This window comes from Rhodoglobus sp. GW821-FHT12B09, from assembly GCF_058809925.1.
The window spans coordinates 114,175-169,824 of the sequence record NZ_JBXATB010000002.1; the positions used below are offsets into that span (position 1 = coordinate 114,175).

Below are 55,650 nucleotides of genomic sequence, written 5' to 3' on the forward strand. Positions count from 1 at the left end.
GGGCTGCTGTGGTGCTCACGGTGCTACTCCGTCCACGCTGAGGCCGGTCGTCTCGGGGAACCCGAGCGCGATGTTCGCCGACTGGATCGCCGCGCCGGCAGTGCCCTTGACCAGGTTGTCGATGGCCGAGACCACCACGACGCGGCCGGCCGCCTCGTCGACCGCGAGGCCGAGGAGGGCCGTGTTCGCGCCGAGGGTGTCCGCGGTCCGCGGGAACTGGCCCTCGGGCAGCAGGTGCACGAACGGCTCATCGGCGTACGCCGCCTCCCAGGCCGCGCGCACCTGGGCCTTCGTGACGCCCGCCCTCAGACGGGCCGTCGAGGTCGCCAGGATGCCGCGGCTCATGGGCACGAGCACGGGGGTGAACGAGACGCTCACGCCGGCCCCTCCCGCGAGCTCCAGGTTCTGCCGGATCTCGGGGGTGTGCCGGTGGATGCCGCCGACCTGGTACGCGTGCGCCGAGCCGAGCAGCTCGCTGGCCAGGAGGTCCGTGCGCAGCGTCTTGCCCGCTCCGGAGGGGCCCACCGCCAGCACGGCGACGAGGTCGCTCGACTCGATGACGCCGGCCGCGATGCCGGGAGCGAGGGCGAGCGTGATCGCCGTGACGTTGCATCCCGGTACCGCGATGCGCTTGGCGCCCGCGAGGGCCGCCCGCTGGTCGGCGAGCTCCGGCAGGCCGTAGGTCCAGGCGCCGTAGTAGTCGCCGCCGTAGAACTGCGCCCAGTCGGCCTCGCTGGTGAGTCGGTGATCGGCTCCGCAGTCGATGACGAGCGTGCCCGCGGGCAGGTCCTTCGTGACCTCGCCGGACTTGCCGTGCGGGAGGGCGAGGAACACGACGTCGTGACCGGCGAGGGCCGCGGCATCCGTTGCCTGGAGTTGCAGGTGGGCGAGCGAGCGCAGGTGCGGCTGCACGGAGATGAGCGGCTGCCCGGCGTTCTGGAACGCGGTCACCGTGGTGACGTCGAACTCGGGGTGGGCGCTGAGCAGGCGCAGCACCTCACCGCCCGCATAGCCGCTGGCACCAGCCACGGCGACCGATAGAGACATGGATCTACCTTATTGAGAGGAGGGACGAGGGGATCGTGCGGCGGCGGCTCACGCGACCTCGGTTCTTGTGGGCACCGGGTCGAGGCGCGAAACGTCGCCTATCGTCGCTCGGACCCGCGTCGACGCACGACAACCGACAGCTCGAGGCTGGTCTCGGAGGTGCGGAGCATGGTCACGTGAACGACAGTAGTGCACTCCCGCGGGGCACCGCGAATCGCTACCCTTGATGACGGATGCTCGACCGAGCTCCTCGCGACACAAGGAGAAACCCATGTCAGATTTCGATGGACTGCTCGAACTCATCCCCGTCGGCGACATCGCCAAGCAGCTCGGTGTTCCCGAGGACGTCGCGGAGTCGGCCGTCAAGCAGGCGATCCCGGCCATCATCGGCGGCATGGCCGCCAACGCCAAGGACTCCGGCGGCGCACAGTCCCTCGAGAAGGCGCTGACCAAGCACGCCACGAGCTCCTCCGGGAAGAAGGTCGCCGTCAAGGACATCGACACCGCCGACGGCGAGAAGATCGTCAACAACGTCTTCGGTGTCAAGAAGAGCGAGGTCGCCGCCGCGGTGGCCGACACGAGCAAGGGCGACGTCACGAAGGAGCTGATCGCCAAGCTCCTGCCGATCATCGCCCCGATCGTCATCGCCTTCGTCGCCAAGCAGTTCCTGGGCCAGAAGGAAGAGGCGCCCGCCGCGAAGGAGTCGGCACCGTCGTCCTCCGGCGGCATCGGCGACCTCCTGGGCGGCCTGCTCGGCAGCTCCGAGGGCCAGGACATCGTCGGCGGCCTCCTGGGCGGCCTGCTCGGCGGCGGCAAGAAGTAGCCGCGCTCGCTTCTCGATGCCCCGCTCGCCTCACGGCGGGCGGGGCATCGTGCTTTCTGCGCCGCGCCGCGTGCTACCTCCGCCCCGACCCGCGCTACCTCCGCCCCGACCCGCGCTACCTCCGCCCCGACCCGTGCTGCCTCCGCCCCGACCCGTCAGAAAGTGCTCGTCGCCCGCTTCTCTGGGGCACTTTTTGCCGCCTCGGTTCAGTCGCTCATCGCGAGCCGGCGAAAAGTGCGCCAAGAAGTGCTCCTTCGAGCAACTTTTGACGAGTGAGGGGGCTACTCCCTCAGGACTGCCCCCACGCGCGCGGCCGCCAGCGCCACTGCGGCGTTCTTCGCCTCCGTCGCCTCCGCCTGGGTGAGCGTGCGGTCGGCCGCGCGGAAGCGCAGCGCGAACGTGAGGGACTTGCTGCCCTCCGGCACGCCGGTGCCCCGGTAGTCGTCGGTGAGGGTGACGTGCTCGAGCAGCTCGCCGGCGCCCTCCACGAGCAGCGCGAGCAGGTCGCCCGCGCGCACCGCCTCGGGGACGACGAGCGTCACGTCCTGCGTCGCCGCCGGCAGCCCGAGGATCGGCGAGGTCGTGACCTCGGAGGCCGAGAGCGCGATGAGCGCGTCGAGGTCGAGCTCGAGCACCGCCACGACGCGCGGCAGGTCCAGCTCGGCCGCGAGGGAGGGCAGCAGCTCGCCGGCGTAGCCGACGACGCGGTCGCCCGAGCGCAGCTCGGCCGTGCGGCCCGGGTGCATCGCCTGGTGCGAGCCCGTGGCGACAGTGATCGGTGACGCGAGTACCGCGGCGAGGTGCCGAGCGGCGCCCAGCGCGTCGGCGAGCCCGCTCGGCACGGCGGCCTGCCCGGGCTGCTTCGCGACCGCGTCGCCCAGGAAGAGGGCGCCGACGTGCCAGGGCTGCGGCGGGATGCTGGCGCGCAGCGCGCCGAGCACCTCGTCGGTCGGGCGCGAGTCCCCCGCGGGCAGTGGACCGCTGCCGTACGCAGTACCTGCCACGGGCAGGAACACCGTGCCCACCTCGAACAGGGCGAGATCCGTGAGGCCGCGGGACAGGTTGCGGCGGGCGATGGCGATGAGGCCAGGCAGCAGCGAGGTGCGCAGCCACGAGGCATCCGGATCGAGCGCGTTCGCCAGGGCTATGGCCGGCACTCCGCCGGCGACGGGCGACCCGAACAGGTCGTTCGAGGCCTGCGAGACGAACGGGTATGCCAGCACCTCGGTCAGTCCGCCCGCGGCGAGCGAGCTCGACGCGAGGCGGCGCAGGCGCTGCTCGCGAGTGAGGCCGCGGCCGGGCGGGGCGACCGGCAGTACCGAGGGGATGCGGTCGTAGCCGACGATGCGGGCGACCTCCTCGGCGAGCGTCGCCTCGTCCGTGAGGTCGGGGCGCCAGGTGGGCGGCGTGACCGTCCAGCCGCCATCGGCAGCCACGACGGTCGTGCCGATCTCGGTGAGGGCGCCGGTGACCTCGTCGGCCGAGAACTCCACGCCGATGATCTTCTCGACGTAGCCCGCAGGCAGGCGGATCGGGGCCGGCGCGACCGAGTTGTCGATCGCGGCACCCAGGCTGTCGCCCGTGCCGCCGCCCAGCTCCTCGAGCAGCTGCACGACGCGCGCGACCCCGGCACCGGCGACCTGCGGGTCGACCCCGCGCTCGTACCGGCGGGCCGCCTCGCTCCACAGCTTGTGGCGGCGGGCGGTGCGGGCGATCGTGATCGGGTCCCAGTTGGCGGCCTCGACTAGGACGTTCGTGGTGGTGTCGCTGATCTCGGTGGATGCCCCGCCCATGACGCCGGCGAGGCCGACGGGCCCGGACTCGTCGTCGATGAGGAGGTCCTCCGGGCTGAGCGTGCGGACCTGCCCGTCGAGGGTCTCGAACTTCTCCCCCGCCGTCGCGCGGCGGATCGTGAACCCGCCCTTCAGCTTGTCGAGGTCGTAGGTGTGGTTCGGCTGCCCGAGCTCGAGCATGACGTAGTTGCTGATATCGACGACGAGCGAGATCGACCGGATGCCCGCGAGCTTGAGCCGCGAGGCCATCCACGAGGGCGTCGGCCGGGCGGGGTCGATGCCGCGCACGACGCGCGCCATGAACACACTCACTCCGGCGCGACCGCGGATCGGGGCCTCGTCGGCCACTCTCACCGGGAAGCCGCTGACCGGTGCCGGGGTGACGAGGGATGCGGGGTCGCGGAACACCGCTCCGGTGGAGTGGGCGTACTCGCGCGCCACCCCGCGGATCGAGAACGCGTAGCCGCGGTCGGGCGTGACGTTGATCTCCACGGCGAAGTCGTCGAGGCCGAGCAGCGGGATCGCGTCCGTGCCGACCTCCGGGTCGAGGCCGAGGTTCTTCAGAAGCAGGATGCCGTCGTGCTCCTCGCCGAGGCCCAGCTCGCGCGTCGACGCCATCATGCCGTCGGAGACGTGGCCGTACGTCTTGCGGGCCGCGATCGGGAACGGGCCGGGCAGCACGGCGCCGGGCAGCGTCACCACCACTTTGTCTCCCACGGAGAAGTTGTGCGCGCCGCAGACGATGCCGCGCGGGGCATCCTCACCGACATCGACCTGCACCCAGTTGATCGTCTTGCCGTTCGCCTGGGGCTCGGGCGTGAACTCGAGGACCCTGCCCACGACGACGGGGCCGGTGACGTCGAACGAGTGGACGTCCTCCTCCTCGAAGCCCACCTTGACGAGGGCGGCGTGCACCTGCTCGAACGTGACATCGGCGGGGATCTCGACGAACTCGCGCAACCAGCTGATCGGGACGCGCATCAGACCACCATTCCGAACTGCTGAGAGAAGCGGATATCGCCCTCGACGATGTCGCGCATCTCGCCCAGGTCGTTGCGGAACATGAGAGTGCGCTCGATCCCCATGCCGAAGGCGAAGCCCTGGTACTCGTCCGGGTCGATACCGGCGGCGCGGAGCACGTTGCGGTTCACCATGCCGCAGCCGCCCCACTCGATCCAGCGCGCGCCGCCCTTGGCGTTCGGCGACCAGACGTCCATCTCGGCGCTCGGCTCGGTGAACGGGAAGTAGTTGGGGCGCAGGCGGATCTGGGCGTCCTCGCCGAACATCGCGCGGGCGAGGTGCTCGAGCGTGCCGCGGAGGTTCGCCATGGTGAGGCCCTTGTCGATCGCAATGCCCTCGATCTGGTGGAAGACCGGCGTGTGGGTGGCGTCGAGCTCGTCCGTGCGGAACACGCGGCCGGGCGCGACGACGTACACCGGCAGGTCGCGGGTGAGCAGCGAGCGGATCTGCACCGGGCTCGTGTGCGTGCGCAGCACGAGGTGCGAGTCGACCGGGTCGATGAAGAACGTGTCCTGCATGGCGCGGGCCGGGTGGTCCTCGTCGAAGTTGAGAGAGTCGAAGTTGAACCACTCGTTCTCGAGCTCCGGGCCCTCCGCGATCTCCCAGCCCATGCCGATGAAGACGTCGCCCATCTGCTCCATGAGCAGGCTGAGGGGATGCCGCGACCCGGTGCGCCAGCGCGACGGCACCGCCGTGACATCCACCGTCTCCGCCGCGAGCCGCGCGTTCTCCTCGGCCACGGCCAGTTCGGCCTCGCGGGCGGAGAGTGCCTCGGCCACCCGCGCGCGGCCCTGCCCGACGAGCTTGCCGGCGGCAGCCCGCTCCTCGGCCGGGATCGACTTGAGGCTCGCGTTGAACTGCGCGAGCGGCGACTGCTCCCCCGCGTGCGCGGCGCGGGCGAGGCGCAGCTCGGCGATGGTCGTTGCAGCGGCGAACGCGGCCACGGCGGCATCCGCCGCCTGCGCTACCGCCGACTCGGTGAGGGCTGTGGGTTCTGACACAAGTGTTGAGTTTAGCTGCGCTGCGCGAAGGCGCTTTCGTACAGGCACACCGAGGCCGCGGTTGCGAGGTTCATCGACTCCGCGTGGCCGTAGATCGGCACCGTGATGACCCAGTCGGCGAGGGCGTAGTGCTCGTCGCTGAGCCCGCGCGCCTCGTTCCCGAACAGCCACGCGGTGGGGGCCTCCAGTGCGCCCTTCTTGCGGGCGGCGAGCAGGTCGGCGCCCTTGATGTCGGCCGCGATCACCTGCAGGCCCGCGCCCTTTGCCTTCTCCACGACGCCCTCGAGGTCGGAGCCGACGGCCACCGGAAGGTGGAAGAGCGATCCGGTCGTGGCGCGCACGACCTTCGGGTTGTAGAGGTCGACGCTGCGGCCGGTCAGGATGACCGCGTCAGCCCCCGCGGCATCCGCCGCCCGGATGATCGTGCCGGCGTTGCCCGGGTCGCGCACCTCCTCGAGGATCGCGATGAGCTTGGGCTCCCCGCCCAGGATGTCCTTGAGGGAGGTCGGGAACTGGCGGCAGACCGCGATGATCCCCTGCGGGGTCACGGTGTCGGCCATCGCGTCGAGCACATGCTCGGTGACGAACTCGACCTCGAGGCCCGCCTCGGCGGCGCCCTTCGCGATGTCGGCGTACTTCTCGAGCGCCGTCGGAGTCGCGAACAGGTCGACCAGCAGCTCGGGCCGGTACAGCAGCGCCTCGGAGACCGCCTGCGGCCCTTCGAGCAGGAACAGGCCGGTCTCGGATCGCGCGTCCCGCTTCGCGAGCTTCGCCACGGCGCGGACGCGCGGTGAACGCGGGTTGTCGATCATGTGCCCCAGCCTATGGGGCGCGGGTAGACGAAAGGCCCCGGCGCGCGCTGGCGCTCGGGGCCTTTCGGTAGAACTGGTTCGACTACGCGACAACCTTGGGTGCCGACGTGTCAGCCGGGAGCGCTGCCTTGGCCGTCGCGACGATCGCGGCGAACGTGGCGGGCTCGGTGACCGCGAGGTCGGCGAGCATGCGGCGGTCGACCTCGATGCCGGCCAGGTTGAGGCCCTGGATGAGGCGGTTGTAGGTGAGGCCGTTCGCGCGCGACGCGGCGTTGATGCGCTGGATCCACAGGCGGCGGAAGTCGCCCTTGCGCGCACGGCGGTCACGGTACGCGTAGACGAGGGAGTGGGTGACCTGCTCCTTCGCCTTGCGGTAGAGGCGCGAACGCTGTCCGCGGTAGCCGGAGGCGCGCTCGAGGATGACGCGACGCTTCTTGTGGGCGTTTACTGCCCTCTTTACTCTTGCCATTGTTCTTGTCCCTGACCCTTACTTACCGAGAAGCTTCTTGATGACCTTGGCGTCGGCCGGAGCGAGAACGCGGTCCACACCGAGCTCGCGCTTCTTCTTGCCGCTCTTGGTCTCGAGGTGGTGGCGAAGGCCAGCCCCCTGCTTCATGACCTTGCCGCTACCGGTCAGCTTGAAGCGCTTCTTGGCACCGGAGTGCGTCTTCTGCTTAGGCATCCTTCACTTCTTCCTTCGTTGATACAGACTTCTTCGGTGGTGCTGTCGTTGCCGCCGGGGCCTTGGCCTCGACTACATCTTCGGCAGGCTCGGCCGCCGGTGCGGTCTCGACCGCGGGCAGTTCGGAGCCCGGTCCGCGACCGGCCTTGTTGGCGGCCTTGCGGGCGTCGGCCTCCGCTTTCGCGGTGGCCTTGTTCTTGTGGGGACCGATGACCATGACCATGTTGCGGCCGTCGATGGTCGGGGTCGACTCGACCGAGCCGAACTCCGACACGTCCTCCGCGAACTTCTGCAGCAGGCGCACGCCCTGCTCGGGGCGGGACTGCTCGCGGCCGCGGAACAGGATCATTGCCTTGACCTTGTCACCGCCCTGCAGGAAGCCCTCGGCGCGCTTGCGCTTCGTCTCATAGTCGTGGGTGTCGATCTTGAGGCGGAAACGAACCTCCTTGAGGATCGTGTTCGCCTGGTTGCGCCGCGCTTCCTTGGCCTTCTGGGCCTCTTCGTACTTGAACTTGCCGTAATCCATGATCTTGGCAACAGGAGGCTTGGAATTGGGAGCAACCTCAACCAAATCCAGGTCGGCCTCCTGGGCCAGACGCAGGGCGTCTTCGATACGGACGACGCCGACCTGCTCGCCGTTGGGGCCAACAAGACGGACCTCCGGAACGCGGATTCGGTCATTGGTACGGGGATCGCTGATGCGTGTACTCCTTGCTAGTTCGTGAGTGGTGGCGAATGCCGCACGAAGCAGAAGTATCCATGGCACAGGATGTGCCAAACACCCTTGAATGCTGCTCGTCGCGAACTCGGGGAACGGACGAACGGGGTGCAACTACCCGGTAACCTTGAGAAGCGGTCAACAGGTGGGAGGAGACTCCACTTTGTGTCCGGAGCTGTGTTCACAGGGAACAGCCCTCCGGAGCCTGTAGAAGAATAGCAGACGCCGCGCCAATCAGCTAAGGAACCATCGATGAGCGACGCCCCAGCCTATTCAGAGGACCGCTACGCGGACGACGAGATCCGCGACATCGCGGAGGTGCCAGCCATCGAGGTCATCAACACCGTCGCCGTGCACCTCATGAGCGCGGCGGCCGTCAAACTCGGGCTCTCCGATACTCCGGATGCGGCATCCGACATCGACCTCGACGAGGCGCGGAAGCTCATCACGGTGCTCGCCGGGTTGGTCACCGCTGCAGCGCCGGAGATCGGCGACCACCACGCCCGCCCGCTGCGGGACGGGCTGCGGTCACTTCAGCTGGCGTTCCGCGAGGAGTCGAGCATCCCGGATGCCCCCGGCAAGGGCCCCGGCGAGAAGCTCACCGGCCCCGTCAACTAGCGCGCCCCACCCGCGCCCCGCCCGCGCGCCACCCGCGCCCCCGAGAGCGCAGTTCGACGGGGTTGTGGCGCCCCGCACCGCGGCGAACTGCACTCTCGCGGCCCGCGGCACGGGCGGGCGTGCCGAGCGGGCGCGCCGAGCGGGCGCGCCGAGCGGGTCAGGCCGTGGCCAGCACCACGCGCATCGAGTCGACCCGTGCGGCGATGACCTCGCTCTCCGCCCAGCGCTGCTCCAGGCGCGCGAGCAGGGTGCCGAGGGCCGCCTGGTCGAGTCCCGGGGCGAGCGACAGCTGCACGATGAGCTCGGGCCCCGCCAGTCGCGAGCCAGGGTCGCCGGGGGCGAGCTGCACGGCGGCGACGGCGGACTCGGGCTCCGCGGCATCCAGGAACGCGCTGAGCACCTCGGTGTCGGCGTAGCTGGGCTTCCAGGGCTGCGACTGCGCGAGAGCCCACAGGGCGGGGCGGCGGATGACGTACTCGGTGTCGCTCCGCGGGTCGAGCACGACGAGGTCGGTGCTCTCGCTCGCCGCGGCAAGGGCGACCCTGCCCGCGGTCGCCGGCACCGGGCGTGCCGACGGGTTCCAGCGCGCCATCGCGTCGACCGAGGTGAACGCCGGGAGGACGGTGCGTCCGTCCGGGCCGGCGACGGTGACGATCGAGAGCTCCTGTGACTTGTCGTGCCCGTGCTCGTTGACTCCGCCCTCGCCGAGCTGGGCGACGAGCGGGATGAGCAGCCGCGAGTCGCGCAGGGCGTCGAGCACGTCGCCCTCGCCCAGGTCGTGCGCGTGGAAGCGGCGGATGGCCTCGACGAGCTTCTCCGGCGCGGAGCCGTCGTCGTCCGAGGCGGGGCCGTGCTCGAAGCTGCGGCCCTCCCACGGGACGCCCGCCGAGTCGGTGCCGCCGGCCACTACTTCGACGCTACGTCGATGGCCTCGGCCAGGGTGAAGGCCTTGGCGTAGAGCGCCTTGCCGACGATCGCGCCCTCCACCCCGTAAGGCACGAGCTCGCGCAGGTCGGCGAGGTCGTCGAGGGTCGCGACGCCGCCGGACGCGATGACCGGGCGGTCAGTGCTGTCGGCGACCTGCTTCAGCAGCTCCAGGTTCGGGCCCTTGAGGGTGCCGTCCTTCGTGACATCCGTGACGACGTAGCGGCAGCAGCCGGCGGCCTCCAGCCTGGCGAGGACGGTCCAGAGATCCCCGCCCTCCTGGGTCCAGCCGCGGGCCGCGAGGGTGGTGCCGCGAACGTCGAGGCCGACCGCGATGGCATCCCCGTACTCGGCGATCACGTGCGCGGCCCACTCCGGGTTCTCGAGGGCCGCCGTGCCGAGGTTGATGCGCTTGGCCCCGGTCGCGAGCGCGGCCTCGAGGCTCGCGTCATCCCGGATCCCGCCCGAGAGCTCGATGTTGACCGAGCGCGGGGTGTTCTTGATGACGCGCTTGATGACCGCGTGGTTGTTGCCCCGGCCGAACGCGGCGTCGAGGTCGACGAGGTGGATCCACTCCGCGCCCTGGTCGACCCAGAGCTGGGCGGCGCCCACGGGGTCGCCGTAGCTCGTCTCGCTGCCGGCCTCGCCCTGCGTGAGGCGGACTGCCTTGCCGTCGGCGACGTCGACCGCGGGCAGGAGAACGAGGCTCGGGGTCGTCGTGAACTCACTCATAGTGTCTGCAGCCAATTCTTCAGTAGTCGGATGCCGGCCTCGCCGGACTTCTCGGGGTGGAACTGGGTAGCCATGAGCGGCCCGTTCTCGACGGCGGCAAGGAACCTGCTGCCGTGCACCGCCCACGTGAGCTTAGGTTGCGGGAACGGGTCGTGCACCTCGAGCGTCCACTCCTGTGCCGCGTAGCTGTGCACGAAGTAGAAGCGCTCGTCCGCGACGCCCTCGAACAGCCTCGTGCCGGCGGGCGCCTCGACGGTGTTCCACCCCATGTGCGGGAGCACCGGGGCATCCAGTTCGGTGACCACTCCCGGCCACTCCCCCAGCCCCGGGGTGTCATTGCCCCGCTCCACACCGTGCTCGAACAGCACCTGCATGCCGACGCAGATCCCGAGGACGGGCCGGCTGCCGGTCAGCCGCTTCTCCACGATGGCGCCGCCGCGCACGGTGGCGAGCTGGCGCGCGACAGCCTCGAAGGCGCCGACCCCGGGTACGACGAGCCCGTCCGCAGCCTCGGCTGCAGAGCGGTCCGCGGTCAGGGTGACGCGTGCGCCCGCGAGCTCGAGGGCCTTCGCAGCGGAGTGCACGTTGCCTGAGCCGTAGTCGAGAATGACGACGGAGGGGTTGATCACCTTAGAGCGCGCCCTTTGTCGACGGGATGCCGCTGACCCGGGCATCCGGAGCGACAGCGAACCTGAAGGCGCGCGCGAAGGCCTTGAACTCAGCCTCGGCGATGTGGTGGGGATCGCGGCCGCCCAGCACCGTGACATGCACCGTGATGGCCGCGTTGAACGCGATCGCCTCGAAGACGTGGCGCAGCATCGAGCCCGTGAAGTGGCCGCCGATGAGGTGGTGCTCGAAGCCCGCGGGCTCGCCGGTGTGCACGAGGTACGGCCGGCCCGAGACATCCACGACCGCCTGCACGAGCGCCTCGTCGAGGGGCACAAGAGCATCGCCGAAGCGCGAGATGCCCGCCTTGTCGCCGAGCGCCTGCTTGATCGCGGTGCCGAGCGTGATGCCGATGTCCTCGACCGTGTGGTGCACGTCGATGTGGGTGTCGCCGGTCGCCTTGACGCTCAGGTCGACGAGCGAGTGCTTGGAGAACGCGGTGAGCAGGTGGTCGAAGAACGGCACGGAGGTGTCGATCGACGAGGTGCCCGTGCCGTCGAGGTCGAGGCTGAGCTCGATGCTCGACTCGCTCGTGGCGCGCGAGAGCGTCGCGGTGCGATCTGTGGCGGGTGCCGGTCCGGTCATGCGTCGATCCTACCGAGAGCTACCGAGCGCTGATGCGCGCGAGCGCGTCGAGGAAGATCGTCGTCTCCGCATCGCTGCCCGCGGTGACGCGAAGGTGGTGCGGGATGCCGACGTCCCGGATGATGATGTCGTTCTCGAGCAGTTCCTCGAACACGGCGTGCGGATCCTCGACCCCGCCGAACAGCACGAAGTTCGCGGCGCTCGGGAGCGGGGTGTAGCCGAGCTCGGGCAGGGCCGCGATCATCCGGTCGCGCTGGCGCTTGATGTCGTCGACCATGGCCAGCATCTCGGGGGCGTGGGCGAGGGCCGCGATCGCCGCCGCCTGGGTGAGCGCCGAGAGGTGGTACGGCAGGCGGACGAGCCGCAGCGCGTCGGTGGCGGCCGGGTCGGCCGCGAGGTAGCCGAGCCGGGCACCCGCGAACGCGAATGCCTTGCTCATGGTGCGGCTGATCAGCAGGCGCGGCCGCCCCTCGAGCAGCGTGAGGGCGGTGTCGCCCTCCTGGAACTCCGCGTAGGCCTCGTCGACGAGCAGGATGCCCGGCGTCGCGTCGTACGCCGCGACGATGGTCTCGAGGCTGAGCGGGGTGCCGGTCGGGTTGTTCGGCGAGCACAGGAACACGATGTCGGGCTGCTCGCGGCGGATCGCCTCGACAACCGTCTCGGGCGACAGCTCGTAGCCCGCGTCGCGCTCGGCGGTGACCCAGCGGGTTCCGGTGCCGTTGGCGATGATCGAGTGCATCGAGTAGGTGGGCGGGAAGCCGAGCAGGCTGCGGCCCGGGCCGCCGAAGGCCTGGAGCACCTGCTGCAGGACTTCGTTGGAGCCGTTGGCCGCCCAGATGTTCTCCGCGCTCAGCCCGTGCCCGAGGTAGGCGGCGAGCGACTCGCGCAGCTGGGTGAACTCGCGGTCGGGATAGCGGTTGACGCCCATCACGGCCGCCGCCAGCGCCATGACGATGTCGGTGGCGACCGCCTCCGGGATCGCGTGGGTGTTCTCGTTGACGTTGAGCTGCACTCGCACGTGCTCCTGCGGGGCGCCGTAGGGCGTGAGGCCCCGCAAGTCATCACGGATCGGGAGGTCGGAGAGTTCAGTCACCACGCAAGCCTAGAAGGCCCGAGCGGGTGCAGCGCGCCCTCAGCGGAGGGTGGTGGGGATCGCGAGCTCCTGGCCCGCGTACACGTCTGCACCGTCGAGCTGGTTGAACTGCACGATCTGCGCGATCACGTCGCGCGGGTCAGACTGCGGCGCAAGCTCCTCAGCGAGCTGCCACAGGGTCTGGCCCGACTCGACGGTCACGTACTCGAACGGCACGTTCGAGCCCTCGAGGGAGGCGGTCGCTCCCCCGCCGTTGAGCGCGAACAGGAACGCCGCGATCACGAGTGGTGTGGCCGCGAGGGTCGTGAGAACCGCGCGGCCACGCTGAGTGAGGCGCAGCTTGGGCGCCGCGGGACGGGCAAAGCCGCTTCCGATAACCACCGTGCTCATCTGCTGCTCCTCAAGTTATCCGTGCCCCGCAGCGGCCGGGCTGACGGGACACGAAGTCTGTTAGTAGGTATGTTCCGAACATACATTCGAACCACCGGTATTTCAAGTAGATCTTCGAACAGACCACCGACATTCACCCGACACACTCGAATTTATGTTTGGTTTTGGCCTTCTCGACGGATACAGTTTCGAATGAGCCACTGACATTGGCAGGAACGGGGAACCACATGGATGCCGAGAACGGCGCAAGCGGCACACGCCGCCGCACGAGCCTGAGCGACAAGCAGCTCGCGATCCTGGACGTCATCCAGCGCTCCGTCTCCGCGCGCGGCTACCCGCCGAGCATGCGCGAGATCGGCGACGCCGTCGGCCTCTCCTCGCTGTCGAGCGTCACCCACCAGCTAGGCCAGCTCGAGCTGAGCGGCTATCTGCGCCGCGACCCGAACCGCCCGCGCGCGATGGAGGTGCTGATCGACCTCCCCGGCAGCACGGAGGACGCGCCGGAGAACGCCCCCTCCGTCGGAGACGCTGTCATGGTGCCCCTGGTCGGCCGCATCGCCGCCGGTATCCCCATCACCGCCGACCAGCAGATCGACGAGGTCTTCCCGCTCCCGCGCCAGCTCACCGGCAAGGGCGAGCTCTTCATGCTCAAGGTCGTCGGCGAGTCCATGATCGACGCTGCGATCTGCGACGGAGACTGGGTGGTCGTCCGCCAGCAGAAGACCGCCGAGAACGGCGATATCGTCGCGGCCATGCTCGACAACGAGGCGACCGTGAAGGTGTTCCGCCAGCGCGACGGCCACACCTGGCTCCTGCCCCGCAACTCCAACTTCGAGCCCATCCTGGGCGACCACGCCGAGGTCCTCGGCAAGGTCGTCACGGTGCTGCGGAGTCTCTAGGAGCTAGAGCGCGAGGGGCCCCGGATGCTGCATCCGGGGCCCCTCGTGGTTTCGATACGGCGCCGGGGCGCCTACTCAACCCGCCTTAGCCGCGCCGCCCGGGTGGCCGTGAGGATGTTCCTGAGCGACTCCACCGTCTCGTCGTACCCGCGGGTCTTGAGGCCGCAGTCGGGGTTGACCCAGACCTGGCGCTCGGGGATGGAGCCGAGAGCGATGTCGATCAGCTCGCCCACTTCCTCCACCGACGGCACGCGGGGCGAGTGGATGTCGTAGACACCGGGGCCGATGTCCCGGCCGAAGCCGCTCGACTTGATGTCGGGCACGACCTCCATCTTCGAGCGGGCCGCCTCGATCGAGGTGACGTCGGCGTCGAGCCGGTTTATCGCATCGATGACGACGCCGAACTCCGAGTAGCAGAGGTGGGTGTGGATCTGGGTCGCATCGACGACGCCGGCCGTCGCCAGCCGGAACGACCCGACCGACCAGTCGAGGTAGTCGTCGTGGTCCTTCTTCTTCAGCGGCAGCAGCTCTCGCAGTGCAGGCTCGTCGACCTGGATGATCCCGATGCCGGCGGCCTCCAGGTCCGCGATCTCGTCGCGCAGCGCAAGGGCGACCTGGTTGGCGGTCTCGCGCAGCGGCTGGTCGTCGCGCACGAACGACCACGCGAGGATCGTGACCGGGCCGGTGAGCATCCCCTTGACGGGCTTCGACGTGAGCGACTGGGTGTACGTCGACCACTCGACCGTGATGGGTGCCGGGCGAGATACATCGCCCCACAGGATCGACGGACGGGTACAGCGGGAGCCGTAGGACTGCACCCAGCCGTTCTGGGTCACGGCGAAGCCGTCCAGGTTCTCGGCGAAGTACTGCACCATGTCGTTGCGCTCGGGCTCGCCGTGCACGAGCACGTCGAGGCCGATCTCCTCCTGCAGGTCGACGACGCGCTTGATCTCCTCGCGCATGGCCTGGTTGTACTGCTCCTCGGAGATGGCCCCGGACACGAGGGCGGCGCGCTGCTTGCGGATGTCGCCGGTCTGCGGGAAGGAGCCGATAGTGGTCGTCGGCAGGAACGGCAGGCCGAGGGCGGCGTCCTGCGCCGCGAGGCGGGCCGCGTACTCGCCGCGGGAGAAGTCGGCGCCGGTGAGGGCGGCGGCACGGGCGCGAACCGCTCCGTCGCGCACGCCCGCCGCACGGTGACGGTCGTCGAGGGCCGCGGTCGCGGCATCCAACTCTGCCTGAATGGCGGCCCGGCCCTCGGTGAGGCCCTTCGCGAGCGTGGCGATCTGCCCGACCTTCTGGTCAGCGAAGGCGAGCCAGCTCTTCAGCTGCTCGCCCAGCAGGGGCTCGTCGTCGACGTCGTGCGGGGTGTGGAAGAGGCTGGTGGATGACGACACCGCGACGTTCGCGCTGAGGCCGCGAAGGGACTCGAGCGCGGAGAACGCCGCCTCGAGGTTGCCGCGCCAGATGTTGTGACCGTCGACGACGCCGCCCACGAGCACCTTGTCGGTGCGGAGGCCGGCGTCGGGAACCGCGCCCTTGACGAGGTCGAGCCCGATTGCCTCGACGGGCGTGCCGAGCAGTACCGGGAGGGCGTCGTCGAGCGAGCCGTAGGGCGCCGCGACGAAGATGCTCGGGCGGGCCGGGACGGCGCCCAGCAGGTCGTACGCGCGCTTGGTGGCGGCGAGCACGGCGTCGCGCGGCACGTCGATGCTCTCGCTCACGAGGGCGGGCTCGTCGAGCTGCACCCAGTCGGCTCCCACGGCAGTGAGGGCGGCGATGAGCTCCGCGTAGACGGGCAGCAGGTCGTCGAGGCGGTCGAGCGGGAGGTACCCCTCTGGCGCACCCTCGGACGGCTTGGACAGCAGCAGGAAGGTGACCGGGCCGACGATCACCGGGCGGGTGCGGAAACCCGAGACGGTGGCCTCGGCGACCTCGCGCAGAAGGCGGTCGGAGGCGAGGTGGAAGTCGGTCTCGGGGCCGATCTCCGGCACGAGGTAGTGGTAGTTGGAGTCGAACCACTTGGTCATCTCGGCGGGGGTGTCAGCACCCTCCCCGCGCGCGATGGTGAAGTAGCCGGCCAGGTCGACGGTGCCGTCGGCCTTGACGAGCCGCTCGAACCTGGTCGGCACGGCGCCGACCGTGACCGCGGCATCCAGGACCTGGTCGTAGTAGGAGAAGGCCTCCGGGATCGACGAGTCTGTGCGGCCGAGGCCGAGCGACGCGAGGCGCTCGCGCGTGGCGGCGCGGAGTGCCGCCGCCGTGGCCTCGAGCTCCTCGGCCGTGATCGTGCCCGCCCAGAACGCCTCGACGGCCTTCTTGAGCTCGCGCCGACGGCCGATGCGCGGGTACCCGAGGATGGTGCCGGTGGGGAAGGTGGCGGACATGGCGGTTCTCCATTCGTGGTGGCGTTCGAAGGGAGATCACGGATGCCCGGCCCCTCGACGTGCTCCGCCCCGGCCGACGGCACAACCGTCTGTCGCGGGCGGGTGCCGGGCTCGGCTTTCGCTTGCTCCAACCCTAGCCAGACCGGCCGCGCGCCCGCCTTTTGTTACGAGGCAACGGCCTTTGTTACCGCGCCCGAATAAGCTGGTGGGATGCCCTCCGCGTCGCTCGCCGACATCCGAACGCTTCCCCTGCCCCGTCGCTCCGAAGAGCTCCTGAGCGCTGTTCGGGAGCGAGTCGTCATCGCCGACGGCGCCATGGGGACCATGCTCCAGGATGCCGGGCCGACGCTCGACGACTTCGAGCAGCACGAGGGCTGCAACGAGGTCCTCAACGTCTCGCGGCCCGACATCGTGGACGCCATCCACCGGGCCTACCTCGACACCGGCATCGACGCCGTGGAGACCAACACGTTCGGCGCCAACTGGTCGAACCTCTCCGACTACGGCATCGAGGACCGCATCGAGGAGCTCGCGCGCGCCGGCGCCGAGATCGCCCGCGCCGCCGTGGAGGCCTACGAGTCGGCCGACGGCAGGACGCGGTGGGTGCTCGGCTCGATGGGGCCCGGCACGAAGCTCCCGAGCCTCGGCCACACCACCTACGACCACCTCAAGGTGTCGTTCGCCGAGCAGGCCAAGGGCCTCATCCTCGGCGGGGTGGACGCCCTCCTCGTCGAGACGTCACAGGACCTGCTGCAGGCCAAGGCGGCGGTCAACGGCGGCAAAGCGGCGATGGCGGAGACGGGCATCCGGCTGCCGATCTTCGTGGAGGTGACCGTGGAGCTCACGGGCACCATGCTCATGGGCAGCGAGATCGCCGCGGCCCTCACCACCCTCGAGCCCCTCGGCATCGACATGATCGGGCTCAACTGCGCAACCGGGCCCGAGGAGATGAGCGAGCACCTCCGGCACCTCTCCAAGCACGCGCACATCCCTGTGATGTGCATGCCCAACGCCGGCCTCCCGGTGCTCGGCGCGAACGGCGCGAGCTACCCGCTGACGCCCGACGAGCTCGCGGTCGCCCACGAGCAGTTCGTCAGGGAGTTCGGCCTCGGCCTCGTCGGCGGGTGCTGCGGCACGACCCCGGCGCACCTGCGCGCCGTCGTGGAGCGGATCGGCGGGGCGCGGGCAGGCGCCCGCACGATCGAAGAGGACGCGGGCGTCGCGAGCCTCTACCAGCACGTGCCCTTCGACCAGGACTCCTCCTACCTCGCGATCGGCGAGCGGACCAACGCCAACGGCTCGCTCGCCTTCCGCGAGGCGATGCTGGAGGAGCGCTGGGACGACTGCGTCGACATCGCGCGCAACCAGGTGCGCGAGGGCGCCCACCTGCTCGACGTGTGCATCGACTACGTCGGCCGCGACGGCGTCGCCGATATGCGCTCCGTAGTGTCCCGGCTCGCGAGCGCCTCCACCCTGCCGCTCGTCATCGACTCGACGGAGCCCGCGGTGCTGCAGGCGGGGATGGAGCTGATCGGCGGCCGGCCCGTCGTGAACTCGGTGAACTTCGAGGACGGGGAGGGGCCCGACTCCCGCTTCAACCGGATCATGCCGCTCGTCAAGGAGCATGGCGCCGCGGTCGTCGCCCTGACGATCGACGAGGAGGGTCAGGCCCGCACCGCCGAGAACAAGGTGCGCATCGCCTCGCGGCTCGTCGACACGCTGGTCGGCACCTGGGGCATGCGCGTCGAGGACATCATCGTCGACGCCCTCACGTTCCCGATCGCCACCGGCCAGGAGGAGACGCGGCGCGACGCGATCGAGACGATCGAGGCGATTCGGCAGATCACCGCGAAGTACCCGGGCATCCACACGACGCTCGGCGTCTCGAACGTCTCCTTCGGGCTCAACCCGGCGGCGCGCTCCGTCCTCAACTCCGTGTTCCTCCACGAGGCGGTCGAGGCCGGCCTCACCTCGGCGATCGTCAACGCCGCGAAGATCGTGCCGCTCGCGTCTGTTCCGGATGACCGCCGCAAGGTCGCCCTGGACCTCGTGTGGGACAGGCGCGAGTACGACGCCGAGGGCAACCTCACCTACGACCCGCTGTCGGCCATGCTCGACCTGTTCGCGGGAGTGGACTCGGCGGCGCTCAAGGACCAGCGCGCGGCCGAACTCGCGGCCCTCCCGGTCGGCGAGCGGCTCGAGCGCCGCATTATCGACGGCGAGGCGAAGGGGCTCGAGGCTGACCTCGACCTCGCGCGCTCCGACGGCATGACGGCGCTCGGGATCATCAACGACCACCTGCTCGCCGGCATGCAGGTCGTCGGCGCCCGTTTCGGCAGCGGCGAGATGCAGCTCCCGTTCGTGCTGCAGTCCGCAGAGGTCATGAAGACCGCCGTCGCCCTGCTGGAACCGCACATGGAGAAGTCTGACGCCGCGGGCAAGGGCACCATGGTGATCGGCACCGTGCGCGGCGATGTCCACGACATCGGCAAGAACCTGGTCGACATCATCCTCACCAACAACGGCTACGACGTGATCAACATCGGCATCAAGCAGCCGTTGAGCGAGTTCATCCGCGCCGCCGAGGAGCACAACGCGGACGTCATCGGCATGAGCGGCCTGCTGGTCAAGTCGACAGTCGTGATGAAGGAGAACCTGCTAGAGCTGAACTCCCGGGGGCTCGCGAAGCGCTGGCCCGTGCTCCTGGGCGGCGCCGCCCTCACCCGCGCCTACGTCGAGGACGACCTGGCATCGATGTTCGACGGGGAGGTGCGCTACGCCCGGGACGCGTTCGAGGGCCTCGTCCTCATGGAGCCCCTCGTGGCGATCGCCCGCGGGGCCGACGCCGCGGAGGTCGGGCTGCCGCCCCTCAAGAAGCGCATCCACGCGCGCGCCACGATCGACATCACCCCGCCCGAGGACATGCCCGCCCGCTCCGACGTCGCGACGGACAACCCCGTCCCGGCCCCGCCGTTCTGGGGCACCAGGATCGTGCGCGGTGTGGCGCTGGCCGAGTACTCGGCATTCCTCGACGAGCGCGCGACGTTCATGGGCCAGTGGGGCCTGAAGCCCAGCAGGGCCGAGGACGGCGCGAGCTACGAGGAGCTGGTCGCGACGGAGGGCCGTCCGCGCCTGCGCTACTGGCTCGACCGGATCCTCGCGGAGGGGATGCTCGACGCGTCCGTCGCGTACGGATACTTCCCTGCCTACTCCGAGGGCAACGACCTGGTCATCCTCCATCACGGCGACGACCCCACCGGCGCGGTCGGCCCGGCCGGCCTGCTCTCGCCCGACGGCGGTTCGGGCGGCCCCGTCGGCACCGAGCGCCTGCGGTTCACCTTCCCGCGGCAGCGCCGCGACGGACACCTGTGCCTCGCGGACTACGTGCGCCCGAAGGACTCGGGCGAGATCGACGTGGTCGCGCTGCAGCTGGTGACGGCGGGCTCCGCGGTCGACGCCTTCACCGCGCAGATGTTCGCCCAGAACAAGTACCGCGACTACCTCGAGCTGAACGGGCTCACGATGCAGCTGACCGAGGCGCTTGCCGAGTACTGGCACTCCCGGGTGCGCTCGGAGCTCGGCTTCGGCGACGAGGACCCGGACAGCATCGCCGGGATGTTCAAGCTCGACTACCGCGGCGCGCGCTTCTCGCTGGGATACCCCGCGTGCCCCGACATGGAAGACCGTCGGAAGGTCGTCGAGCTGCTAAAGCCCGGGCGGATGGGCGTCGAACTGTCTGAGGAGCTTCAGCTGCACCCGGAGCAGTCGACGGACGCCTTCGTGTTCCACCACCCGGCCGCGCGCTACTTCTCGGTGTGAGGCGAGCCCGCCCCACCTTGGCGCGGCGGAGTGCGGCGAGGACGGCGGGACCGACGAGGAGTATCCCGACGGTCGTCGTGATGGCGCGCACCGTATCCCAGGTGAGGGTCGACGTCACGAGGGAGTACAGCCCGAACGAGGCCAGGTTCTGCCCGAGCGGGCCGCCGGAGACATAGGAGATGCCCGTTCCGCCGCCCACGGCGAACGGCCAGAACCAGAAGTTCATGAGCAGGCCGAACGCGTACGACGCGACGATGCCGTAGGCGACGAGCGCGAGCAGCTCCCACCGCCGCGACCGGATCCGCGGCAGGAGCCCGGCGCCCGCCGCGACCCAGCCGCACGCGAATACCTGGAACGGCGTCCACGGCCCGATCCCGCCCCACAGCACGGACGAGAGCGCGATGGTGAGCATCCCGAGCAGGAAGCCGAATCGGGCGCCGTACGCCCGCCCCGCGAGGATCAGCACGACGAACACGGCCTCGACGCCGCCGACCCCGGTGCCGGCGATCCGGACCGCGGCGCCGACCGCGGCGAGCACGCCCAGCAGCGCGACTGTGGTCGCCGAGTGCATCTGCCGGTCGAGCCCGAGCGCCACGGCGATCACGACGGCCGGCACCACCGCGAGAGCCACGACGGGCACCGCCGCCTGCGCGTCCGTCGGCAGTGCTGCCGCAACCAGGGGCCACGCGAACCCGGCGAGCCCGAGCACGCTCGCGACCACGAGCGACCAGCGGGACCACGCCTCGCTGCCGCCCGCCGCGCGCGTCTGTTGGAGGGCGGTCATGTCGTCGCCCCGACTCGCTCGTCGAGCCGCCCGGCCGACATCCTGAGAGTGCGGGTGGCGTAGCGGGCGGCGAACTCGCCGTCGTGGGTCGCCAGCAGGACGGCGGTTCCGGATGCCGCGACGGCCCGCAGCGCGCCACCGACGAGTGCCCGGGCCGCAGCGTCCAGGCCGCGGCTGGGCTCGTCCACGAGCAGCACCCGCGGTCGCGCCGAGAGCTGGATCGCGAGCACGAGGCAGAGCCGCTCCCCCGCGGAGAGCTCCCGCGGGTGCCGGTCCCCCTCGATCGCGCGCCCGAGGAACCGCGCGAGCAGCGCCGCCGTGCCCTGTCCGCCCCCGGCACGATCCGCCCGCCGGCACTCCTCGTCCACCGTCGTGGCGAAGAGGAGGTCGTCGAACGCCTCCGGGACGAGCGCCACCGCGCTCCGGCGGGCGCGGGGCTTGAGGCGCGAGAGGTCGATGCCGTCGACGAGAACGGAGCCGGCGGGCCTGGCCATCGCGTGGAGCAGGCTGCTCTTGCCCGCCCCGTTCGGCCCGCGCAGCGCGACGATCTCGCCGGCCGCGAGAGTGAGGCTCACGGCGTCGACAGCGGTGCGGCCGGCGTGGTCGACGGACACGCTCCTGACCTCGGCGATGGTGGGTCCGGCCGCGACCGGCAGTACGGCAGGGAGTTCGGCGGCGGCCGCAGCGCTCCACGGGAACAGGCCGCCATCGCGGAGCTCGAGGCGGGCATCCGGGCGATCGCCCCAGTCAGCCGGGTCGTGCTCGGCCACGACGACGCAGACGCCGGCCTCGTGGGCCAGCGCGTCGAGGACGCCGACCACCCGGTGCCGGGCTGCGTCGTCGAGCTCGGCCAGCGGCTCGTCGACGAGCAGGAGCACGGGATGCTCGACCAGCGCTGCGGCGATGGCCACGAGGCAGGCCTCCCCCGCGGAGAGGGCGTGGATCTCCCGGCCGAGCAGGTGTGCGATCCCGAGCCGCTCGGCGACCTCGCCGGTGCGATCGGCGACGATCGAGGGGGCCACGCCCCGGTTGGCGAGCGCGAAGCCGATCTCCTCGGCAACGGTGCCCGCCACGAACGAGAGCCGCACCGACTGGAGCACGACGCCCACGAAGCCCGCAGTCTCGCGGGGCGGCACCGCGAGGCGGTCGACGCCGCCCACCTCCACCGTGCCGCGCTGGACACCGCCGGAGACGTGCTGGACGAGTCCGCTCATCGCGTGCAGCAGCGTGGACTTCCCCGAGCCCGTAGCCCCCGACAGCAGGGTGAGGGTACCGGGCGCCAGGTCGAGGTCGACGCCCTCGAGGCACCAGCGGTCCCCGTAGCCCAGCGAGACGCGCCTGAGCACCGCGGGATGCTCGCACCGCCCCTCCGCCCGCCCGGTCGCCGCAAAGCCCCTGACCTCCATGGAGGCGCCGAGGGCGATGGCGCGCTCGACAGTCTGCTCGAGGACGGGGACGAGCAGCGACGCCGCCCCGCGCTCAGCGCGCAGCTCCCGTGCCACCCGCACCCGGCGCACCGAGTCGAGCATCGCGGGGAACGTCGCCCAGGCGACAACCAGGGCCCGCGACACCGTGCGCACCGGCCCTCTGACCGCGCCGCGCGCGAGCAGCGCCCGCACGTCGACGACAGTGGAGAGGATGCCGAACGCCAGGAGGAGCACCGCGAACGGGACCGCGGTCAGCGCCGCGTTGGCGATCCCCCCGGTCGTGACGGGGCCGAACAAGGTGACGTGCTCGAACGGACCGGCCAGCCGGATGCGCGGGACGTCGACGATCAGAGCACCGCCGCCGCCCGCGCCGCCGAACACCACGCGGTAGACCACGCGCAGGACGACGAAGCCCGCGGCGAGCAGGACGGCGCCCCGCAGCGGCGCGAAGCGCGTCCTGAGCATCAGCCCTGCGGCGGGGTGGACTCGGTGCCGGGCGTGTAGACGAGGCCCACGGACTGGCCCGCCTCGAGCTGGAGGGTGCTCACGCCCTCCTGGGCGTACTCCCACTCGGAGTCGGGCGCGGTCTTGACCCACAGGGCCCAGTAGGCGACCGAGTTGAGGGTCTGGCACGACTCGGTGAAGGGCGCCTGGCCCTCGATCGTGACGGTCTCCTCCGCCGACGGCTCGCCGTTGACCCGGCAGACCACCTGGTCGCCGTAGTCCACCGTGCCCTCGGTCGTGACGCCCGCCTCCGACAGCACGTCGGTGGCGGCGCCCGCGGCCGCGCACGACTCTACCGAGGGCTCGTCGAGCACCCCGAAGTCGACGACCACGGTGACCTGCTCGCAGCCCTCCGCCGGCGCCTGCGTGGGCGTGGGGCTGGAGTTCGGGGCCGCCGCGGTCGAGCATCCGGCGAGAGCCAGGGCGGCCAGGATGAGGAGGGGTGCGGCGGTACGGCTGAGACGGGTCATGACTTCCTTACTGTGACGTGTGACGTGCTGTGGTGTCGAGCAGGCCCGCGCCCTCCAGGACGGCGAGCGGGACCTCCGCGTTGTTGAAGGTATAGAGGTGCACGCCGTCGGCGCCGCCCGCGAGGACCCGCTGGGCGAGGTCGATGCTCGCCTCCAGCCCCACGCGCGCCGCGGCGTCCGCGTCCGGCGCGGCTTCGAGCGCGGCGAGCAGCTCACGGGGCATGGGCTCCCCCGACAGCTCGATTGTTCGGCGCAGCCGCTGAACGCTGACCACGGGCATGATGCCGGGCAGGATGCGCATCGTGACGCCCGCGGCACGGGCATCCGCCACGAACTCCAGGTACTCGTCGGCGGCGAAGAACAGCTGGGTGATCGCGAGGTTCGCGCCCGCGGCCTCCTTGGCCAGGAGGGTGTCGATGTCCTGCGCGCGCGAGCGCGAGCGCGGGTGCCCATTCGGGAAGGTCGCGACGGCGATGGTGACCTTCTCCCCGCTGCGGAGGCGCTTTGCCGCGGGGAAGCCCGGCATCTCGCCGAAGCTGAACGGGCTGCGCTCGGCCTGGACCCGGTGGATGAGCTGCACGAGCTCTCCCGCCGTGGCGATGTCTCCCAGGAAGTCGTCGCTCTCGGTCTGGCCGGGGGGCGGATCGCCGCGCAGCGCGAGGAAGCTCGTCACCCCCTCGTCGAGGAACTCGCGGATGACCCGGCTCGCCTCGGCGTACGACGAGCCCACGCAGGTCAGGTGCGCCATCGCGCGGACACGGTGCTCGCGGATAAGACGGCCCAGCACCGCGAGCGATGCGGCACGGTCAGGGCCCGTCGGGCGGTAGGTGACCGAGATGAACTCCGGACCGACGGCGGAGAGGCGGTCGATCGAGTCGAACAGCTTCGCCTCGGCCGCGGGCGTGCGCGGCGGATAGAGCTCGAACGAGAACGTGGGACAGGCGGGGTCTCCAGCCACAGCACTCCCCTTCGGTCGACGAGACGGTCCGAGTGGGCGGGTGCCGGGCTCGGCTGTCGCTCCTGTCGAGCGGCATGCCCGACTCACAGAGTCTAAACACATGCCGCCCGACCGAGTCAGACTGTTACGAACTCCTGCAGGTCGGATACGCGCGCGGGGTGCACCAGCGCCTTCACGAGCGTTCCGTCCTCCCGGTAGTCGGTCGAGAGCACCCGCCCCTGCACGTGCAGGCGCGAGATGACCTCGCCCCTGTCGTACGGCACCAGCAGCGTCAGCTCGACCTCGGGGGCGGGCAGCACCTCGGCGATGCGCGCGAGCAGCTCCTCGATGCCCTCGCCCGTGCGGGCGGAGACGAACACCCCGGTGGGCTCCAGCCCCCGGATCAGCAGGCGCTGGTCGTCATCCGCGAGATCGCTCTTGTTGAAGACGACGATCTCCGGGATGTCGCGGGCGCCGAGCTCCCCGATGACATCGCGAACCGTCGCGAGCTGAGCGCCCGGGTCGGGGTGGGAGGCGTCGACCACGTGCACGATGACGTCGGACTGCCCGACCTCCTCCAGCGTCGAGCGGAATGCCTCGACGAGCTGGTGCGGGAGGTTGCGGACGAATCCGACGGTGTCGGTGAAGGTGAACGGGCGCCCGTCCTCCGTGATCGACTTGCGCACGGTCGCGTCGAGCGTCGCGAACAGGGCATTCTCGACGAGCACGCCCGCGCTGGTGAGGCGGTTGAGCAGGCTCGACTTTCCGGCGTTGGTGTAGCCCGTGATCGCGACGCTGGGCACCTCGAAGCGGTTGCGGTTCGCCCGCTTCGCCTCGCGCGCGGGGCCGAACCCCTTGATCTTCTTGCGCAGCAGCGCCATGCGGGTGTGGATGCGGCGGCGGTCGAGCTCGATCTTCGTCTCACCCGGTCCGCGGCTTCCCATGCCGTTGCCCGCGCCGACCTGGCCACCGGCCTGCCGGGACATCGACTCGCCCCAGCCGCGCAGGCGCGGCAGCAGGTACTCGAGCTGCGCGAGCTCGACCTGCGCCTTGCCCTCGCGGCTCGTGGCGTGCTGGCTGAAGATGTCGAGGATCACCGCGGTGCGGTCGATCACCTTGACCTTCACGATGTCCTCGAGCGCGCGCCGCTGGCTCGGGGCCAGCTCGGTGTCGGCGATCACGGTGTCGGCGCCGGTGGCGGCGACCACCCCAGCGAGCTCCTCGGCCTTGCCCTTGCCGAAGTACGTGCTGGGGTCGGGATGCGGCCGGCGCTGCAGCAGGCCGTCGAGAACCACCGCTCCCGCGGTCTCCGCCAGCGCCGCGAGCTCGCGGATCGAGTTCTCGGCCTCGCCGAGCGTCCCCTGCCCGTAGACGCCGATGAGCACGACGTTCTCGATGCGCAACTGGCGGTACTCGACCTCGGTGACGTCCTCCAGCTCGGTGGAGAGGCCGGCCACGCGCCGCAGCGCCTGCCGGTCCTCGCGGTCGAACTGGTCGCCGTCTCGATCGCCGTCGTACTGGTTGTCGGATTGGAGCGCCTGGGCGGTTCCCGCCCCGAAGAGGGTGTACCCCGATCGGGCTCCCTCGGTCGCCAGAACGCGCTCGACGGCGGCGTCGGTCGCCTCGGTGGTGGGGTTTGTGCTGGATTCAGTCATTTTGGTTAACCCTACTTTCGTAGTCTTCGGTAAGTTCTCTGCATGGCCAGTGAGCATTACTTCTCCTCAACACCGGGGAGTGAGCTCAAGACCCGCACGATTCATGCGAGGCTGGCCGGCCGTGATGTGGAGCTGACGACGGCCAATGGCGTGTTCAGCCCCGAGCGGATCGACACCGGGACGCAGGTCCTGCTGTCGAGCGTGCCCGCCCCGCCGCCCGGCGGGAACCTGCTCGATCTGGGCTGCGGCTGGGGCCCGGTGGCCCTCACACTCGCGCTCGAGTCACCTCATGCGACAGTGTGGGCCGTGGACGTCAACGAGCGCGCACTAGACCTGGTGCGGGCGAACGCTGAAAAAATGTCCATACCGAACATTAAAGCAGTTACGCCCGACAATGTTCCCGATGACGTGACATTCATGACCATCTGGTCGAACCCGCCGATCCGCGTGGGTAAGAACGAGCTGCACGGGCTGCTCGAGAAATGGCTCCCCCGCCTCGAGCCCGGCTGCGACGGATGGCTCGTGGTGCAGCGAAACCTCGGCTCCGACTCGCTGCACCGCTGGCTGCAGGCGACGTTCCCGGAGGAGTTCAGCTTCATCCGCGCGGCAACGAACAAGGGCTACCGCGTTCTGAGGGCGCGCAAGCGCACCGGCGGCACGCAGCCGATCGACCTCGTCCGTTAGACCTCGAGCGTTCCCTCGAACACGAGCTCGGCCGGGCCGCTGAGGGAGACGTGCTCGCCGTCCTCCGTGGGAAACATCCGTACCCCGACGGTGCCCCCCGGCACGTCCACGCGCCACTGGTGCGGAGCGCCGGCCCCAGCCCAGTGCCGAGTCGCGAGAGCGGCCGCGACCGCGCCGGTACCGCAGCTGAGGGTCTCGCCACTGCCGCGCTCGTGCACGCGCATCCGGATGTGACCGACGCCGTCCTTCACGAGAGGGTCGGCCGCGACCACGAACTCGACGTTCGCGCCGTGCTCGGGAGTGGGCTCCAGCACGGGGACGTAGGTCAGGTCGGCGCCGTCGAGCTCCTCGTCGCTCGCGAGGGCGACGACGACGTGCGGGTTGCCGACGCTGATCCCCAGCCCGGGCCGGGCCACCGGGAGCTCCTTGGCGCGCACCAGCGGCTCACCGCCGTCGAGCGCCCAGCGACCGAGGTCGGCCTGGAAACCGGTCGCATTGCGCTGCACGTCGCGCACGCCGTTTCGGGTGCCGATGGGCAGCGTGCCGCCGGGCTCGAGCTCCGCGAGGCCGTTCTCGGTGAGGTAGCGGGCGAAGACCCGGATGCCGTTGCCGCACATCTCCGCGATCGAGCCGTCGGCGTTGTGATAGTCCATGAACCACTCCGCGTCGGAGTCCTCGGCGAGGGCGGCCGCGCCCTCGGGGATGCTCTTGGACCGCACCGCGCGCAGGACGCCGTCAGCGCCCACCCCGAAGTGCCGGTCGCAGATCGCCGCAATCTGCGCGGGCGTCAGATCGGTCTCGCCGTCGGGGTCGGAGAACAGCACGAAGTCGTTGCCCGTGCCGTGGCCCTTGGTGAAGTGGATAGTCGCCATCCCTCAATCCTCCCCCATCACGAGGCCCAGCGCCGCCGCGTGGCGGCCGGGGTCGTCGTACTCCAGCCAGTGCGCGTCGTAGCGGCGGAACCAGCCCACCTGCCGCCGCGCGTACCGGCGCGTCAGTGCCTGGGTCTGCTCGATCGCCCCTCCCTCGTCGAGGTCTCCCGCGAGCTGCGCGAGAGCCTGCGCGTAGCCGATCGCACGGCTCGCGGTCACGCCGAGCTCGCCAAGGCCGCGCACCTCGTCGAGGATGCCCCCGGCCCACATCCCCCGCACGCGCTCGTCCAGCCGCGGAACGAGCTCCTCCCGCGGGGCGCGCAGACCGAGGATCGTGGCCTCGCGCCAGGGCGGTGCGCCCTCGGGCAGGCCGGAGCCGAACTCCGACCCCGTCATCTCGATCACCTCGAGGGCGCGGACCAGTCGGCGGCCGTTGCTCGGCCCGATAGCCGCCGCCGCGCCGGCATCGAGCTCCTTGAGCCTGCGGTGCAGAGCTCCCGGCCCGGTCGCCTCGAGCTCGGCCTCGAGCCGCGCCCTGATCGTGGCATCCGTCCCCGGGAATCGGAAGTCCTGCACGACCGCCGACACGTACAGGCCGGAGCCGCCCACCAGGATGGGCACGCTCCCCCGCCCCTCGATCGCCTCGATGGCGGCCCGCGCGTCGGCCTGGTAGTCGGCGACGCTCGCCTCGTCCGCCGGGTCGAGCACGTCGAGCAGGTGGTGCGGGATGCCCCGGCGCTCGCCCACGGGAACCTTCGCCGTGCCCACATCCATGCCGCGGTAGAGCTGCATCGCGTCGGCGTTGACGATCTCGGGCTCGTGCCCTCGACGGCGGAGCCCTTCGGCCAGCTCGAGCGACAGGTCGGACTTGCCGGTGCCGGTCGCCCCGACGATGACGACGAGGCGAGGCCGTCGGTGTGCGGGCACGCTCAGCGCTGCCCGTCGCTCACGTCGTAGATCGGGATCGTCGATACCCGCAGCGTAGGCAGCCCGAGCGAGACGCCCGCACTGGCCGGCCCCGCCGGCACGGCGCAGGACGCCGCCTCGGCGCGGTCCCACGCATCGCCCGCGCGTGTTCGGCGAATGGCGAGCGGGGCGCCGTCGATCGAGTCAGCGACGAGGTGGAACGATGCGGCCTGGGTGATCTCGACGCTCACGACGTCGCCGGGCCGCGGCACGGCGCTGCCCTCGGGAACCTCGAAGTGCACGAGCCGCGAGTCCTCCGCGCGACCCGAGAGCCGGTGGGTCTCCGACTGCTTGCGACCCTCCGCCGCGGTGACGAGCACCTCGACGCGCGTGCCGACGAGCTTCTCGTTCTCTTCGCGACAGATGCGGTCCTGCAGAGCGACCAGGCGCTCGTAGCGCTCCTGGACGATGGCCTTCGGGACCTGGTCCTCCATCGTCGCCGCGGGCGTGCCCTCGCGGATCGAGTACTGGAAGGTGAACGCCGACGCGAAGCGGGCCTGCTCCACGACCCGGAGGGTCTCCTGGAAGTCCTCCTCGGTCTCCCCGGGGAAACCGACGATGATGTCCGTGCTGATCGCGGCATGCGGAATCCTCGCGCGCACCCGGTCGAGGATCCCGAGGAACTTCCCGGAGCGGTACGAGCGGCGCATCGCCTTGAGGATGCGGTCGGAGCCGGACTGAAGGGGCATGTGCAGCTGCGGCATGACGTTGGGCGTCTCCGCCATCGCGTCGATCACGTCGTCGGTGAAGGCCGCCGGGTGCGGGCTTGTGAAGCGCACGCGCTCCAGCCCCTCAATGCCGCCAGCGGCACGGAGCAACTTGCTGAACGCCTGGCGGTCGCCGAACTCGACGCCGTAGGAGTTGACGTTCTGGCCGAGGAGCGTGACCTCAATAGCGCCGTCGTCGACTATCGCCTGAACTTCCGCGAGGATATCCCCGGCCCTGCGGTCCTTCTCCTTGCCGCGCAGGGCGGGGACGATGCAGAACGTGCAGGTGTTGTTGCAGCCGACGGAGATGGACACCCACGCGCTGTGCGTGGACTCCCGGCGCGTGGGCAGCGTCGAAGGGAACACGTCGAGCGACTCGAGGATCTCGATCTGGGCTTCCTCGTTGTGGCGCGCCCGCTCGAGGAGCGCCGGCAGGGCGCCCATGTTGTGGGTGCCGAAGACGACGTCGACCCACGGTGCCTTCTCCAGGATCGTCGACTTGTCCTTCTGGGCCAGGCAGCCGCCGACCGCGATCTGCATCCCGTCGTGCGTGCGCTTCGTCGCGGCCAGAATCCCGAGGTTGCCGTAGAGCTTGTTGTCCGCGTTCTCGCGCACCGCGCAGGTGTTGATCACGACGACATCGGCGTCGCCGTTCTCCGCGCGCACGTAGCCGGCCGCCTCGAGGGACCCGCTCAGCCGCTCGGAGTCGTGCACGTTCATCTGGCAGCCGAACGTGCGCACCTCGTAGGTGCGGGGTCGCGCGTCACGATCGCCGATGAGGAGGGTGTCGGTCATGGATGCAATCTTAAGCGCGACTAGCGGAACGTCGGCCCCGCAGGGGCGAGCGCGCGCTGCACGGCTGTCGATACCACCGAGCCGGAGTACCCCTTGCGCATCAGGAACGCCCCGAGCCTGCGCTTGGCCGTCTCCGCGTCGTACGACCGCAACTGGGATGCCCGCTTGTGCGCGATCTCGGTGGCCCGCTCGAGCTCGTCGTCGTCCAGCTCCGCGAGGGCGATCTCGATGGCGGTCTGGTCCAGATTGCGACGCCGCAGCTCCGCCGTCACTCCCGACCGACCGAGGCCCTTGCGCTCGCGCAGTGTGCGCACGAGCGTCTCGCCGAGCGCCACGTCGTCGAGCAGGCCGACGGACTCGAGGCGCTCCACCTCGTCGTCGACGGCGCCCTGGTCGAACTCACGGCCGAGGAGGTAGTCGTGCATCTCGCGCGACGACATGCCGCGCCGAGCCAGAGCGTGCATGCTCACGTTGTTGATCGGCGCGAAGGAGATCTTGCGCTCGGGCCGCTCTGCGTCAGTGCGGTCGCGCGTCAGGTGCGTGCGCGCCTCCGCCTCGAGCTCGGCCCGGATCTCCGCCGCCCGGCCCGCCGGCTCACCGAGATCGACGAACACAGGGGCGCGCGGCTCGGGCTGAGGCTCGGGCGCCGGGAGCGCGGCCGACGGCGAATCGGTGTCCTCCACCATCTCCTCAGTGGCACTCGCGCGCGCACCGAAGAGGTAGGTGACGGGGGCGATCCGCTCGCCGTCGGCGTTGCTCATCTCGACGTTCCTACTGGCCGGAGGCCTGAGCCAGCTGCGGCTCGGGGACCACGGCCATCACGGGCTCGCCCTTGGCCGCTTTGGCGGCCTTCTGCGCGTCCGCCGCGGCGGTGATCGCCGCATCGGCGACGGCTTTGGCGTCCTTCGCCTGCTGCGCCTTGGCCTCGGCACCGATACCGAGCTTGTTCATGATCTTCTGCTCGATCTCGGCCGCGATCTTCGGGTTCTCGAGCAGGAAATTGCGCGAGTTCTCCTTGCCCTGGCCGAGCTGGTCACCGTCGTACGTGTACCAGGCGCCCGACTTGCGAACGATCTCGTGCTCGACGCCGAAGTCGATGAGGCTGCCCTCACGCGAGATGCCGACGCCGAACAGGATGTCGAACTCCGCCTGCTTGAAGGGCGGTGCCATCTTGTTCTTGACGACCTTGACGCGGGTGCGGTTTCCGACCGCGTCGGTGCCGTCCTTCAGTGTCTCGATGCGGCGGATGTCGAGGCGCACCGAAGCGTAGAACTTCAGCGCCTTGCCGCCCGCGGTGGTCTCGGGGCTGCCGAAGAACACGCCGATCTTCTCGCGGAGCTGGTTGATGAAGATCATCGTGGTGTTGGTCTGGCTCAGACCACCGGTGAGCTTGCGCAGGGCCTGCGACATGAGGCGGGCCTGGAGGCCGACGTGCGAGTCGCCCATCTCGCCCTCGATCTCCGCACGCGGAACGAGCGCCGCGACCGAGTCAATGACGATCAGGTCGATCGAGCCGGATCGTACGAGCATGTCTGCGATCTCGAGCGCCTGCTCGCCCGTGTCGGGCTGGGAGACGAGAAGAGAGTCGATGTCGACGCCGAGCTTGGCCGCGTACTCCGGGTCGAGCGCGTGCTCAGCGTCGATGAAGGCGGCGATGCCGCCGTTGCGCTGGGCGTTCGCAATGGCGTGAAGCGTGAGAGTGGTCTTACCCGAGGACTCCGGACCGTAGATCTCGACGATGCGGCCTCGCGGCAGCCCTCCGATGCCGAGGGCGACGTCGAGGGCGATGGACCCGGTGGGGATCACCTCGACAGGAGCGCGCTCGTCGCTGCCCAGCCGCATGACCGAGCCCTTTCCGAACTGGCGGTCGATCTGCGCAAGGGCGGTCTCGAGTGACTTCTCGCGATCTGCTGCTGATGGCATGTGCTCTTCTCCTGTCAATGAATGCTTCCGCTGCCCATAGGCTGTCGATCCGCTGGTTCCCGATGGTGCAAGGGCCCCAGCCTCCCGACAAAGGCTGGTCTTACGTGTGCCACGCTACGCTCGCGGACCGACATTGCTGCGGACCGACGGGCGGCTCGTGGATAAAACCCGTCTTCGAAGGACGTTACGGAGGAGACTAGCAACATCCGAAGCTATGTTCGATAGCCCGCGCGGGCGTGTCGCTACTTCTTGGGCTCGCGCTGGCCGACGCCGTACCAGCGGTTCGCCGGCACGTCCGCGGCCTTGCAGAGCGCGAGCCAGACCTCCCGGGTGTTGACCCCGGCCTTGATGGCCTGCTCCGCGGTGAGGCCGCCGATGGCGCCCAGCACGAGGTCGTGCGTGATCACGCGGCCGTAGGCCTCGCCGAACTCGTCGGAGACGGCGAGCCAGAACTCGCTCAGCTTCATAGCACCAGCCTAGGCGGAACGCACGAACGCCCCGGTCGCGATGACCGGGGCGCTCGGTGGAATGACGTGGTTACCTCGAGACGAGGTCGCCATCGAACTCGGCGACGAGCTCGTCGGGGAGGGTGTCGGGAATGCGGCTCGCGCCGAGCCCCTCAATGACGGCCATACGGTCGCCCACCTCGCGCATGATCACGGAGATCGGAGTCTCGAGCGCGTCAGCGACCGAGGCAAGGATCTCGGAGCTGGCCTCTTTCTGGCCTCGCTCCACCTCGCTGAGGTAGCCGAGCGCGACGCTCGCCTTGCTCGCGACCTGACGAAGGGTGCGGCCCTTCTGTAGACGGAAGTCACGGAGAACGTCACCGATTTCTTGACGTACCAGAACCATTGGACCCTCCTTCTTTGACTGATCGTTGCGGCTAGCTTAGGGGAAGCCTAACCACTCGTATCTGTGCGGTGCTTGTGAATTCAGTACTTGTAACGAGATCGAAACGAGCAGTATTCCCGAGGGTCAACCCAGCAGGTTCTTGAGCTCTAACAGTGATTCGTAGACGACGGCCGAGCGGATGTGCTCCCGCGATCCGGAGAGCTGGAGATGCTTCGTGCGCACCTCGGAGCCGATGGCGAACCCGAGGTGCACCGTGCCGACGGGCTGGCCGTCCTGCGGATCGGGGCCGGCTACCCCGGTCGTGGAAATGCCGATGTGGGCCGGTTCGCCGCCGACGGCCAGGGCGGTCCGCACGCCCGCGGACATCTGCGCCGCGACATCCGGATGCACTGCCCCGTGTGCGGCGAGGACCTCGGCGTCCACGCCCAGCACGGTGTGCTTGAGCTCGGTGTTGTACGCCACCACTCCCCCGAGCACGACAGCCGACGCGCCCGGCGTGCGGATCAGCTCGGCCACGAGCAGGCCCCCCGTGAGCGATTCGGCGACCGCGATCGTGTAGTGCCGGGCGACGAGCGCGGCGATGATCTCGGCGCTGAGCGCCGCGGAATCGGTCACGCCTTCTTTCGCGTGCGCCACGCCTGCCAGAGGTATTCGACGCCCGAGTAGACGGTGAGGAGGAGAGCGAGGCCCATGACGGCCCAGTTGACGACGTGCACCCAGTCACCGAAGAGAGTCCAGAGCGGGACGAGGAAGAGGGACACCGCCACCGACTGGACGATCGTCTTGGCCTTGCCCGCGATGGACGCGGGGATGGCGCGGTCGCGCAGGGCGATGAATCGGAAGATCGTGATGCCGAACTCGCGCACCAGGATCACGATGGTCACCCACCACCACAGCTCACCGAGGATCGAGAGCGCGACGAGCGCCCCGCCGATGAGGATCTTGTCGGCGATCGGGTCGAGGATGATCCCCACGTCAGTCACGAGATTGCGGCGGCGCGCGAGCTGGCCGTCGAGGCTGTCCGTCGCGATGGCGATGATGAACAGCGCGGCCGCGATGTAGCGGATGACGCCGAGCTCGCCGTTGTCCCACAGCAGCAGCCAGATGAATACCGGTGCGAGCAGGATGCGCGCGACGGTCACGATGTTCGCGACATTGCCTGTGCTGGCGGGGGTGTCGCCGTTGCTCGCGACGCGGCCCTTCATCGACTCGCGGACGACACGGCTCGCGTCGAGGGCGGAGTCGCGCATGGCGTTCGCGGTCTGGGCGGGCGTCGGGCGCTTGGAGGAGCCGGTGCTGCTCGGTTCAGTCGCCACGCGTTCACTCCCGATCGGTCAGGCCCCAGGCATCCTCGTCCGAGTCCCCGTCGACAACATCGTACCCGGCCAGCGAATCGGCAACTGCGTCCCTGCTGGGAGTTCCGCTGCTCGGCATCGGCTCGTCGCCGCCGCGGAGGCGGGCGAGCACGGCGGGCAGCTGCTCGACGGTCACGAGCACGTCGCGCGCCTTCGAGCCCTCGGACGGGCCGACGATCTCGCGCGACTCGAGCAGGTCCATTAGTCGGCCGGCCTTCGCGAAGCCCACGCGCAGCTTGCGCTGCAGCATCGAGGTCGAGCCGAACTGAGTGCTCACGATCAGCTCCGTCGCCGCGAGCAGCAGCTCGAGGTCGTCGCCGATGTCGGCGTCGATGTTCTTTTTCTCCGCGACCTGGGCCACGTCTTCCCGGTACTCCGGGCGCGCCTGTGCGATGACGTGCTGCACGACGGCGGCAACCTCGCTCTCCGTCACCCACGCGCCCTGCACGCGGATGGCCTTCGAGGCGCCCATCGGCAGGAAGAGCGCATCGCCCTGGCCGATGAGCTTGTCGGCGCCGGGCTGGTCGAGGATGACGCGGCTGTCGGTCATGCTCGACACCGCGAACGCGAGCCGCGACGGAACGTTGGCCTTGATGAGGCCCGTGACCACGTCGACCGAGGGCCGCTGCGTCGCGAGCACGAGGTGGATGCCGGAGGCCCGCGCGAGCTGCGTGATGCGGACGATCGAGTCCTCGACGTCTCGGGGCGCGACCATCATGAGGTCGGCGAGCTCGTCGACCACGACCAGGAGGTACGGGTACGGCGAGAGCTTGCGCTCGCTGCCCGGCGGCAGCACGATCTCGCCGGCGACCACGGCCCGGTTGAAGTCGTCGATGTGGCGGAAGCCGAACGACGCGAGGTCGTCGTACCGCATGTCCATCTCCTTCACGACCCACGCGAGCGCCTCGGCAGCCTTCTTGGGGTTCGTGATGATGGGAGTGATGAGGTGGGGCACGCCCGCGTAGATCGAGAGCTCGACGCGCTTCGGGTCGATGAGCACCATGCGCACCTCCGCGGGCTTGGCCCGCATGAGGATCGACGTGATCATCGAGTTCACGAAGCTCGACTTGCCGGAGCCGGTGGAGCCGGCAACGAGCAGGTGGGGCATCTTGGCGAGGTTGGCGACGACGAACCCGCCCTCGACGTCCTTGCCGAGTCCGATGGTCATGGGATGCACGCTCTTCGTGCTCGCGCCCGACCGCAGAACGTCGCCCAGGGAGACGATCTCGCGGTCCTTGTTCGGGATCTCGACGCCGATCGCGCTCTTGCCCGGGATCGGCGAGAGGATGTTCACCTCGTTCGAGGCGACCGCGTAGGAGATGTTCTTGGCGAGGGCGGTGACGCGCTCCACCTTGACGCCCGGCCCGAGCTCCAGCTCGTACCGCGTGACCGAGGGGCCGCGGCTGAAACCGGTGACCGCGGCATCCACCTGGAACTGCTTGAGCACCTCGGTGATCGCGGCGACCACCTCGTCGTTGGCGGCGGAGCGCGACTTGGGCGGCGTGCCCGGAGTGAGCAGGGACGCCGCGGGCAGCCGGTACGCGGCCGTGGACTGCCGTGGCGCGGGGGCGGCGACGGGCACGTCGAACTCGCCAGCCACGCCCTTCTCGCTCGCGGAGGAGTTGAAGCCGGGGAGCAGCCCAGGGCCGTCCTCCCGCAGGGTCATCGCGGCGGGGTCGACCTCGCCCGTGAACCGCTTGACGGCATCCTCAGCCTTGAGCAGGTCTTCCAGGAGGTCGATGCCGAACTCTTGGTCATTCGAGGCCGGCTCGATGATGTCCGTGGCCTGCGACTCGACCGGCTTCTCGCGACCGATCACGGGGCTGTCGAACGCGGCCGGCTCGTCGGAGTGCGTCGACTTGTTGCGGCGCCACCACGGGATCGACGCCGGGTCCTCGTCGCCGAGGCCGAGGTCGGTGAGCGAGCCGAACTGCACCGAGTCGTTCTTCGCCGCCTTGATGGCAGCGCGCTCGTCCTCGTCCATGAGCTGGGCTCCGAAGAGGTAGGCGTACAGCTCGCGCAGCCGCGAGCCGATGCGGTTCGGAGGGGTCTTGGTGATGATGAAGAGGGAGAGCACCAGCAGGAACACCACGACGGGGGTGGCGAGCGCGCTGGTGCCGAGGGTGATGAGCGGCTGCGCGAGCACCCAGCCGAGGATGCCGCCGCCGTCGGCGAGCTTCTCGACGCCGTCGGTCGGGGCGGGCATCCCGCCGAAGATATGGCACAGCCCGCTGACCGTGACGATCAGCAGGGTGACGCCGATACCGATACGGCCGTTGTCGTGGACGCTCGAGGGGTGGCGGAACAGCCAGATGGCGAACAGCAGCATGATGACCGGCAGGGCGAACGCGACTCGGCCGATGAGAAGGCCGAAGGTCCACGAGTCGAGGGCGGACGCCACCGGGTCGTTGGGGTTGAACCACTCGACGACGGCGCCGATCACGGCGAGGACGAAGATGAGGAACGGAACGCCGTCACGGCGCTCCTCCTTGGCGAGGGTCTCCTTGCCGAGCACCCGGAAACCGGCGCCCGCGGCGTGCGCGAGGCCGAGCCAGGCCTTGGTGAGGGGACCGTCCTCCTCGATGACGACCTGCTTGCCGCGCGGCAGGCGCTTGGTCGGCTGGTTCGCCCGACCGCGCGCTGTCGACGTGCGCGCGCGCGAGGTCGACCTGGTGCTCGTAGCCATGCGGTCCACGGTACCCGCGGGGTCCGTCAGCGCCGGGGAACGACACCCGACCGGATCATCAGTACCTGATGGCGTCGATGACCTTCACCCGCACCGCCACGAGGGCCGGCAGCAGGCCCGCGAGAGCCCCCACGAACGTCGCGGACCCGAGCCCGATGAGCGCGGCCTCGAGCGGGAACGCCGGGACGTCGTTGATGCCCTGAGCGATGAAGTCGATCACCATCGGGTTCTTCACCACGAGCACGGCGATGAACACCCCGACCACGCCCGCGGCCGCGGCCGCCACCACGCTCTCCATCATCACGGCGAAGAACACCCGCCCCGCCGTGGCACCGAAGCTCCGGCGGATGCCGATCTCGCGGATGCGCTGGCGCACGGTGACGAGGGAGATGTTGACCAGCCCGAGGGCGCCGAGGAGGAGCACCAGCACGGCCACTCCCCCGACGAGCAGCTTGATCGAGAGCAGCGGATCCTCGCCCTGGTAGACGAGGTAGTCCTGCCTGCTGACGTCGACCTGCCAGCCCTCGCCGAGCTCCCCGGCGATGTCGCGCTGGATGAGGGCGACGAGGTCCTCGGCGATGTCGGTGGGCACCCACGCCTCGAACTGCGGGTAGAGGGACTGCACCTGAGCGGGGTCCGCGATGGCCATGTACGAGTCGTACAGCATGAACATCGTCGGGTAGCCCTCGCTGTAGGGCGGATCGGGCGTCACGCCGATGATCACCGCGGTCACGGGGTCCGCGCCCTGGATCGTCACCGTCGGGTGCGTCCGCAGGTCGGGCGAGCCGAGTCGGGACCACACACTCTCATTGACGACGAGGGCCGGGGCGAGCCGCTGGTCGTCGCTCGGCGCGAACCAGTTCCCGTACAGCATCTGCACCCGGTGCATGGTTCCGTAGTCGGCGTCGACGAGCGTCGTGTCGATGGGGGTGAGCCCCTCGACGAAGTCGATAGGCACCTGTGTGTAGGTCGACCTCGTGGTCCAGTCCACCGAGTACCGGTCGGTCACGGTGAGGAACGCGGCGGAGAGCGTCTTCGCATCCGGGGTCTCGCCGGTCGTGGGGTTGTACGCGCTCACGAACAGGGTCGCCGGGCGGCCCGACTGGCGCTCGTAGTTCTCGGTAGTCGCCTGCTGGGTGATGGCGCCGAGCCCCACGACGGAGGTGAGAGCCGCCACCGCGACGGCGACGCCGATCAGACTCAGAAGCACCCGGGTGCGGTGGATGCGGATCTCCGCCCACGCCTCGACGAAGGCGCCGACGAGGCCGGTCACAGCGTCACCTCGGGCTGGGCGAGGGCCAGGACCCGGTTCACGTCCACCGGCGAGAGCACGCCGCGGTCGAGCCGGTAGTGGCGCCGGGCGAGCGCCGCGATGTTGGCGTCGTGGGTGATCGTGATCAGGGCGGCTCCCGAACTGTGGGCGACTTCGTCGAGCAGGGCCATGACGGATGTCCCGGTCTCGACGTCGAGGGCGCCCGTGGGCTCGTCCGCGAGGATCAGGCGCGGGCCGCGCACCAGGGCGCGGGCGATAGCCACCCGCTGCTGCTCGCCGCCGGAGAGCTTCTCGGGCATGCTCTGCGCGCGATGCGAGAGCCCGACGCGGTCGAGCATCTCCAGGGCGATCTTCTCTCGGCGCCAGAACTGCTTCCCGGAGGCGTAGAGCAGCGGCGTCATGGCGTTCTCGAGCGCTGTGCGGCCGCCGAGCAGGTTGAACTGCTGGAAGATGAACCCCACGTCGCGCCCGCGGGCCCGGTCGCGCTGGTTCGACGACATGTCGGAGATGAGCTTGCCGTCGAACCGGATCGTGCCGGAAGTCGGGTTGTCGAGCAGACCCAGAAGGTTCAGGAGGGTCGACTTGCCGGAGCCGGAGCGGCCGACGATGCTCACGTGGTCGCCCACGGAGACGGTGAGGTCGACGCCCTTGAGGATGTGAAGCGGCTCGTCGTCCGGCAGCTCGACAGTGCGGGTGACGCCCGCGAGTTCGAGGAGGGTCACTTGCAGACCGTTGAGCCGTCGGGGTTCACGATGCACTCGCCCGAGCCGGGCATCCCGCCGGGCACTGCGACCGCGCCCGGGATGAACTGCAGGATCATGTCGCCCTCCACGAGCCCCTCCTTGACCTCGACGTTGATGCCGTCGTTGAGGCCGAGGGTGACCGGGCGGACCTCGGTCGAGCCGTCCGGGAGGACGAAGTACACGTTGCCGGTCTGCGCGGACCCCTCCACGGCGGTGATCGGCACGACGAGCACGTTCTCGGCCACACCGCCGGCGAGCACCAGGTTGGCCGACAGGCCGGGGAACACCGTCACGTCGGTCGGAACCGAGCAGCGCACGGTGGTGGTCGAGGTCGAGCCCTGGTCGCCCGAGCCTGCCGAGGAGCTGATCGTGAGGCCGCCGCAGGTGAACGGGGCGGGGCCGCCGGTGATGGTCACCTGCGCGTCCTTGGGCTTGTTGAGGAGCCGGTACTGCTGCTCCGGCGCGATCGTGCCGCTCACGTTGAACGTGGCCGGCTGCACCTTGCCCACGTCGTCCCCGACGGAGAAGGTCTGGCCCTCGAGCGCCGTGAACGTCGAGAGCGTGCCCGCGATGGGGGCCAGTACGGTCTCGTAGTCGACGTAGGAGGTGCCATCCGGATTCGTGATCTCGGCTCGGAGCCGCAGGATCTCGGTGCCGGCGTCGACGTGCTGGCCCGCCGAGACGTACACGTCGCGCACCTCGCCGGAAAGGGTGGCCTTGATCGACACCGGTGCGTCGTTGGCGACGGTTCCGGTGAGCGTCACGTCGTTCTGGATGGTGCCGAGCGCGACCGCCACCTGCGGCTCGACGATCTCGCCCGTCGGCTTTGCCGCGTCGTCCACGACGGGGTCGGCGAAGAACGCGATCTTCACGAGGGCGGCCGCGATCGCTGCGAAAACGAGGATGCGGATGATGGGGAATACCCATTTTCGGGCGATGGACACGTGTTGACTCCCCAGGTATCGGTGCAATCGGCTTCGCCACACTATCCGGGGGCGCAGGTCAAGCGAATCATCCCGCAGACGGATTCCACCAGCCCAACGTTTTCCACAGTTCGAACGTCACGCCCTGTCCGGTGCGTGACGACGGCCTCTTCCTGAGCCCCCGCAGCCGCTAGAGGCAGTCGGCGTCGATGGTGTGGTAGCTCGGCGCCGAGAACGGCACGTCGTTGGTTGTCGCGAGCATCTCCTCCACGACCTCGGTGTCGTAGAACACTGACATGCGCATCCACCCGCGGTCGTCCTGGACGATATAGACATCGCCGCGCGCATCCGACAGGGCGACCGGGATGCCCGGATAGGCGTCGAGCACGTCCTGGCGCGTGCTGCCGACCTTGATCCCCTGTGGGGTCGTGATCTCCGACGTCCAGACGACCTGGATTCCGCGCACCCTGCCGTCGCGCACCGCGACCGAGAAGGGGCGGTGCCCGCTCGCGTCGGGAGGCCAGACGGCGTCGGTCGACCACGCGAGGACTGAGGCGTCGCACTCCAGCGGCGACGACGAGATGATCGCGATCGCCGGGTCGATGGTCGACGGGTCGACCCCGAGGGGCAGCTGGTCGAAACCGCCGGGTGTCAGCACCAGCTCCCCCAGTGCCGGGCGGGTGGGCGTCGGTGTGGGAGTGGGCGTGGGGGTGGGGCGGGACGTCGCCGACGCGGTGGGCTTCGCCGTGGGGCTCGGGTCGGCGGTGGGCGCTGCCGGTGCACATCCGGCGAGCACTATCACGACGAGAGCGGAGAGCACCAAGGGCTTCATGCGCTCATCTCACCGCATCGGCGCGTATCGAGCAACCCTCATGCCGAAATCGTGAGAAACCCGTAGCTACGAGGCATCCCGTCGCTCGCTGCGCAGCATCGTCGTCGAAGTGCCCACCCGGCCCACTGGCGCGAAGCCCTGCTTGCGGTACAGCTCCTCGGCGGGGTTGCCGTCCTCCACGCTCAGGCTCAGGTCGGTGTTGGATGCCGCGATCAGGGCGTTCAGCAGAGCGCGCCCGATGCCCTCCCCGCGGCGGCCCTCGACCACGCCGATCCCGATCTCCGGAACGTCGGCCGCGACGAAGCCGTAGCCCGGCTCGTCCGCGGTGAAGTACCGGGACCACACGGCTCCGACCCGCTGCCCGTCGCGCTCCGCGATGAGGCCGAAGTCTGTCGGGCGGGGGAAGCCGCCGATGTACTGCTGGAACGTGGGGTCGGCGCGCCAGTGCTCGGCGCCCCTCGCGTTCGCGGGGTTCCAGTCCATCGTCATGACGAAGACCTCCTCGAGGAAGGGCACGTCTGTCGCGGTCGCCCGCCGAGTTGTCGTCATGGGTGGAGGCTACGCCTCGATCACCACGGGGATGATCATCGGGCGGCGGCGGTGCGACGTGTTCACCCAGCGGCCCACCGTGCGGCGGATCACCTGCGCGAAGGCGTGGGTGTCGCGAGTGCCGTTCTCCGCGGCATCCGTCAGCGCCTTGATGATCTGCGGGAGGACGGCGTCGAACACGCCCTCGTCCTCAGCGAAGCCGCGCGCCTGGATCTCCGGGCCCACGATGACCTTTCCGGTCTGCGGGTCGACCGCGACGAAGATGGAGATGAAGCCCTCTTCGGCGAGGATGCGGCGGTCCTTCAGGTCGGCGTCGGTGATCTCGCCCACGCTCGAGCCGTCGACGTAGACGTAGCCCAGGTCGAGCTGGCCGACCACCTTCGCGACGCCGTCGACGAGGTCGATGACGGTGCCGTCCTCGGCGATGATCGTGTTCTCCTCCGGCACGCCGGTCGCGATCGCGAGGTTCGCGTTGGCGACGAGGTGGCGCTGCTCGCCGTGGACGGGCAGCACGTTCTTCGGCTTGAGGATGTTGTAGCAGTAGAGCAGCTCCCCCGCGGCGGCGTGGCCGGAGACGTGCACCTTCGCGTTGCCCTTGTGCACGACTGTCGCGCCGAGCTTCATGAGGCCGTTGATCACGCGGTACACCGCGTTCTCGTTGCCGGGGATGAGCGAGCTCGCGAGGATCACGGTGTCGCCCTTGCCCACCTCGATCTGGTGCTCGAGGTTCGCCATGCGCGCGAGGACCGCCATCGGCTCGCCCTGGCTTCCGGTCGACATGTACACGAGACGGTCGTCGGGCAGGTCGGCCGCCTTCTTGGCGTCGAGCAGGACCCCGTCGGGGACCTTGAGGTAGCCGAGGTCGGCCGCGATCCCCATGTTCCGGACCATCGAGCGGCCCATCAGCACGACCTTGCGGTTGTTCGCGACGGCGGCGTCCAGCACCTGCTGCACGCGGTGCACGTGGCTGGAGAAGCTCGCGACGATCACCCGTCGAGGCGCCTTGGCGATCACGGCCTCGATGACGGGGCCGATGTCGCGCTCGCTCGGCGTGAAACCGGGGACGTCGGCGTTCGTGGAATCGGGGAGGAACAGGTCGACGCCGGCCTCGCCGAGCCGTGCGAACGCGCGCAGGTCGGTGATGCGGTCGTCGAGCGGCAGCTGGTCCATCTTGAAGTCGCCGGTGTGGAGGACCACGCCCGCCTTCGTCGTGATGGCGACGGCGAGCGCATCCGGAATCGAGTGGTTGACCGCGATGAACTCGAGCGCGAACGGGCCGAGCTGCTCGTGCTGGCCCTCCTTGACCGTGAGCGTGTACGGCTGGATGCGGTGCTCCTTGAGCTTCGCCTCGATGAGGGCGAGAGTCAGGGTCGAGCCGACGAGCGGGATGTCCTGGCGCAGCTTGAGGAGGTACGGCACGGCGCCGATGTGGTCCTCATGGCCGTGCGTGAGCACGATGCCGAGCACGTCGTCGAGGCGGTCGCGGATGGAGCTGAAGTCGGGGAGGATCAGGTCGACCCCCGGCTGGTTCTCCTCGGGGAACAGCACGCCGCAGTCGACGATAAGCAGCTTGCCGTCGATCTCGTACGTGGTCATATTGCGGCCGATCTCGCCGAGTCCGCCGATGGGCGTGACGCGGAGAGTTCCGGGGGCGAGGGCGGGCGGATCGTAAACGGAGACTGGCATCTGAACCTTGCGTGGTGGGGTGGGGCCGCTAGCCCCCGGTGTAGATCTAACGGGTGGTGCCGGCCACCTTGGGCAGGGCACCGCCGGCGGCCGCGTTGCGGTCGGGCCGGAAGTTGTCGAAGCTGACGCCGGGGATGTCCTTCACGAGGGCGATGTCGTCCTCGATGATGGCAGCCTCGTTCTCCTCGGGGCCCACGAGCGGCAGTCGCACGCGCGGGCTCTCGATGCGGCCCAGCCCGTGCAGGATGTACTTCGCCGCGACAGTGCCGGGCACGTGGGTCATCACTGCGCGCACGAGCGGCTCGAGGGCCTTGTGGGCGGCCGTGGCCGTGGCGAGGTCGCCCCTGTTCACGGCGTCCACGATCTGGCGGTACGGCGTCGCGGTGATGTTCGCGGTCACGCCGATGAGGCCGGTCGCGCCGATCGCGAGGTGCGGCAGCACGTTGGCGTCGTCGCCGGAGAAGTACATCAGGTCGGTGTTGTTGAGCACTCGGCTCACCTCGCTGAAGTCGCCCTTGGCGTCTTTCACGGCGCGGATGTTCGGGTGCTTGGATGCCCGGAGGATTGTCTCGTACTTGATCGGGATGCCTGTGCGTCCCGGAATGTCGTAGAGGATCACCGGCAGCTCGGTCGCATCGGCGATGAGGCGGAAGTGGGTGAGCACTCCGGCCTGGGTCGGCTTGTTGTAGTAGGGGGTGACGATCATGACGGCGTCGGCACCCGCCTTCACGCTCGCCTTGTGCAGCTCGATGGCGTGCGCGGTCTCGTTGGAGCCGCCGCCCATGATGATCTTCGCGCGTCCGTCGGCGACCTTCTTGGCGACCTCGACGAGGCGCAGCTTCTCCGGGTCGGTGAGCGTGGAGGTCTCACCCGTGGTGCCGCTGACGACGATCCCATCGGCCCCGGCGGTGATCACCGAGTCGATGTGCTTCTCGACGCCGGCCCAGTCGACTTCGCCACCTGCGGTGAACGGTGTGAGGAGTGCGACGAGCACCTGGCCGAAAGGATTGTCAGTAGACACGGCTTACAGGCTATCGCGTCCTCGTGCACGGCACCTCGCGGCCTGCCGATGTGCCTCCTCCACCGATACCGCGACGGGGTCTCCCGCGAGCTGGCGCCTGCTCCAGTGGATCACGGTCTTCGGCGAGCGCCCCGGCCTCCCCGTGTCGGGGTCGCGCAGTCGGGGCGTGTTCCGGTCGACGACCACGTGCAAGAGGTCGGGCGCCGGACCCGCGCCGTGAAATGCCAGGGCGCTCACGCAGGCCAGACGCCCGCCGACCCGCAGAGCTCGCACCGCATCGGCTGGCAGATCCGTCCCGCAGTAGAGCCCCTCCCTAATTCGGATCAGAGAGCCGTACGCCACGCTCCAGAAGAGCATGGACTGCGTCTTGCCACTGCGGTAGAGCTCCGCTGTGGTGGCTACGCCGCCGAATCGTTCGAGGAGCGCGGCCCAGGGCATGCGCCAAGACTCGCGGTCTCGGACATGCGAGGAGGCGCGAGTGCTTCACCTGTGAGTAGGCACTGCCGGCACGCACCTGTGGAGTGGGGCCACCGCGCGACCCTAGGGGCGTTCGTCAGGACGTTCACCGTTTGTAGGACATTCCGTGCAGGAAGTCTCGAGTGCCGGCTCCCACGCGCTAGAGCGTGCGAGATGTCCTACCGGGGTGCGAGACGTCCCACCGGGGTGCGAGACGTCCCACAACGGTGCGAGACGTCCCACCGGGATGCGAGACGTCCCACAACGGTGCGAGACGCCCCACCGGGATGCGAGACGTCCCACAACGGTGCGAGACGCCCCACCGGGGTGCGAGACGTCCTACGGGGGTGCGAGATGTCCTACAAACGGTGAACGGTGTGAAGGAGGGACCGGAGAGGATGGGGGCGGGGTTCGTTCGCCCCGGAGCCGGCGGGTAGCGCCTACGGGGCGACGCGGCCGTTCTCGTTGAAGGCGGCGTGGGTGAGGGGCATGAGGCCCGCCCAGAGATCCTCCATCTTCTCGGCGGCCATCTCGATCTCGCGCTGCGGGAAGGAGGGGAAGTGCGAGCCCTCGCGCTTGGTGCGCAGGGAGACGAAGTTCATCAGGGAGCGCGCGTTCACCGTCACGTACATCGACGAGTAGATGCTCAGCGGCAGGACGATGCGGGCCACCTCGCGGGCAATGCCGGCGTCGAGCATCCGCTGGTAGGACTCGTATGCCTCCGTCGCGACGCGCTTCGCCTCCGACACGGCCAGCTCCGTCTGCTCGGGCGAGCCGGGCAGGAAGTCGTAGGCGCCGGCCTTGCCGACCTGCACGAGGTTGCGCTCCGGTCCGGGAACGTAGAACACGGGCTTGAGCTCCCGGTACCTGCCGCTCTCCTCGTTGTACGACGCAATGCGGTGCCGCATGAACTCGCGGAACACGAAGATCGGCGCCTGCACGTAGAACGTCATCGAGTTGTGCTCGAACGGCGACCCGTGGCGGTCGCGCATCAAGTAGTTGATGAGGCCCTTCGACCGCGAGGCGTCGAGATCGGCGTCCTGTGCGGACTCCAGAGTCTGCTCGCCCTGCGTCGACACCCGCGCCGCGAACAGGACGTCGGAGTCGTGGGCCGACGAGCGGACCAGCTCCACTGTGACATCGGAGCGGAACGAGGGCGTGGGCGATTCGGTCTCAGGCACGGCCTCACGATAACCGAAGGGCACCTGTAACAGACTGCAACACTCCCCCACAGGCCCGGATGCGGTCGTACCGTGGCACCACCATGAACCCGATTCTCGTCAGTGCGGTGATCCTCGGCCTCGTCGCCGTGGCGACCGCGCTCGGACTCGTGTGGCAGCGCTCGCAGGGCAGGATCCGCCACACCGACGGCAGCACTGTCGTGCGGCTCGCGGACATCCCCGGCGTCAAGCGGTTCGCCCGCGGTGCGACGCTGCTCCAGTTCTCCACCGAGGTGTGCGCCCCGTGCCGTGCTACCAGCGTGGTGCTCGGCGAAGTGGCATCCGGGCGCACCGGTGTCGACCACGTCGACCTCGACCTGACGCACCGCCCCGACCTGGCGAGCAGGTTCAACATCCTGCAGACGCCCACCACCCTCATCCTCGACCGCAGGGGCGTCGTGCGCGCCCGCATCGGCGGGGCGCCCCGGCGGGATGCCCTGACGCTCGAACTCGACCGCATCTTGGAGGCAGCAGCATGACCGCTCAGCAGGGCATCGACCCCCGCTCCCCGCGCTTCGGTGCCGGAATCACCGCCGTGCTGCTCCTCGTCGTGATCGGTCTCGATCTCGGCGGAGCCGACCTCGCCGCCACGATTTTGTTCGGCGCGATCACGCTGCTCTTCGGCTGGGGCGCCTTCGCGGGCGTCAAGCGCCACCCGTACGGCGCCCTCTACCGCGCAGTGGTTCGCCCGCGCCTGAAGCCCCCGACCGAGCTCGAGGACCCGGTGCCCCCGACGTTCGCCCAGGGGGTCGGGTTCGTCATCACCCTTGCGGGCCTGGTGCTGCACCTCGCCGGCGTGCCCTACGCCCTCGTGATCGCCGCGGCGGCCGCGTTCGTGGCCGCGTTCTTGAACTCCGTGTTCGGGTACTGCCTCGGCTGCCAGATCTACCTGCTGCTCGTGCGCGCCGGGATCCTCGGCCGGTCGAAGGGTGCAGCCACCGCCTGAGCGCGCCTAGTCTGGAACTGACGAAAGGGACAACACATGTCAGTCACCAGCGAAGCCACCACCCTCTGGTTCGGGGACCTCATGAGCGGGTCGGGCACGACCTCGCTCGACTCCTCCGATGCCGCCGAGTTCCCCGTCAGCTGGGCCGCGCGCTCCAGCAACGTCGCGGGCAAGACCAACCCCGAGGAGCTCCTGGGCGCCGCACACTCCGCGTGCTACTCGATGGCGTTCGCGAACGCGCTCGCCGGCAACGGAACCCCTCCCGAGAGCCTGCAGGTCACCGCCGCCGTCACGTTCGCGCCGGGTGAGGGAATCACCGGCAGCCACCTGCTGGTGGTCGCGAAGATCCCGGGACTCTCGCCCGAGGACTTCCAGCGCCTCGCCGAGGACGCCAAGCAGAACTGCCCCGTGTCGCAGGCGCTGACGGGCATCCCGATCACCCTCGAAGCCAGCCTGGCCTGATGCGCGTCCTCGTCGCGGGGGCGTCCGGTTTTATCGGGACCGAGCTCGTCCGCCAGCTCGAGACCGCGGGCCACACGGTCCGCAAGGTGGGCCGGGGCGCGCCCCGCGACGAGACGGAGTTCCAGTGGAACCCGTCCGCACTCACGATCGACCCCGCGGCGATCGACGGTGCCGACGCCGTCATCAACCTCGCCGGTGCGACCACCGGCCGGATCCCGTGGACCCGCGGGTACAAGCGCGAGATCCTGTACTCCCGGGTGCAGGGCACCCAGACCCTCGTGGAGGCGATGGGCCGGGCCGAGAACCCGCCGCGCATCCTCCTCAACGGCTCGGCGGTCGGGTACTACGGCGACCGCCCCGGCGAGACGCTGACCGAGGCCGCCGGCAAGGGAGAGGGATTCCTCCCCGACGTGGTCGAGGCGTGGGAGAAAGCCGCGCACCTCGCCCCCGAGGGCACCCGCGTGGTCACGTTCCGCACGGGCCTCGTGGTCGGCCGCGGCGGTGCCTTCACCCCGCTCATTCCGCTCACCCGCCTGGGTCTCGGGTCGCGCTTCGGCACGGGCAAGCAGAACTGGCCGTGGGTCGCGCTGCGCGATGAGGCCGCGGCGATAGTCCACCTGCTCACCTCGAGCCTCGAGGGCGTCGTCAACATCGCGGGTCCCACGCCCGCGACCTCACAGCAGGTGACGGATGCCCTCGCCGACGCCCTCGGTCGCTGGCACCCGTGGGTGGTGCCCGAGTTCGCGGTGCGACTGCTCGGCGACGCCGGTCACGACCTCCTGCTCGTCAGCCAGAACGTGGTGCCGGAGCGGCTCCTCGCCGACGGCTTCGTGTTCCGGTACGAGACCGCGCAGGCCGCTATCGGTGAGATCGCTCGAGAGCTATAGCCCGGCGCGTCGCCCAGCGCGCGCGTCGGCGGTCGCCGCTCGCGTCGTAGGCGAGGCCGAGCCGCAGCCAGGCGCGCCACGACTCCGGCTCGGCCTCCACCTCGGCCTGGTACTTCGGGAACTCGAGGTCGGCGGCCGCCGGGTCCGGCCGTCCGCTGGGCAGCCGGGGCAGGTCGTCGACCGGGAGGCCGCCCTCCGCCCCGAGGCGCCGGACGAGGCCCTCGCCCCGCACCACGAAGACGAGGTCGGCCGCGAGCACACCAGCGCCGAGCACGGGCATGACGATGAGGGCCCACCCGATCGCCTTCGCGAACGGCTGGGCGTCGTTGATGAGCACGAGCGCGTAGTTGGTGACGAACACCAGGTACAGCACGAGCAGCGCCGCCATCACGAGGGCGGCGACGCGGGCGCGCACTACTTCTCGAGCCCGAGGTCGATGAGCTTGTCGAGCCCCACGACGACCCCGCGGGCGGTGCGGGCCGCGCGGAGGGCGAGGAGGATCCCGGCCTCGTAGGCGTTCGGCGCGAGGGTCTCGTGCGTGATCGTGAGCACTTCGCCGTTGCCGCCGAACACCACGTCCTGCCGGGCCACCACCCCCTGCATCCGGAGGCTGTGGATCGGGATGCTCGACACCTGCTGCCCGCGGGCGCGCTGGTCGACGTGCGGGGCCGCGACGGGCCCGAGCACTCCGCGGGCGGCGCCCATGAGCTCGGCGGTGCGGGTGGCCGTGCCGGACGGGGAGTCCACCTTGGACGAGTGGTGCGCCTCGATGATCTCGATCGAGTCGAAGAAGCGCGCCGCCATGGTCGCGAATGACGTTGCGAGCACCGAGCCGATGGAGAAGTTCGGCACGATGATGACGCCGAGCTCCGCGTCGGGGGCGATGGTGCGCTCGAGGCCGGCGATCCGCTCCGCCGACCAGCCCGAGGTACCGACGAGGGTGCTGAGGCCGTGAGAGACGGCGAACTCCACGACCCCTTGCGACACCGCGGGCACAGTCACGTCGACCACGACGTCAGCGCCGAGCATCCCGCTCAGGTCGTCTTTGGAGCCAAGCCGCGCATACAGCTCGAACTCGTCGTCCGCCTCGACGATCTGGCTGACCAGCGTGCCCATCTTGCCCGTTGCACCGACGATGGCCACCTTGGTTGTCATTCCGCAAATCTACCAACTGGGGCCGAGCGGCGGATGTTGCGCGGTTTCCCTACTGCCCGCCCGTGCCGCGGTGCGGGAGCATGACCGCATGACTCTCGCCGCTCGCACCGCCGCACGTACCGCCCTCGTCGCTGCCTCGCTCCTCCTGCTCGCGGGGTGCGCCCCGGCGGCCTCCCCGACCGGCTCGACCGACGGCTCGTCGGAGGGCTCGTCGGGCGGCGGCACCACGGAGGCCGGCGGCTGCCCCGTCATCGACGGCTACGAGCTGTTCTCGAGCGACCTCGTCACCTCGGCTCCCGAGCCCGGCGCTGTGTACGGCGACGGCTCGACCCTGAGCTTCACGCTCGCCATGGGGCCCGGCTACTCCCCCACGCTCGACCTCACCTACGTGAACGACGACGGCACCCCCGTCATCCTGGGCGGTCAGAACCTGCTCGACAACGGCGACGGCACGTACAGCAACAACCTCAACGTGTTCGACTCCGACGCCGACGGCCGCCCCGGCTTCGCGAGCGTGGTCGTCGTCAAGGACGACACCTTCGAGGCCCCCGCCGGCCAGGAGAACGCGTCGCAGCCGATCCTCGGCGTCTACTGCGTGACGTTCGCCGTGGAGTGAGCCCGATTCCCCGCGTCGCGACGCGAGCCTGCAGAAAGTGCTCTCCATCGCACGTTTAGGGACGCTCTTTGACGACTCGCGCGGCTCGCTGTCGAATAACCTCGACGTGTGAGCTTCCGAGAGGCACCGGTGACGGATGCCACGGCGCACGCCCTGCTCGCCGAGTACTTCGCGTACCGCGCGCAGACCTTCCCGAACCCGGCCGGCTACGTCACGAAGTATCCCGAGCCCGAGCAGTTCGTGCGGCCTCTCGGCGTCTTCGTGGTGGTGGAGCTTGATGGGGCGGACGTGGGGTGCGGGGGCATCCGGTCGCTCGGCCCGGCGCCCTCCGGAGGGCTGCGGTACGAGGTGAAGCACCTCTGGCTGCGGCCGTCGGTGCAGGGCCGCGGGCTCGGGCGGGCGCTGCTCGCCGAGCTCGAGCGGCTGGCCGTCGAGCTCGGCGCATCCGAGCTCGTGCTCGATACCAACGCGAGCCTGGAGGCCGCGGGCGGGCTGTACCGCTCGAGCGGGTACGTGGACGTGGAGCCGTACAACGACAACCCGAACGCGACCAACTGGTACCGGAAGGTGCTCGGATTTCGTGAGGGGAACGAAGAATGACTCTGCCTGAACCGCTCTGGGTCCGGCTCCAACTGCCGGCGATCCACGAGGTCTAGACCGTTTGCCTCGCGCTACAGGTTTCGCGTGGCGCTACAGAAATTCTTGTAGCGCCACCGGAAAGCTGTGGCGCAAGACCGCGTTTGGCAGGGCGCGCGCCAGGCAGGGCGCGCTAGAACGGCTGCAGATCGGGCATGCCCGTGCGCAGCTCGACGGGCAGGTGCCCGAGGTCGTTGTGCGTGACGAGCACGGGCGGCTTGGCGCTGCGGACCCGGATGATCGTGAGACCGCAGTTCGCCTGGTTGAGGCCCATCCACCGCCAGGAGGGGGCGCCGAGCACCTCGCGCACGAACCACGCGATGACGAAGTTGTGGGTGATGAGCAGATCGTGCCGGTCCTCGCGGGCGGGGGCGAGGAACTCGGAGACGGCATCGGCCATCTGCGCCTCGCCGGCCTCGATCTCCTCCGGGGTGATCGCGCCGAAGAACGGCTCGAACGAGTGGGGCATGTCGACTGTGGGCCCGGAGGGGATGCAGTCCATGAGCAGGGCGCTCGGCTGGGACTGCAGCGCGGGCATCCGCTCGGTCATGATCTCGGCGGTCTCTGCGGCGCGCTGCAGCGGCGAGTGCCAGGCGCGCGCGAACGGAACGCCGCTCAGCCTCTCGGCGATCGCGGTCGCCTGGCGCTTGCCCTTCGGGGAGAGGGGTCCGTCAGGAAGACCGTACTCGGCGTCCTGCTGCTCGCCGTGGCGCACGAGGTAGACGTAGTGGGCCATCAGGAGACCTCAACGACCGGCGACGCCGCCAGCCCCGCGAATGACTTCTCGTCGACCGTTCCGACTGCCGCGATTGAGACCGGGCGCGACACGAGCTCGGCCGCGAGCTCGCGCACGCCGTCCGCCGTCACCGCACCGAGGCGCCGCAGCGACTCGTCCAGGTCGACGAACTCCCCGAGGGTGAGCTCGCTGCGGCCGAGGCGCGACATGCGGGTGTCCGAGTCTTCGAGGGCGAGGGCGGATGCCCCGCTGAGCTGCCCCACGGCACGGCGCAGCTCCTCGTCCGTGACGCCGCCGGAGCCGAGCCGCGCGAACTCCTCGAGCATGAGCTCGGTGACCTGCGAGGCCTTGGCGGGCGAGCATCCCGCGTAGATTCCGAAGAGGCCCGCGTCGGAGTAGCTGGGCGCGAAGGAGTAGACCGAGTACGCGAGGCCGCGCTTCTCTCGTATCTCCTGGAACAGCCGGCTCGACATACCGCCGCCCAGCACCGAGTTGAGCACGCTCAGCGTCGCGCGGCGCTCGTCGGCGGAGGCGAGCCCGGGCACGCCGGCGATGATGTTGGCCTGCTCGATGGGGCGCTTGACCGTGACGAGGTCGCTCCCGCGCTCGATGTGGACGTGCGAGGCGTCGCGGCGCTCAACGGGGGCGGCCTCGACCGAGAGGTCCCACCCGGCCCGCTCGAGGGCGGCCGTCACACCGCGCACGAGCTCGTCGTGGTCGACGGCGCCGGCGACGGTGATCACGAGGTCCTGCGCGCGGTAGTTGGCGCGGTAGTGCTCCCACACGGCCTCGCGCGTCACGGCGCGGATCGTCTCGGGGCTACCGCCGATGGGACGGCCGAGGGGATGCTCCCCCAGCACGGCCTCGAAGAAGCGCTCGCTCGTGACATCCGACGGGTCGTCGTCGGCCATCGCGAGCTCTTCGAGGATGACGCCGCGCTCGGTCTCGAACTCCTGGGGGTCGATCGTCGACGACGTGAACATGTCGGCTAGCACGTCGACGGCCATGGCGAGGTCGCGGTCCTGCACCTTCGCGTAGTAGCAGGTGTACTCCTTCGCCGTCATGGCGTTGTGCTCGCCGCCGACAGCGTCGAACGCGACCGCGATGTCGAGCGCCGTGCGCGAGGGCGTGCCCTTGAAGAGCAGGTGCTCGAGGAAGTGCGTGGAGCCGTAGGTGAAGGGATGCTCGTCCCGCGAGCCGACCGCAACCCAGTAGCCGATCGTGGAGCTGCGCGCGCCCGGAACCGACTCGCTGAGGATGCGGACGCCGCTCGGCAGCACAGTGCGCCGCACGAGCGCATCACCCGAGGCGGTGAACGAGAGGTCGACGAGATCAAGCGGGAGAGAGACAGCGCCGTTCATCACTTCCCGAGCCTACGTCACCGGCGGGCCCGCGGTCCTGCACCCCCCGAATTGGGGTGCGGGACATGCGGACAAACAGACTGGTCTGTCTGTCCTCCTGTGCTACTGTCTTTCCTGCAGGCACCCGAAGCCTCACGCCCAGCCGCTGCCCGAGCGGCGTGGGTGCATTCCCGAAGGAGTCGCGCTGTGATGGTCGTTGAGATACCTCCGACCACACCGCGCGCTTCAGAACCACCGCGCGCTCCGGCAAAGGGCCGCATCCTCGACACCGCGAATGTGCTGTTCTACGAGGACGGCATCCGCAACGTCGGTGTCGACCGCATCATCAGCGCGTCATCGGTGACCAAGGCCACGTTCTACAAGCACTACCGCGCCAAGGACAACCTGATCGTGGAGTACATCACGGCGCGCCACGAGACCGTGCGCGCCAACGTCGAGAACATGATCGCGACCTCCCCCGATGCCGAGCACGTGCTGCGCGCGTTCGTCGCGGCGATCATCGCGGAGATCGACACCCCCGGCTTCCGCGGGTGCCCGTTCATCAACGCTGCCGCGGAGTTCCCCGACGCCGAGCACCCCGTGCGCAAGGTCGTCACGGCGCACCGCGAGTGGTACGTCGACACGCTCGCCGAGCTGCTGCGGGAGATGGGCCACCCGGTTCCCGGTGACGCGGCCGACGAGCTTCTGCTCGCCCGCGACGGCGCGCTGTCCGGAGGCTACGCGGGCGATTCGATCGCGGCATCCGCGGCTCTTGCCCGCATCGCGGACCGCGTCTTAGCGCAAGCGCGCCCCGGCCGCTAGGCCCCGGTGTATTTTCGCGCCGTTCACTAACGTGGAGGGGCGCCGGGACGCTGGATCTCGGCGGGGGTGCAACCAGCAGTACTCGAAATGAGGTCATCACGATGACAGTCACTCTGCTACTCGTAATCACCGTTCTCGCGGGAGCCCTCTCCCTCTACGACGGAATCGTCCGGCTGCGCGGCAAGCGCGGCAACTCCATCCTCGCGATCGTGGAGATCGTCGCTGCGGCGCTCATGCTCCTCGCGCTGTTCGGCATTCTCACGACCGCGCTCGGCATCGGCATCCTGTCGGTGATCCTGGAGATCGTGCTCGTGCTGCAGCTCATCATCCGCGGGTCCACTCGTCGCGGTGGCGCTGCGATCACGGTCATCGCGCTGATCCTCAACACCATCGTGCTGATCGTCGCGTTCAACATCTTCCAGATCCCCGGGCTCAACTAGCAGCTCGGGAGCCGAAGGCCGCGTTTCCCTGGGGGGCGCGGCCTTCGCTGGTTCCGGAGCCCGGCTTTCGCTGGTTCCGGGGCCCGGCCTTCGCTGGTTCCGGGGCCCGGCCTTCGCTGGTTCCGGGGCCCGGCCGCGTGTTGCGCTACAGGATTTGAGTCGCGCGGCACGTATTTCAGTAGCGCTGCAGGAAACCTGTAGCGCGGCCGCGGGTGGCTGGGCGGGGCGGGGTGGGGCAGGTCCGCGGGTGGCAGGGCACGGCGCCGCGGCGGGAGCGCCTAGGCGGACACCCTGTCCAGCTCCGCGACCTGGTGCCGCGTGAGCACGAGGTGCGCCGCCGCGGTGAGGTCGAGGACCTGCGCGGGCTGGCTCGCCGAGACGACCGGCGCAACGACGTTGGGCTTGGTCAGCAGCCAGGCCAGCGCCACGGAGGCGACACTCGTGTCGTGGGCGGCCGCGATCGAGTCGAGGGATGCCAGGATCCGCAGTCCGCGCCGGCTCAGCAGCTTGGCGACCTCTCCGCCGCGCGACCCCGTCGAGATCCCCGCCTTGGCCAAGTCCGAGCGCTGGCGGTACTTGCCCGTGAGGAACCCGCTCGCAAGGGCGAACCGCGGCATGACGCCGAGCCCCTGCCTCGCGGCGACGTGCGCAAGGTCGCCCTCGTACTCGCTGCGGTGCATGAGGTTGTAGTGGTTCTGCAGCGCCACCATCGGGGCGACGCCCAGCTGCGCGGAGGCGATGCGCGCCTCGATCAACCGGTTGCCCGTGTGGTCGGAGCCCCCGAAGTACCGCACCTTGCCCGCACGGATGAGCTCGTCCACGGCGAGGAGTGTCTCCTCGAAGTCCACCGACTGGTCGTCGATGTGCAGGTAGAGCAGGTCGATGTAGCCCACGCCCAGCCGCTCGAGGGACGCCTCGACCGCGCGCGTGAGGACGCGGGCCCTGAGCCCGGGATTCTCGGCGCTCTTGCCCACCTTGGTGGCGATGACCATGCGGTCGCGATTGCGGCGGGCGCGCATCCAGTTGCCCACCATCGTCTCGCTGCGACCGGCGGCGTACGAGTCGGCGGTGTCGATGAAGTTGCCGCCGTGCGCGGCGTAGGTGTCGAGGATGTCGTTGGTGGCGGCGTCGTCGGCGGTCCAGCCGAACACATTGCCGCTCATCGCGAGCGGGAACACGGTGAGGTCGGACGACCCGACCGTGCGCAGCCGGGGAGCGCGCGTGCCGACGATCGCGGCGGTCTCCTCCGTCGTCGGTGCCATCCTGCTCACGTCCAGCTGCGTCATGCGATTCCTCCCCCGAGGCCTGATCTCAAACTTATTGGCGCGCGAGCCGAGAAACCGTCACGAAACACCGATCGTTATCACTCCGTGCTGAACTGGTCGGGCCCAACGTTCGGACGTGATTGCACGTCTTGATCATTAAGACCACACTTCGGAGGCAACATGACGATCGGCCGCACCCCCAGTAGTAGGCCCAGGCTCTGGCTCGCCATCGGCGCAGTGCTCGCCGTGGTTGGCGTCGCGGTGCTCTGGCCGCTGCAGCGGGTGGGCCAGATCTGCGTGATGATCTACCCCGCCCCGCCCGGGTGCGGTGCCGAGGAGCCCCGGTGGGTGCCGCTCGTCGGCATCGGCCTCGTGATCGCGCTGCTCGCCGCGCAGGTGGTGGTCTACTTCAGCGTGGCGCGGTCGCGGACCCCGCTCATCCTGCTCTCCGCCGGGATCGTGGTGGTGGTCGCGCTCGCCGCCGCGGTCGTCGCTCTGTCGCAGACGGGCATCTGGGACCCGTACCAGCCCCTCGTCATCATCGACTAGTCGGCACCGGGCTGGCAGCATGGGGGGATGACGACTCCCAACGATCCCAACTGGCGGCTCCCCGACGTTCCGGGCTTCACGCTCGTGAGCCCCGACTTCCACGAGGGCGACACCCTGCCGCAGTGGGCTCGGTCCGGGATCGCCGGCGCCGGCGGCGAGGACCGCTCCCCCACCCTGCACTGGGAGGGCGCGCCCTCCGGCACGAAGAGCTTCGCGCTCTCGATGTACGACCCCGACGCGCCGACCGGCAGCGGCTGGTGGCACTGGGCCGTGTACAACATCCCCGCCACGATCACGTCCCTCTCGCAGGACGCGGGCAACCCGGAGGCGGGACTCCTGCCCGCCGGGGCGATCACGCTCCCGAACGAGGTGAGGCTTGAGCGCTACCTCGGCGCTGCCCCGCCCGCCGGGAACGGCGAGCACCGTTACTTCTTCACGGTGACCGCGCTGGATGTCGAGCGGCTGGACGT

General features: G+C 69.8%; 57 protein-coding genes (2 of these 57 cut by a window edge). 15 read left to right on the forward strand and 42 right to left on the reverse strand.

Annotation, left to right across the window (positions count from 1 at the left end):
• On the reverse strand, nt 1–19 hold the 5' end (the start) of the coding sequence (gene argJ, locus AC1RTC_RS05060) for a bifunctional glutamate N-acetyltransferase/amino-acid acetyltransferase ArgJ (protein ID WP_493154384.1). It extends 1,130 nt beyond the left edge of the window; 19 of the gene's 1,149 nt are visible here — the first part of the coding sequence; the start codon lies at nt 17–19; the stop codon falls past the left edge of the window.
• Nucleotides 16–1,047, reverse strand: coding sequence for an N-acetyl-gamma-glutamyl-phosphate reductase (argC, locus tag AC1RTC_RS05065; RefSeq protein ID WP_493154385.1), 1,032 nt, complete (start codon nt 1,045–1,047; stop codon nt 16–18). Before argC ends, argJ begins: the two co-directional genes overlap by 4 nt.
• Before the next feature lie 271 nt (nt 1,048–1,318).
• On the opposite strand from argC, the gene AC1RTC_RS05070 reads away from it, so the two are divergent.
• Complete coding sequence (locus AC1RTC_RS05070; protein WP_493154386.1) at nt 1,319–1,870, forward strand: DUF937 domain-containing protein; 552 nt, start codon at nt 1,319–1,321, stop codon at nt 1,868–1,870.
• 281 nt (nt 1,871–2,151) lie between these two features.
• Here the strand turns inward: AC1RTC_RS05070 and pheT are convergent, their stop codons facing one another.
• From pheT to infC, 6 genes are all read right to left on the reverse strand, one after another.
• Nucleotides 2,152–4,644 carry a phenylalanine--tRNA ligase subunit beta gene (gene pheT, locus AC1RTC_RS05075; RefSeq protein WP_493154387.1) on the reverse strand — a complete coding sequence of 831 codons (2,493 nt, stop codon included), beginning with the start codon at nt 4,642–4,644 and terminating at the stop codon, nt 2,152–2,154.
• On the reverse strand, nt 4,644–5,684 hold the full coding sequence (gene pheS, locus AC1RTC_RS05080) for a phenylalanine--tRNA ligase subunit alpha (RefSeq protein ID WP_493154388.1): 1,041 nt from the start codon (nt 5,682–5,684) through the stop codon (nt 4,644–4,646). Before pheS ends, pheT begins: the two co-directional genes overlap by 1 nt.
• An 11-nt stretch (nt 5,685–5,695) precedes the next feature.
• Nucleotides 5,696–6,496: a TrmH family RNA methyltransferase gene (locus tag AC1RTC_RS05085; RefSeq protein ID WP_493154389.1), complete on the reverse strand. Its 801-nt coding sequence runs from the start codon at nt 6,494–6,496 to the stop codon at nt 5,696–5,698.
• Nucleotides 6,497–6,578: 82 nt separating this feature from the next.
• A complete protein-coding gene (gene rplT / locus AC1RTC_RS05090; RefSeq protein ID WP_493154390.1) occupies nt 6,579–6,965 on the reverse strand; it encodes a 50S ribosomal protein L20 in 387 nt (128 codons plus the stop codon).
• Nucleotides 6,966–6,983: 18 nt separating this feature from the next.
• Complete coding sequence (gene rpmI, locus AC1RTC_RS05095; protein WP_493154391.1) at nt 6,984–7,178, reverse strand: 50S ribosomal protein L35; 195 nt, start codon at nt 7,176–7,178, stop codon at nt 6,984–6,986.
• On the reverse strand, nt 7,171–7,935 hold the full coding sequence (gene infC / locus AC1RTC_RS05100; protein ID WP_493154775.1) for a translation initiation factor IF-3: 765 nt from the start codon (nt 7,933–7,935) through the stop codon (nt 7,171–7,173). Before infC ends, rpmI begins: the two co-directional genes overlap by 8 nt.
• A gap of 213 nt (nt 7,936–8,148) precedes the next feature.
• Here infC and AC1RTC_RS05105 point away from each other — a divergent pair, with 213 nt between their 5' ends.
• Nucleotides 8,149–8,514 (forward strand): DUF1844 domain-containing protein, encoded by a 366-nt coding sequence (locus tag AC1RTC_RS05105; RefSeq protein ID WP_493154392.1) that lies wholly within the window; start codon nt 8,149–8,151, stop codon nt 8,512–8,514.
• A gap of 157 nt (nt 8,515–8,671) precedes the next feature.
• On the opposite strand, the gene AC1RTC_RS05110 is transcribed toward AC1RTC_RS05105, so the two are convergent.
• The 6 genes from AC1RTC_RS05110 to AC1RTC_RS05135 are packed head-to-tail and all read right to left on the reverse strand — an operon-like array spanning nt 8,672 to nt 12,904.
• On the reverse strand, nt 8,672–9,421 hold the full coding sequence (locus AC1RTC_RS05110) for an SseB family protein (RefSeq protein WP_493154393.1): 750 nt from the start codon (nt 9,419–9,421) through the stop codon (nt 8,672–8,674).
• Nucleotides 9,421–10,170 (reverse strand): bifunctional 1-(5-phosphoribosyl)-5-((5-phosphoribosylamino)methylideneamino)imidazole-4-carboxamide isomerase/phosphoribosylanthranilate isomerase PriA, encoded by a 750-nt coding sequence (gene priA, locus AC1RTC_RS05115; protein ID WP_493154394.1) that lies wholly within the window; start codon nt 10,168–10,170, stop codon nt 9,421–9,423. The genes AC1RTC_RS05110 and priA overlap by 1 nt, the downstream gene beginning before the upstream one ends.
• Nucleotides 10,167–10,844, reverse strand: coding sequence for an imidazole glycerol phosphate synthase subunit HisH (gene hisH / locus AC1RTC_RS05120; RefSeq protein ID WP_493154395.1), 678 nt, complete (start codon nt 10,842–10,844; stop codon nt 10,167–10,169). The genes priA and hisH overlap by 4 nt, the downstream gene beginning before the upstream one ends.
• A complete protein-coding gene (gene hisB / locus AC1RTC_RS05125; protein WP_493154396.1) occupies nt 10,801–11,421 on the reverse strand; it encodes an imidazoleglycerol-phosphate dehydratase HisB in 621 nt (206 codons plus the stop codon). The genes hisH and hisB overlap by 44 nt, the downstream gene beginning before the upstream one ends.
• A 19-nt stretch (nt 11,422–11,440) precedes the next feature.
• On the reverse strand, nt 11,441–12,514 hold the full coding sequence (locus AC1RTC_RS05130; RefSeq protein WP_493154397.1) for a histidinol-phosphate transaminase: 1,074 nt from the start codon (nt 12,512–12,514) through the stop codon (nt 11,441–11,443).
• 39 nt (nt 12,515–12,553) lie between these two features.
• Nucleotides 12,554–12,904, reverse strand: a complete 351-nt coding sequence (locus AC1RTC_RS05135; protein WP_493154398.1) for a LysM peptidoglycan-binding domain-containing protein — start codon at nt 12,902–12,904, stop codon at nt 12,554–12,556.
• 227 nt (nt 12,905–13,131) lie between these two features.
• Between AC1RTC_RS05135 and lexA the strand changes: the two genes are divergently transcribed.
• Nucleotides 13,132–13,803 carry a transcriptional repressor LexA gene (gene lexA / locus AC1RTC_RS05140; protein ID WP_493154399.1) on the forward strand — a complete coding sequence of 224 codons (672 nt, stop codon included), beginning with the start codon at nt 13,132–13,134 and terminating at the stop codon, nt 13,801–13,803.
• A 71-nt stretch (nt 13,804–13,874) separates the two neighbouring features.
• Here the strand turns inward: lexA and metE are convergent, their stop codons facing one another.
• Complete coding sequence (gene metE / locus AC1RTC_RS05145) at nt 13,875–16,187, reverse strand: 5-methyltetrahydropteroyltriglutamate--homocysteine S-methyltransferase (protein ID WP_493154400.1); 2,313 nt, start codon at nt 16,185–16,187, stop codon at nt 13,875–13,877.
• Between the two features lie 210 nt (nt 16,188–16,397).
• On the opposite strand from metE, the gene metH reads away from it, so the two are divergent.
• Entirely contained in the window at nt 16,398–20,006 is a 3,609-nt protein-coding gene (gene metH, locus AC1RTC_RS05150) for a methionine synthase (RefSeq protein WP_493154401.1), read from the forward strand.
• A 780-nt stretch (nt 20,007–20,786) separates the two neighbouring features.
• Here metH and AC1RTC_RS05155 read toward each other — a convergent pair.
• The 4 genes from AC1RTC_RS05155 to hflX form a co-directional block, all read right to left on the reverse strand.
• Nucleotides 20,787–22,682 (reverse strand): ATP-binding cassette domain-containing protein, encoded by a 1,896-nt coding sequence (locus AC1RTC_RS05155; RefSeq protein WP_493154402.1) that lies wholly within the window; start codon nt 22,680–22,682, stop codon nt 20,787–20,789.
• On the reverse strand, nt 22,682–23,191 hold the full coding sequence (locus AC1RTC_RS05160; RefSeq protein WP_493154403.1) for a hypothetical protein: 510 nt from the start codon (nt 23,189–23,191) through the stop codon (nt 22,682–22,684). Before AC1RTC_RS05160 ends, AC1RTC_RS05155 begins: the two co-directional genes overlap by 1 nt.
• A gap of 7 nt (nt 23,192–23,198) precedes the next feature.
• The gene (locus tag AC1RTC_RS05165) at nt 23,199–24,149 is read right to left on the reverse strand and encodes a methylenetetrahydrofolate reductase (protein WP_493154404.1); all 951 of its coding nucleotides are present in this window, start codon (nt 24,147–24,149) and stop codon (nt 23,199–23,201) included.
• A 116-nt stretch (nt 24,150–24,265) separates the two neighbouring features.
• A complete protein-coding gene (hflX, locus tag AC1RTC_RS05170) occupies nt 24,266–25,783 on the reverse strand; it encodes a GTPase HflX (RefSeq protein ID WP_493154405.1) in 1,518 nt (505 codons plus the stop codon).
• Between the two features lie 42 nt (nt 25,784–25,825).
• Between hflX and AC1RTC_RS05175 the strand changes: the two genes are divergently transcribed.
• Nucleotides 25,826–26,467, forward strand: a complete 642-nt coding sequence (locus AC1RTC_RS05175; RefSeq protein ID WP_493154406.1) for a class I SAM-dependent methyltransferase — start codon at nt 25,826–25,828, stop codon at nt 26,465–26,467.
• On the opposite strand, the gene dapF is transcribed toward AC1RTC_RS05175, so the two are convergent.
• The 18 genes from dapF to thyX all read right to left on the reverse strand — a co-directional run bounded on the left by dapF (nt 26,464) and on the right by thyX (nt 45,287).
• On the reverse strand, nt 26,464–27,339 hold the full coding sequence (dapF, locus tag AC1RTC_RS05180; protein WP_493154407.1) for a diaminopimelate epimerase: 876 nt from the start codon (nt 27,337–27,339) through the stop codon (nt 26,464–26,466). The genes AC1RTC_RS05175 and dapF overlap by 4 nt on opposite strands.
• A gap of 3 nt (nt 27,340–27,342) precedes the next feature.
• Nucleotides 27,343–28,266 carry a tRNA (adenosine(37)-N6)-dimethylallyltransferase MiaA gene (gene miaA, locus AC1RTC_RS05185; RefSeq protein WP_493154408.1) on the reverse strand — a complete coding sequence of 308 codons (924 nt, stop codon included), beginning with the start codon at nt 28,264–28,266 and terminating at the stop codon, nt 27,343–27,345.
• A 2-nt stretch (nt 28,267–28,268) separates the two neighbouring features.
• A complete protein-coding gene (miaB, locus tag AC1RTC_RS05190) occupies nt 28,269–29,807 on the reverse strand; it encodes a tRNA (N6-isopentenyl adenosine(37)-C2)-methylthiotransferase MiaB (RefSeq protein ID WP_493154409.1) in 1,539 nt (512 codons plus the stop codon).
• A gap of 20 nt (nt 29,808–29,827) precedes the next feature.
• Nucleotides 29,828–30,568 (reverse strand): regulatory protein RecX, encoded by a 741-nt coding sequence (locus tag AC1RTC_RS05195; RefSeq protein ID WP_493154410.1) that lies wholly within the window; start codon nt 30,566–30,568, stop codon nt 29,828–29,830.
• Between the two features lie 10 nt (nt 30,569–30,578).
• Nucleotides 30,579–31,730, reverse strand: a complete 1,152-nt coding sequence (gene recA, locus AC1RTC_RS05200; RefSeq protein WP_493154411.1) for a recombinase RecA — start codon at nt 31,728–31,730, stop codon at nt 30,579–30,581.
• A 242-nt stretch (nt 31,731–31,972) separates the two neighbouring features.
• Complete coding sequence (locus AC1RTC_RS05205; protein ID WP_493154412.1) at nt 31,973–32,197, reverse strand: DUF3046 domain-containing protein; 225 nt, start codon at nt 32,195–32,197, stop codon at nt 31,973–31,975.
• Nucleotides 32,198–32,267: 70 nt separating this feature from the next.
• Nucleotides 32,268–32,582: a helix-turn-helix domain-containing protein gene (locus AC1RTC_RS05210; RefSeq protein ID WP_493154413.1), complete on the reverse strand. Its 315-nt coding sequence runs from the start codon at nt 32,580–32,582 to the stop codon at nt 32,268–32,270.
• Nucleotides 32,583–32,705: 123 nt separating this feature from the next.
• The gene (locus AC1RTC_RS05215) at nt 32,706–33,197 is read right to left on the reverse strand and encodes a CinA family protein (protein ID WP_493154414.1); all 492 of its coding nucleotides are present in this window, start codon (nt 33,195–33,197) and stop codon (nt 32,706–32,708) included.
• The gene (gene pgsA / locus AC1RTC_RS05220; protein WP_493154415.1) at nt 33,194–33,898 is read right to left on the reverse strand and encodes a CDP-diacylglycerol--glycerol-3-phosphate 3-phosphatidyltransferase; all 705 of its coding nucleotides are present in this window, start codon (nt 33,896–33,898) and stop codon (nt 33,194–33,196) included. Before pgsA ends, AC1RTC_RS05215 begins: the two co-directional genes overlap by 4 nt.
• Nucleotides 33,899–33,902: 4 nt before the next feature.
• Nucleotides 33,903–36,623 (reverse strand): FtsK/SpoIIIE family DNA translocase, encoded by a 2,721-nt coding sequence (locus tag AC1RTC_RS05225; protein ID WP_493154416.1) that lies wholly within the window; start codon nt 36,621–36,623, stop codon nt 33,903–33,905.
• Between the two features lie 58 nt (nt 36,624–36,681).
• Nucleotides 36,682–37,896: an ABC transporter permease gene (locus AC1RTC_RS05230; protein ID WP_493154417.1), complete on the reverse strand. Its 1,215-nt coding sequence runs from the start codon at nt 37,894–37,896 to the stop codon at nt 36,682–36,684.
• Nucleotides 37,893–38,618, reverse strand: coding sequence for an ABC transporter ATP-binding protein (locus AC1RTC_RS05235; protein WP_493154418.1), 726 nt, complete (start codon nt 38,616–38,618; stop codon nt 37,893–37,895). Before AC1RTC_RS05235 ends, AC1RTC_RS05230 begins: the two co-directional genes overlap by 4 nt.
• A complete protein-coding gene (locus tag AC1RTC_RS05240; protein ID WP_493154419.1) occupies nt 38,615–39,583 on the reverse strand; it encodes an efflux RND transporter periplasmic adaptor subunit in 969 nt (322 codons plus the stop codon). The genes AC1RTC_RS05235 and AC1RTC_RS05240 overlap by 4 nt, the downstream gene beginning before the upstream one ends.
• Nucleotides 39,584–39,752: 169 nt before the next feature.
• Nucleotides 39,753–40,394: a hypothetical protein gene (locus AC1RTC_RS05245; protein WP_493154420.1), complete on the reverse strand. Its 642-nt coding sequence runs from the start codon at nt 40,392–40,394 to the stop codon at nt 39,753–39,755.
• A gap of 66 nt (nt 40,395–40,460) precedes the next feature.
• The gene (locus AC1RTC_RS05250; protein WP_493154421.1) at nt 40,461–40,943 is read right to left on the reverse strand and encodes a GNAT family N-acetyltransferase; all 483 of its coding nucleotides are present in this window, start codon (nt 40,941–40,943) and stop codon (nt 40,461–40,463) included.
• 9 nt (nt 40,944–40,952) lie between these two features.
• Nucleotides 40,953–42,629 (reverse strand): ribonuclease J, encoded by a 1,677-nt coding sequence (locus AC1RTC_RS05255; protein WP_493154422.1) that lies wholly within the window; start codon nt 42,627–42,629, stop codon nt 40,953–40,955.
• Between the two features lie 46 nt (nt 42,630–42,675).
• Nucleotides 42,676–43,650 carry a 4-hydroxy-tetrahydrodipicolinate synthase gene (dapA, locus tag AC1RTC_RS05260; protein WP_493154423.1) on the reverse strand — a complete coding sequence of 325 codons (975 nt, stop codon included), beginning with the start codon at nt 43,648–43,650 and terminating at the stop codon, nt 42,676–42,678.
• Nucleotides 43,651–44,546: 896 nt separating this feature from the next.
• On the reverse strand, nt 44,547–45,287 hold the full coding sequence (gene thyX, locus AC1RTC_RS05265) for an FAD-dependent thymidylate synthase (RefSeq protein WP_493154424.1): 741 nt from the start codon (nt 45,285–45,287) through the stop codon (nt 44,547–44,549).
• Between the two features lie 83 nt (nt 45,288–45,370).
• Here thyX and AC1RTC_RS05270 point away from each other — a divergent pair, with 83 nt between their 5' ends.
• From AC1RTC_RS05270 to AC1RTC_RS05285, 4 genes are read left to right on the forward strand one after another with little or no spacing between them, the layout of a single operon-like run.
• Nucleotides 45,371–45,805 carry a TlpA family protein disulfide reductase gene (locus AC1RTC_RS05270; RefSeq protein WP_493154425.1) on the forward strand — a complete coding sequence of 145 codons (435 nt, stop codon included), beginning with the start codon at nt 45,371–45,373 and terminating at the stop codon, nt 45,803–45,805.
• Nucleotides 45,802–46,272, forward strand: coding sequence for a DUF4395 domain-containing protein (locus AC1RTC_RS05275; RefSeq protein WP_493154426.1), 471 nt, complete (start codon nt 45,802–45,804; stop codon nt 46,270–46,272). The genes AC1RTC_RS05270 and AC1RTC_RS05275 overlap by 4 nt, the downstream gene beginning before the upstream one ends.
• A gap of 36 nt (nt 46,273–46,308) precedes the next feature.
• Nucleotides 46,309–46,734 (forward strand): OsmC family peroxiredoxin, encoded by a 426-nt coding sequence (locus AC1RTC_RS05280; protein WP_493154427.1) that lies wholly within the window; start codon nt 46,309–46,311, stop codon nt 46,732–46,734.
• Nucleotides 46,734–47,621, forward strand: coding sequence for a TIGR01777 family oxidoreductase (locus tag AC1RTC_RS05285; protein WP_493154428.1), 888 nt, complete (start codon nt 46,734–46,736; stop codon nt 47,619–47,621). Before AC1RTC_RS05280 ends, AC1RTC_RS05285 begins: the two co-directional genes overlap by 1 nt.
• Here the strand turns inward: AC1RTC_RS05285 and AC1RTC_RS05290 are convergent.
• Complete coding sequence (locus tag AC1RTC_RS05290) at nt 47,593–48,036, reverse strand: hypothetical protein (RefSeq protein WP_493154429.1); 444 nt, start codon at nt 48,034–48,036, stop codon at nt 47,593–47,595. The genes AC1RTC_RS05285 and AC1RTC_RS05290 overlap by 29 nt on opposite strands.
• Nucleotides 48,036–48,776: a 4-hydroxy-tetrahydrodipicolinate reductase gene (gene dapB / locus AC1RTC_RS05295; RefSeq protein WP_493154430.1), complete on the reverse strand. Its 741-nt coding sequence runs from the start codon at nt 48,774–48,776 to the stop codon at nt 48,036–48,038. The genes AC1RTC_RS05290 and dapB overlap by 1 nt, the downstream gene beginning before the upstream one ends.
• An 88-nt stretch (nt 48,777–48,864) precedes the next feature.
• On the opposite strand from dapB, the gene AC1RTC_RS05300 reads away from it, so the two are divergent.
• Together AC1RTC_RS05300 and AC1RTC_RS05305 are read left to right on the forward strand one after the other, a co-directional pair.
• On the forward strand, nt 48,865–49,392 hold the full coding sequence (locus AC1RTC_RS05300) for a hypothetical protein (protein ID WP_493154431.1): 528 nt from the start codon (nt 48,865–48,867) through the stop codon (nt 49,390–49,392).
• Nucleotides 49,393–49,500: 108 nt separating this feature from the next.
• Nucleotides 49,501–49,992 (forward strand): GNAT family N-acetyltransferase, encoded by a 492-nt coding sequence (locus AC1RTC_RS05305; protein ID WP_493154432.1) that lies wholly within the window; start codon nt 49,501–49,503, stop codon nt 49,990–49,992.
• Between the two features lie 169 nt (nt 49,993–50,161).
• Here AC1RTC_RS05305 and AC1RTC_RS05310 read toward each other — a convergent pair whose 3' ends face one another.
• On the reverse strand, nt 50,162–50,764 hold the full coding sequence (locus tag AC1RTC_RS05310; RefSeq protein ID WP_493154433.1) for a histidine phosphatase family protein: 603 nt from the start codon (nt 50,762–50,764) through the stop codon (nt 50,162–50,164).
• The gene (locus AC1RTC_RS05315; RefSeq protein WP_493154776.1) at nt 50,764–52,125 is read right to left on the reverse strand and encodes a M16 family metallopeptidase; all 1,362 of its coding nucleotides are present in this window, start codon (nt 52,123–52,125) and stop codon (nt 50,764–50,766) included. The genes AC1RTC_RS05310 and AC1RTC_RS05315 overlap by 1 nt, the downstream gene beginning before the upstream one ends.
• Before the next feature lie 189 nt (nt 52,126–52,314).
• Between AC1RTC_RS05315 and AC1RTC_RS05320 the strand changes: the two genes are divergently transcribed.
• Complete coding sequence (locus AC1RTC_RS05320) at nt 52,315–52,926, forward strand: TetR/AcrR family transcriptional regulator (protein WP_493154777.1); 612 nt, start codon at nt 52,315–52,317, stop codon at nt 52,924–52,926.
• 101 nt (nt 52,927–53,027) lie between these two features.
• Nucleotides 53,028–53,366, forward strand: coding sequence for a hypothetical protein (locus AC1RTC_RS05325; RefSeq protein WP_493154434.1), 339 nt, complete (start codon nt 53,028–53,030; stop codon nt 53,364–53,366).
• A 278-nt stretch (nt 53,367–53,644) separates the two neighbouring features.
• Here AC1RTC_RS05325 and AC1RTC_RS05330 read toward each other — a convergent pair whose 3' ends face one another.
• Nucleotides 53,645–54,652, reverse strand: a complete 1,008-nt coding sequence (locus tag AC1RTC_RS05330; RefSeq protein WP_493154435.1) for an aldo/keto reductase — start codon at nt 54,650–54,652, stop codon at nt 53,645–53,647.
• Between the two features lie 159 nt (nt 54,653–54,811).
• Here AC1RTC_RS05330 and AC1RTC_RS05335 point away from each other — a divergent pair, with 159 nt between their 5' ends.
• Nucleotides 54,812–55,180 carry a hypothetical protein gene (locus AC1RTC_RS05335; RefSeq protein ID WP_493154436.1) on the forward strand — a complete coding sequence of 123 codons (369 nt, stop codon included), beginning with the start codon at nt 54,812–54,814 and terminating at the stop codon, nt 55,178–55,180.
• A gap of 27 nt (nt 55,181–55,207) precedes the next feature.
• Nucleotides 55,208–55,650, forward strand: partial view of a YbhB/YbcL family Raf kinase inhibitor-like protein gene (locus AC1RTC_RS05340; RefSeq protein WP_493154437.1) — the 5' portion only. 94 nt of this gene lie beyond the right edge of the window; only the first 443 of its 537 coding nucleotides appear in the window; it begins with the start codon at nt 55,208–55,210; its stop codon lies off the right edge, out of view.

Coding starts and splice junctions, on each gene's coding strand:
- AC1RTC_RS05225 (WP_493154416.1), bottom strand. CDS start 36,623: ATGGCTACGAGCACCAGGTCGACCTCGCGCGCGCGCACGTCGACAGCG.
- AC1RTC_RS05195 (WP_493154410.1), bottom strand. CDS start 30,568: ATGAGCAACGCCGACGGCGAGCGGATCGCCCCCGTCACCTACCTCTTC.
- AC1RTC_RS05210 (WP_493154413.1), bottom strand. CDS start 32,582: ATGGTTCTGGTACGTCAAGAAATCGGTGACGTTCTCCGTGACTTCCGT.
- hflX (WP_493154405.1), bottom strand. CDS start 25,783: ATGACTGAATCCAGCACAAACCCCACCACCGAGGCGACCGACGCCGCC.
- AC1RTC_RS05250 (WP_493154421.1), bottom strand. CDS start 40,943: ATGACGACAACTCGGCGGGCGACCGCGACAGACGTGCCCTTCCTCGAG.
- AC1RTC_RS05245 (WP_493154420.1), bottom strand. CDS start 40,394: ATGAAGCCCTTGGTGCTCTCCGCTCTCGTCGTGATAGTGCTCGCCGGA.
- AC1RTC_RS05330 (WP_493154435.1), bottom strand. CDS start 54,652: ATGACGCAGCTGGACGTGAGCAGGATGGCACCGACGACGGAGGAGACC.
- AC1RTC_RS05155 (WP_493154402.1), bottom strand. CDS start 22,682: ATGCTCAGGACGCGCTTCGCGCCGCTGCGGGGCGCCGTCCTGCTCGCC.
- priA (WP_493154394.1), bottom strand. CDS start 10,170: ATGAGTGAGTTCACGACGACCCCGAGCCTCGTTCTCCTGCCCGCGGTC.
- AC1RTC_RS05325 (WP_493154434.1), top strand. CDS start 53,028: ATGACAGTCACTCTGCTACTCGTAATCACCGTTCTCGCGGGAGCCCTC.
- metE (WP_493154400.1), bottom strand. CDS start 16,187: ATGTCCGCCACCTTCCCCACCGGCACCATCCTCGGGTACCCGCGCATC.
- metH (WP_493154401.1), top strand. CDS start 16,398: ATGCCCTCCGCGTCGCTCGCCGACATCCGAACGCTTCCCCTGCCCCGT.
- AC1RTC_RS05160 (WP_493154403.1), bottom strand. CDS start 23,191: ATGACCCGTCTCAGCCGTACCGCCGCACCCCTCCTCATCCTGGCCGCC.
- hisH (WP_493154395.1), bottom strand. CDS start 10,844: ATGCCCGGGTCAGCGGCATCCCGTCGACAAAGGGCGCGCTCTAAGGTG.
- AC1RTC_RS05280 (WP_493154427.1), top strand. CDS start 46,309: ATGTCAGTCACCAGCGAAGCCACCACCCTCTGGTTCGGGGACCTCATG.
- argC (WP_493154385.1), bottom strand. CDS start 1,047: ATGTCTCTATCGGTCGCCGTGGCTGGTGCCAGCGGCTATGCGGGCGGT.
- rplT (WP_493154390.1), bottom strand. CDS start 6,965: ATGGCAAGAGTAAAGAGGGCAGTAAACGCCCACAAGAAGCGTCGCGTC.
- rpmI (WP_493154391.1), bottom strand. CDS start 7,178: ATGCCTAAGCAGAAGACGCACTCCGGTGCCAAGAAGCGCTTCAAGCTG.
- AC1RTC_RS05335 (WP_493154436.1), top strand. CDS start 54,812: ATGACGATCGGCCGCACCCCCAGTAGTAGGCCCAGGCTCTGGCTCGCC.
- AC1RTC_RS05105 (WP_493154392.1), top strand. CDS start 8,149: ATGAGCGACGCCCCAGCCTATTCAGAGGACCGCTACGCGGACGACGAG.
- AC1RTC_RS05285 (WP_493154428.1), top strand. CDS start 46,734: ATGCGCGTCCTCGTCGCGGGGGCGTCCGGTTTTATCGGGACCGAGCTC.
- pheT (WP_493154387.1), bottom strand. CDS start 4,644: ATGCGCGTCCCGATCAGCTGGTTGCGCGAGTTCGTCGAGATCCCCGCC.
- AC1RTC_RS05135 (WP_493154398.1), bottom strand. CDS start 12,904: ATGAGCACGGTGGTTATCGGAAGCGGCTTTGCCCGTCCCGCGGCGCCC.
- miaB (WP_493154409.1), bottom strand. CDS start 29,807: ATGACCGACACCCTCCTCATCGGCGATCGTGACGCGCGACCCCGCACC.
- AC1RTC_RS05175 (WP_493154406.1), top strand. CDS start 25,826: ATGGCCAGTGAGCATTACTTCTCCTCAACACCGGGGAGTGAGCTCAAG.
- AC1RTC_RS05270 (WP_493154425.1), top strand. CDS start 45,371: ATGAACCCGATTCTCGTCAGTGCGGTGATCCTCGGCCTCGTCGCCGTG.
- lexA (WP_493154399.1), top strand. CDS start 13,132: ATGGATGCCGAGAACGGCGCAAGCGGCACACGCCGCCGCACGAGCCTG.
- dapF (WP_493154407.1), bottom strand. CDS start 27,339: ATGGCGACTATCCACTTCACCAAGGGCCACGGCACGGGCAACGACTTC.
- AC1RTC_RS05310 (WP_493154433.1), bottom strand. CDS start 50,764: ATGGCCCACTACGTCTACCTCGTGCGCCACGGCGAGCAGCAGGACGCC.
- AC1RTC_RS05070 (WP_493154386.1), top strand. CDS start 1,319: ATGTCAGATTTCGATGGACTGCTCGAACTCATCCCCGTCGGCGACATC.
- hisB (WP_493154396.1), bottom strand. CDS start 11,421: ATGACCGGACCGGCACCCGCCACAGATCGCACCGCGACGCTCTCGCGC.
- AC1RTC_RS05085 (WP_493154389.1), bottom strand. CDS start 6,496: ATGATCGACAACCCGCGTTCACCGCGCGTCCGCGCCGTGGCGAAGCTC.
- dapB (WP_493154430.1), bottom strand. CDS start 48,776: ATGACAACCAAGGTGGCCATCGTCGGTGCAACGGGCAAGATGGGCACG.
- AC1RTC_RS05300 (WP_493154431.1), top strand. CDS start 48,865: ATGACTCTCGCCGCTCGCACCGCCGCACGTACCGCCCTCGTCGCTGCC.
- AC1RTC_RS05320 (WP_493154777.1), top strand. CDS start 52,315: ATGGTCGTTGAGATACCTCCGACCACACCGCGCGCTTCAGAACCACCG.
- AC1RTC_RS05205 (WP_493154412.1), bottom strand. CDS start 32,197: ATGAAGCTGAGCGAGTTCTGGCTCGCCGTCTCCGACGAGTTCGGCGAG.
- AC1RTC_RS05275 (WP_493154426.1), top strand. CDS start 45,802: ATGACCGCTCAGCAGGGCATCGACCCCCGCTCCCCGCGCTTCGGTGCC.
- recA (WP_493154411.1), bottom strand. CDS start 31,730: ATGCCATCAGCAGCAGATCGCGAGAAGTCACTCGAGACCGCCCTTGCG.
- AC1RTC_RS05255 (WP_493154422.1), bottom strand. CDS start 42,629: ATGCCAGTCTCCGTTTACGATCCGCCCGCCCTCGCCCCCGGAACTCTC.
- AC1RTC_RS05315 (WP_493154776.1), bottom strand. CDS start 52,125: ATGAACGGCGCTGTCTCTCTCCCGCTTGATCTCGTCGACCTCTCGTTC.